We start from the raw sequence: 57,355 nt of genomic DNA, 5'->3' as shown, positions 1-57,355 counted from the left end.
TTCAGCACTAGGTTTATACCGGTTCGCGGACTTTCTTTGTATATGAGCTTGGAAGAGACGGTTGACTACCTCGCTGAGGAACTCGACCTTGAGCGAAGTGAACACGTCCGTGAGGTCGGTCAGTCGGTCGCCGAGCTTCGCGACTGATCAGAACAGTTCTCTGAAATCCCGTTCGACGAGCCCGTCCTCCAGATACGTGATGAACTCTTGTTTCGTGGGTCCTTGACGGTCGAGCAGATCGTCCCGTTCTGCACGTTTGAGGACTGCCTTCGTGAAGTCCGTACAGTGGGATTCATGCTGCTCAGCGTACTCTGACAGGGCTTCTTGCCAGTGCATATCCAGCTCGAACTCGGCTAATCGAATTTGGATCCCGTCTTTCCGTTCGACGAGGTCGACGTCCAGTTCTTCGAGCTTCTTGAAACGGAGATTGTTCCGACGGACAGTAATGAGCCGCTTGGAATCGATGATGTAGGGATCGACCCACTCACGCCAGGTATCGTCGTCGACGTGCGTTCGGGGCATCTCGAAACCTGGGTCTACACTCTCAATACAGAACTGCAGCATCGCGATTCCGGTTCGGTGATTCGCATTCGGAAGGGAGTGCCGGAGAATCAAATTCGACATCACCTCTCCAGCGACGGTCGGAAGTGGTGCTCTCCAAGAGACGTGATCGAGTGCCTGCTGGATCTTTTGCGGTTCGAACTCCTTGTAGAGCCGGAACTCATCCTCATCTCGAACATCGACAGCTGCTTCGAGCAATTCCACTAATCGGAATGCGACAACTTGCCCAGCACGAGGAAGGTCACGAATACGGTCGCTCAACCATTCCTGATCGAAGTCGATGTCATGGGCTGATTCGATCTCTGAATCGCCTTCGTAGAGTACATAGACCGGTGTTTCGAAGGGGTACCCGATGAGTTTTGTCGACTCGTCGGATTGCTCTCGCTGAGACCGGATCTCTGCTATCGATGCCGAGCTATGTTTGAGTGAGAAGTTCTCGGCCTGTGGGTGGTGATAGAAGACGAGCCGAGCCATCTCAATGTGTATTCGTGGGAAGTGGATAAAGCAGTCCCGCTTGTATGTTGATTCTACGACTGGGTGGGTGCGTTCACGTCTTCTACATACTGGCTTTCCCACTCACGTCGTGCCTCGATCTCCCGCACTCCGCGTTGCGTGACCGTGTAGACGTTCGTCCGTTTGTCGAGTTCACCTTTCTTCAGGAGGCCTTTGTCAACGAGATCGTCGAGGTTTGGATAGAGCCGCCCATGATTGATTTCTTGTTCGTAATAGTCGTCGAGTTCGTCCTTGACTGCGAGCCCATGTGGTTCCTCGAGCCCGGCGATCACGTACAAGATGTCCCGCTGGAACCCAGTTAGATCGTGCATCCGTCTGTTCCCACTTTTTGAGGGGTGGCATATGTTCTCTCTGGTACTCAGAGGCGGATACAGCATGACTGGGCAAGAATCCCGCGTGGGAACTTCGAACATTTATATGGTGGACAAGAGAAGTTCGCGATGGAATGTCTGACCTAATCGTCAAAGCGGCCGTGAAGGACGCACTCTCGGACCAGAACGTCTCGGCAGATTTCTACGACGCCCTCGACGAAGAGGTCGCCGAACTGCTCGACGACGCCGCAAAACGTGCTGAGGCCAACGACCGGAAGACGGTCCAGCCCCGCGACCTCTAATTCGGAAGGTACCACACCAACGCTCAAAGTCACTCCCCGTTTTAAGGGGGTTGTGACTGGAAGGTACTCCTATGAGTGTCACAGCCGAATCAATTCAAGTCGAGAATGTGGTCGCATCGTCCGATATCGGTCAAGAACTCGATCTGGAAACGCTTTCTGAGGATTTAGGAGCCACCGACTACGATCCCGATAACTTCCCTGGACTCGTGTATCGGATGCATGATCCCAAAGCCGCAGCGCTCATTTTCCGCTCGGGGAAAGTCGTCTGTACGGGTCCAAAAAGCGTCGACGATGTGACGACCGCGTTGGAATATGTCTTCGACGAGCTCCGTGAATTGGGTGTCGATGTCGCTACCTCCCCAGATATTGAAATCCAGAATATTGTCTCAAGTGGGGACCTCGACCACACACTCAATTTGAATGCGATTGCGATCGGCCTAGGTCTCGAACACATCGAATACGAACCAGAGCAGTTCCCGGGGCTCGTCTACCGGCTTGACGACCCGGACGTCGTCGCACTCCTCTTCGGGAGTGGCAAGCTCGTCATCACGGGCGGGAAACAGCTTGACGATGCTGAACAAGCGCTTACAGTGATCGAAAATCGGCTCACTGATCTCGGGTTACTGGAGTAATTCAAGGACACAGAACAGTTGGCGGGGTTCACTGGCACTGGGGGGTACATTTTTGAATCTGCTCTCCCCGTCTTAAGTTAGTGCGATGGCTGATGCCGAACGGGAGGTAGATGATGTCCTGTCCGGGAATGTTCTTTCAGTCCAAGAGCTGAACGACCGAATTGCATCGGTCGTCCAGGACACGCCTGCCCTCAACGGCGTCCGGTGTATCGGCGAGGTCACGGATCTCCATCAGAACAGTACCGCCCTCTATTTCACCCTGACCGACGGCGACGCCGAGCTTCCCTGTATGCTCTGGGCGAACCGCTATCAGAAGATGGACGCTGACCTCGAAGACGGGACGGACGTCATCCTCGTCCAGAACAACCCCATGGATGTCGTTCGGCTCGTGAAACTCAGCAAGGCGAGCTACCGGAAGATGCAGGAGAACATCGTCTGGGCGGCCGGCTACAACGTCTTCGCGATTCCGCTTGCAGCAGGCGTGTTGGCACCAATCGGGATTCTGCTGTCTCCCGCCGTGGGAGCGCTCCTGATGTCGCTGAGTACGGTGATCGTCGCAATCAACGCACAGCTGCTTCGGCGCATCGACTTTTCCATCCCCGAGCTCCCAAGTGCGACTCCGCCTACTGACGCTCAACCTGCCGACTGAGGATTGCTCTATCACTGCTCACATCGGATGGAATCTTTCGGGTGGACAACGTTTCTGGAATCGGAATGCCCATTTTAAACCTTAGAAGATGCCCAGAATGAATCCAATACCCATTACGATGAGGATTGTCGCCGTGAACGCTGGCAGGTACTCGGCGTAGTCTTCAAGCCGGTCCTCGTAGCGCTGGTAGCCAGCTACGAGTACCAGCGTCACACCGACGAGCGACGTAATGACGGCCAGCGAGTAGATGAGCATCAGTTCGAGACAATAGGTCGAGCCGGTGCAGATCGCAATAATATCGAACTCCTCGTTGTGGGTGAATCCGAGGGCGAACGCGAGGGCTGCCATCCCGTACAGCCCACGATCCGACGTCTCCTCGAGATTGTCGTGAGAGTGGGAATGGCCGGACTGGCTCACGAACGGAACTATCCGCCGAGCCCGAGCGATCCATCCTTGGGTATCGTCGTCGACGTGGGCATGACCGTCGTCGTGGGCGTGATCGTGGTGGTCACTATGATCGTCTTCCTGATTTGACGCGGTGTGTTCGTGCCCACTGACGTATTGCCAGATTCCGAGGACGATGAGTAGCGTCCCGGCGACGTAGTTCATCCAGGGAATCTGGGTGAGGCCGAAATACGAGAGCGCCCAGAAGTAGACGACCACCATCGCGATACTACTGATGAGATGTCCAATCCCAAGAATGAGGCTTGATGCAGCTCCGGAGACCCATTTGTTTGGTTTGTCGAGCGCGTAGCTCGCCGCAATTGCCCATCCGTGGCCCGGGGAGAGACCGTGCGTGAGACCGAGGGCAGTTGCCCCGAGTGCGAGTGCGAACACTCCGTTGGCCATCTACTCGATAGTAGAGTGAGAATTGCTTATACGGGTTGTTATGGCCCGATTCGGGAGTTCGTAATAATGACGCTCTTGAGGAGTGCCATCCATAGCTGAGGTATGAGAACGAGTTTGAACATTCCCCAAGAGGTTCTCGAGTCGTTCGATACGACGTGGCAAGACGAAGGATTGGAATCACGCTCCCGTGCCGTCCGTGAGGCGATTCAGGAATACATCGAGCGTCACACGGAACTGGAAGAGTTGGACGGCCCTGTCGTCGCAGCGCTGGCGTTCGATTACGAGCACACACTCGTCATCGGTGAACTCCATACGGTTCAGCACGAGTTTGAGGAGGTTATCAGTACCACACAACATATGCACCACGGGGAGTGGTGTCTTGAGACGCTCTTCTGTCAGGGCTCTGCAGCACGAATCCGGGAGTTGGTGTACCGACTCCGAGATTTCGATGCCGTCGGACGCGTGAATGTCATGTTCCTCCAACCGGAGCTCTCCGCGATGTCAAAGGACTAAGTCGCGTTCTCCGGACAGCATTAATACCGACGCATCTGTACCACCAGTAATGGCCGTTCGACTTAGATTGGCACCTGCGTTCCCCGGCCGAGGCTGTACCTCTCTACGCCGGTGGTGAGCAGTTATGTCTCCATCTCATTTATCACCTCCCACGTGCGCGCTCTGTGATGGAACCGTACCCGACCACCGAGTCGTCGGTGCTGACGATCTTCTCTTTTGTTGTACAGGGTGTCAGAGCGTCTATCGTGTCCTTTGTAATGAGGAACCGGAATCTCGACGGATGGACACAACACCCGGAGTTAGGCACACTCCCAGCGTTGAAAAAATTCAGCGCGCTGGAGGCTCCACTGAATCGACGACCGAGTCACGTGTTTTCTTCCAAGTCGATGGGATGCACTGTGCGACGTGTGAAGCATTTCTCGAATCAGTCGCCAAGAGCTGTGAGGGTGTCACTGACGCCGCGGCGAGTTACGTTACCGAGACGATCCGTATCACATACGACCCTGATCGCGTCTCGAAGGAGACTCTCTGTGATGCTCTGAGTACGCTCGGCTATTCGGCAACCCTTCGTGCTGGAGGGAATGATGACGCACCGACTGTAATCGGACAGTCACGGCGATCTGACGAACCTACTGAACGAGGCATTGATGAGGTGCTAGGGTTCCGTTACGCTGCTGGCGTCATTTTCGGGACGTTCATGCTCCTCCCATATGCGGTCCTCCTCTATCCGGCGCAGCTCTCGTCGTTCTTTGGTGACGGGACGCTCGATATGTACGCGAGTGCGTCCGGACTCGGTGGTGGAGATAGCCTGTTGATCCTGCCGCTCTTTCTCGTTTTGACAGGGGTAGTTCTGTTTTTCACCGGCCTGCCGTTGTTACAGGGTGCGTATGTCAGTCTGAAGATGCGACAGCCGAACACCGACCTGCTCGTCGCACTAACCATCGTGGGTGCCTACGTGTATAGCACGATTGCCTTCCTCCTCGGGCGGCTCGATGTGTTCTACGACCTCACGATTGTGGTTGCCGCGAGTGTGGTGGCCGCTATCTTCTACGAATCACTGAGCAAGCAGCGGGCGATGGATCGCCTGACGAATCTCACTATCTCTCACGTCACCGAGGCCAGGCGGTATGGCGCCGATGGGACGACGACGGTCGACGTACACGATCTGGTACCCGGGGAGCGTGTCCTCGTCCGCGAGGGTGAACGAATCCCGGTCGATGGAGTTCTCGCTGAGGGTGAGTGTACGGTCGATGAAGCGATCGTGACGGGCGAGTCGCTTCCGGTATCGAAGCAAGCGGGAGACGAGGTCGTCGGCGGGGCGGTCGTCACAAATGGTGCTGCCGTCCTCACAGTGAGCGATGAGACAACCAGTAGTATCGATCGCCTCATCACTTCGGTTTGGGATCTTCAGAGCGGGGATCACGGCGTCCAGCGGCAGGCAGATCGGCTCGCGTCAGTCATTATCCCGGTCGTCGTCGGTGGGGCGGTACTCGCTGGATTGGGGTCGCTTCTGGTGGGGACTGGCATCCCCGTCGCCGTCCTGACCGCGCTGGTGGTTCTCTTGGTTGGATGTCCGTGGGCACTTGGCCTGGCAACCCCGCTCTCGGTGGCAACCAGTATCGAACAAGCGGTAGAGCGCGGCATCGTCATCTTCGACGAGACCGTCTTCGAGCGCCTTCGGAACGTCGACGTCGTCGTCTTCGACAAAACGGGGACTCTCACGACCGGCCAGATGGATGTCCTCGAGGTGGATGCACCGTCGGATCTCCTTGAAATCGTCGCGGCCCTCGAACAGCGAGCATCCCACCCGGCGGCCGACGCGATCGTGAATGCGTTCGCACAAGGGAATCAGGACGGCGACCGGTCGAGAGCCGATGGTGGTGTTGCCGATGGAAGTGATCACGAGCACGCAGAGGACATCACTGAATTCACGAGCCACGCGACCGGCGTCGAAGGCGTCGTCGCGGATACACACGTTCTCGTCGGGAATCTCCATCTCTTCGCGGAACTGGGGTGGTCGGTTAGCGAGCAGATCGAGACGCGTGCCGCAGAGGCACGAACGGCCGGTCACCTTCCGGTCGTCGTCGGTCGGGACGGTCATGCAGAGGGTGTCATCGTCGTGGGCGATGAACCACGCCCAAGCTGGGATGAGACACTCACGCAACTGAGTGACCGTGCTATCGAGATCGTCGTTCTGACCGGTGATGATGAGGCTGCCACTGATTTTCTCGACAGCCATCCTGCCGTCGATCACGTGTTCGCGGGGGTCCCACCCGCAGGCAAGACCGCGACGATCCGGCGGTTACAGTCCCGGGGACAGGTTACAATGGTCGGTGATGGGACGAACGATGCTCCGGCCCTTGCGACCGCAGATTTGGGGATCTCGCTCGGTGGTGGAACGGCACTCGCGTCCGATGCCGCGGATATTTCTATCGTCGGTGACGACCTCGCGGCGGTGGAGACGACGTTCCACCTCGCAGCTGCAGCTCGTCGGCGTGTCAAACAGAATAATGGGCTAGCGCTGCTCTACAATGGAGTTACGATGTCCCTCGCAGCGACGGGGTTGCTGAATCCGGTGTTCGCGATGGGTGCGGTCGTGGCGACCGGCGGTCTCCTGGCGGCGAATTCGTTTCGAGACCTGCTTCACGAGTAGCGGTTTCATCCTTGCGAAGCGGCAGATACCCGCTGCAACCGGTGAAGACGGCACCTATCGTTTCATTCGGGAAATTCGAAGGCACCGAGACCCACGTACCCGATCGCAAAGCCCGGGACGATGATGCCTCCAGAGAGGACTTGGTCGAACGGCGTCGACTGGAGGAAGCCGGTTCCGAGTGTGCCGACAACGATCAGTACCGCTGCTAGTCACAAAAACACGTACTGTCGGCGTTTCCTCTTCATCTCTTGACTCATTCGTCCATCCCGAGTACCGTGTTACGGTAGATACCTTACCTCAGTCGGCGGGGATGATGGCGGCCGATTGATCGGGTTGTCGGGCTGTTTGAACCGAGTAGATCAGACTCCCAGTGAAGAGGACGAAGCTCCCAACGATGAATACTGCACTGAGCGGCGAGGCCGAATCGACGAATACCCAGTAGAGGGGGGCGGCAATCGATGGCCCGGCAGCAAGCACCGCGATCTTTGCGACGAGTGGTCCACAGCAGCCACAAGTACACGTCCCGACGATTGCAGCACTCCCGGCGGTTCCTTCGGTCATACCAGCTCGTTCTTCGACGCGCCAGTGACGGGCGATGAGGGCAGCGTTCAACCCGATGAGAGCGCTCAGCATCCCGACGACGATGACCTGGCCAGGTGACACGGCCAGGAAGAACGGGATATGTATGAACGGAAGATGGGGGATCGCGATTTCGAGTGTCGGCCACGACACCAACTGATAGATTGCGGGCAGAACGACGACCGTCACTTCCTCGGGGAAGCCTTCTTCGGGGAAAAACGAGAGGTACCCCGTTATCGAGACGAAAAAGAGCGCTAACACGACACCAACACCGATGCCGAAGCGACGCGCAACCGGATCACGCATGACTGCGCGAATGACACTCCCTGCGTCCTTCCAGACGACATAACCGACCAGGATTGGCGTGCCGAGGACGATGGCGTACCCAAGTGGATGCGTATCGCTTGCCAGTCCTGGAAGGAGGTAGGGGTACGAGATCCACAATCCCATGAGGATGCCGAGGAACGTGTACCGTGGCCGGGATGGCCAGCGGAGCCACCCAACGACGAAGCTCGCGACCATGATTCCCAAGCCACTCAGCAGGGCCAGTGGCTGATACCACGTTCGGGGGAACGGCATCGAGCTCGCGGTATACGTCGGATCCGGAGAGAGCCCTTCGAAGAGCACGGCTCCAAGCGCAGTGATAGCGATACCGGCGAACACGCCGTACAGAGCGGTTGTCGCCGTGATACGATCTGTTCGTTTGAGAAGGATGAATCCACCGAGAATAACGGCACCAACGAAAGCAATAATTACACCGTGTCCTTGCGAGAGTCCACCGCTTCCGGTTGTACCGTGGGCAGATGCGACGGGAACCTGAGTGAGCGTACCAATCGCGGCGAGAAGTATAGAGAGTGGCCGAACAGACCCGATTCGAGAGGTCTGTCCACGGGAGGGGTCCCCACGTGGTTGCCGCTCTTCTGGTGACATTATTTTGTTTTGGACAGGAAGCCACTTCTACCTGACTGATTCACCTCTCATATTCTGGATTTGACTGTCGTTGGCTCATGCTGGGTGTGGAAATATCTTCTTCCGAAAGTATGACCGGCGCGGTGAATTCACTCGCCGTCCAGAAACACGAGGAACTGTATGTGCTTGAGGAACCAGACCGGAAGAACGGCCCCAACTCCTGCAGCGAGTAGGAGACTATTCGCTGCTGTCCACACGATTTGCCCGAGGACAGTGCCAATAATCAGGACGCCGTTATATGCGATCGCATTCACCGCTAAATCGCCTCTCGACTCAGGCCGGGGCCATTTGATGAGACTGGGCTTGATTGCTGACGTCCGGCCGGAAGCTACTGCGACAAGAAGTCCGAGTAAGCCGGATACAAACCATCCGAGTACAGCCGGTGGCCAGCTGTATACGACCGTGGCGGTGGCAAGAACAATCAGACACGGGCTGGTGATTGTACCGATCTCTGCGGCGGTAAAACGGGTCAAAATGTGTCCCTCGGTTCCTTGTTGTGCGGTAGCCATCTGTGAGGGTTATGAGTAGAGCAGTGGAACGGATCAGGGATGCTCCGTCGAGGATTTGAACCTCGGTCCTCGGCGTGAGATGCCGAGATGATTGGCCGAGCTACACCAACGGGGCACTCGGAAGCTCATCCGTGGAACAGATTAACACTGTCGACTGTAACTCCGGAAGGTATTCGCCGCTATGGGAGGCAAATTCATCTATGCACTCACAGACAATCGTATCACCCTATTCAACGTTAACTGAATAGCAATACAAACAACATAACTGCAAGGACTAATAGAATAATGGCAATTGATTGGCCAATACCTGCTCGAAAAGTACCTGGTGTTATATCTTTGTCCTGAGGCTCAGCGACTTTTGATTGTTTCACAATAGCTGTGAACCGTCTGACTCCTAACTCGGGATTATTAAGGAGCCAGCGAGTCCCTGTGGTGAGATGCACCACAAATTGATCGATGCGAGCAAATGAGTTGGTGACTCCATGTACTATTGCTTTGGTCCCAAAGAAAACGGTGGGATTGTAAATATCGTCGAAATCTGGAATGCGGCCAATTCGCTTGAGTGGCCGACGTAAGATAGCAAATCCAAGAATACCTGCTATCGCAAGCTCAAGACCCTCACCGATATGACCCAAGGTGAATGTTTCATAATGAATCTCTGACCCAAAGGGGATGATACTGAACAATCCACTGGGGTACACTCCGAAGATCACACACAGGCCTGCTACTATCGCCATCGCAACTTTCTGTCCTCGGGTTGCGTCGTAGATCTCCCCTTCGTAGTCGCCGTGGAAAAACACATAATAGCCCAGTTTGATAAACGATAGGAATGTTCCTACGCCGCCCAGTATCAATAACCACCAGAGAGTCTCCATCTCCTCGTACTCGGCGGCTGATAGAACCATCCCTTTGCTGACGAACCCGTTAAAGCCCGGGAATCCTGCGATTGAAAGTGCCGCGATAGAAAAGGCTACCGTCGTTACTGGTAACTTTCTCGCGAGCCCGCCGACGCGTTTCAGACTTTCTTCGCCAGTTCGATAAATTACGACGCCGACGGTCATAAACAAGAGACTCTTGTAGAGGATGTGATTGAAGACGTGACCGAATGCACCAGCGGTGGCGAGTGTTGTTCCAATTCCAACCCCTGCTATCATATACCCGACCTGTGATTGAATATGATAGGAGAGAAGCCGTCGCATATCACTCTGCATCAGAGCCATGAAAGCCCCGAAGACGGCCATTCCGCCACCCATATAGGCAACTGCGAACTGGCCGTCCGGAAAAATTCGGTACATCACATAGACTCCCGTTTTCGTCGTATAAACACAGAGAAAAACGCTCGCAGCGATGTGGGGCTTAGGATATGTGTCAGGGAGCCACGTGTGGAGGCCAATGAATCCGACCATAGTACCGACACCCACGACAGCCAGCACTTGAGGGACAGTGCCGACGATGCCATCAGCCGCAGTAAACAAAAACGAATTAACAGTTGCGTATTGCCAAGCGATCGCTGCCAGTAACAGGCTCCCACCGATTCCATGCCAGAGTGCATACCGGAAGCCCGCTCGAACCGCCCGGCCGCCGTAATGCCATACAAGTAGCGTACTTCCAACCGACATTAACTCCACAAAGAAAATAAGCGTCAACCAATCACCTGCGAACACGGCCCCAATGCTAGTTCCAACGTAACTGAGGGCAAATGCTGTCTGAACGGTATCGGCATCACTCGCATATGAATAGATAATGCCGATTGAGCCAATGAATGCGAAGATACCGCCCATCAATCGAGTGAATGAGTCTACGTACAGGAAAATGGTCGAAAAGCCGAATAAACTTCCAGATATAAGTGCACCCTCTGGGAGGAGCCATACGTACGGTACAACGACAGCAGTCGCGACCAGGCCGAGAGCATGACTTATCCGGCGGGAGAACAATGGCGAAAGAATCGCAACGAGCAAGACAGGCACGAACGGTGGGACCAGTGGTAATATCATTAGTTAGAACAGTCTCGATTAGCTGGTCGCGACTCGTTTACTCCCCTGAAGGCGATCGTGTGTATCCTCGCGGAACGGGAGTTGGCTAACCTCAACATTGTCTTATTCTTCAGTTGTAAATAACGTGGCGATCAATTGGTTCATTCACGTTATAAGAAAGAACGCCGACCGAGACAAGCGTCGTGACGAGGTAGGCGATCAGACTGAGCGGCCCACCAACTGCTGTCCTAAGGAGTCCACCTATGAGGCCGACGATCGTGAGGACAAGGACTGTGACACCACCGAGGACCCCTACTGGGGTGATGAGCCCAGTCGCTCCGACCAGCCAGTTCATCACGAACAGCCCCAGCAGAAACGGCGTCACGGTACTCCCGATGACGAACGAGTAGCCCCAGAGTGTCCGCCAGCGGTCGTCTTCACGCTCCTCGTACATCTCGGGGGCGAGCCCTCGGAGACCGAGTGCGGCGAGAATCGCGAACATCAACAGATAGTATCGGCTGAAGAGATTCGCGTAGACGGACGGAAACGCCGCGAATAGTGCTCCACCAAAGACGACGAGCCAGACCTCGTTCCCGTCCCAGAACGGCCCGGCAGCCGCCAACAGCCGTTCTTTCTCGTGCTCATCGGTACGGGTCGCAAACAGGACGCCTACGCCGAAATCGAAGCCGTCGAGAAAGAGGAACATCCCGAAGATGAAAAACAGCAGCGCGAACCAGAGCTCGGCGAGCGGTAATCCGAATAGCGGCTTCGTAGCCAGCGTTCCGACGTTAGTCACTGGACATCACCTCTGACTCTTGAACGTGGGCAGCATCACTCTGCGTGAGTTCGTCTTTTGATGGCGGCCCCGCTCGGATGATACGACCGACAACGTATCTGTAGAGGCCCAGCAACAGGACGTACCCGGTGACGATCCAGCCGACTTCCACGGCGAGGAACCCTAAGAGAGATGAGGCCATCAAAGCCTTGTGTAATCGGTCGTCCTCGAAGAGTTCCCCACGAAGAGTTCCCCACGCCACCATCGATAGGCACCCCAGACGGCCAACAGGATGAACCAGAAGCCGAGCGCAACCATGATTCGGAACGCCCAGAAGACGATCGCCACTGGTGGGGCTTTCGTCGAGAAGGATTCGAGGCCACGTATTGTCGCCTGTGGGTTTCCGCCACTCGCGAGCCAGGATGCTCCCCCCGGGATGCCGATGCCAAATACCTCTTTCGTCCGTGGTTCAGCAGGTCGTTGACGTCCGTGGGGAACGCGACAATATACTCGGGGACGTAGGAGTCTGTTTCCCAGAGGGCTTCCATCGCGGCGAATTTCTGGGGTTGGGTTTCAGAGACGTGGCGGGCATACTCATCGCCCTGAATCACCTGTAGTGGAGCCGTGATGAGGAGAACAACGAGCGCGATTTTGAGCGTCTTCTCCCAGACATTGATGTGTTCAATTGGGTAGCCCCAGACGTGGTGCCGGAACACGTAGTAGGCGGCGACGCCGGCCATGAAGAGCGCGACCGATTCGACGGCCGCGTTCTGCATATGGATGAACATATAGGGGAACCGCGGATTGAGATAGGCTGCGAGCGGGTCGGTAAGCTTCACAATTCGCTGACCGTTCTCCACGACGATTTCGAACCCACGCGGCGTCTGCATACACGAGTTCGCGATGAGGATCCAGACGGCCGAGAGCCAGGTTCCGAGTCCGGCGGCAATACTCGACAGAAAGTATAGACGGTCCGAAACACGTTCGCGGCCGAAGATGAAGATCCCGAGGAACGTCGCTTTGAGCATGAACGCCATCATCCCTTCGAGAGCGAGTGGACCACCGAACAGCTCTCCGGCTGTTGTCGAGAACGCTGCAAAGTTCGTCCCGAATTCGAACTCGAGGACGAGTCCCGTTACGGTGCAACGACGAAACTCACTGCGAAGATGCGCGTCCAGAACCGTCGGAGTTGCTCGTAGACTGGCTTCTTGATGCGGATATCTTTCCACGTGAAATAGATGAGAAACCGGGCGAGACCCATACTCATCACCGGGAAGATGATATGGACGATCGTAGTGAGTGAAACTGGAGACGGCTCGCAAAAACGGGATCAACCACCAGTCTCACCTCGACAGATGTCTCTTTTGGTCTGAACGATGATTCGCAGATTGGGTGAAAAATGGACCGCTGTCGGACAGAATGCCATCACTCCGACTTTGCGATTTCGGTACGTCAAATGAGGGCGGTGTCCTATGTATTGGGAATCCGCGTTAACCCCTTTTGCTGGGGCCTTTGATAAGCGAGACATGGAGCGTCGACGGATACTCAAGACAGCCGGGTTTCTCGCTACAGGTGGCGTAACCAGTCTCGCAGGATGTAGTAGTTCAGGGAACGGAGATGGTGGCGGTGAGCCAACCACGACTGAAACGCAGGAGACAGCTGGTGGGTCCGGTGGCTCAAATACCGTCATGATGGTTACTGAAGGGAGCGAGTATTATTTCGACCCCCTCGGTCTGTTCATCGACTCCGGGGAGACAGTCACGTTCGAAATTCAGAGTGGGAGTCACTCGGCAACTGCCTACAAACAAGGAACGAGTTCAGCAGAGGTGACGCGGATTCCCGAGGGAGCAGAAACGTTCAATAGCGAAATCCTGAGTGAACAGGGGGCAACGTTCGAGCATACGTTCGAGACCACGGGCACGTACGATTATTTTTGTATCCCGCACAAGTCCCTGGGGATGGTTGGTCGGATCGTCGTCGGCGAACCAGGCGGTCCCGCGGAGGGGAGTATGCCGCCGGACGGAGACGTTCCCGAAAGCCAGACCATCGTCGATCAAGGCAGCGTCTCGTACAGCTCATTCTCCGGATAGGCGGCCGCGTATACTGCGAGCTGTGCGCTCCGGAATCGCTTGTACACCATATGGCCGACATTAACTGTGCTTCGGACCGACAGTATGGAGACATACGCTGTCGATGACGCTCGCACAAGGCTCGTGGCCGACATACACGGATGCTGCCCTCGATAGCGTTCGGCGAGAACGACGCGAGGTCGAACGCGAGTGTCAAGCTTTCAAACGGTTTCGCCAGCGTATTCAGACCGTCGAAACACAGACTCCTCGGTTCGAACGGTCCGTTGTTGGAGTGAAGCAGAACTTTATATCCGAAGAGAAGTCGATCCGTGATACGATCGAGCCGTGGTATCATGATACTGTGATGGCGGTCGACCACTACGGCGACGTGTACGGTGATTCGTTCGAGGCGAGCCTCAGTGCCGAATTCGGGGTCGATGTGTTGGTTCTAATCTCGGAAGCGACTACGTTCTCACCAGTCATCAAACAACGACTCCTCGAGGCCGCACAGCAGTGTTTTGACAACCGCCGGGTCTTTCTGGAGACTCTCCAGGATGAATTCACTACGCTCAAAGACGTGCAATCTACAGTTCAAGAGATTCGAGAGGCGATAGTAGAACTTGATTCTACGGAATTACAAGGGATCTCAGATACTGAGCTGACCGACCGATACGACACGCTCAACACGTTGAATGATGAATGTAAGAGTTGGATCCAGCAACGGCAGGAGGAAATCCACGCTCATCGAATCGATCGGTCGGCAGACGTGGATGCCCACACTGACCTCTGCTCGTATCTCTATGAGGGTCTGGAGGTTGATTATCCGGTATTGGCGACGTTTGTCGATATCTTGGAGATTATCTCCCAATATGAGTAGTCCCCCGTTTCACCTCCTACTCAGTCGTTATCTACGGCGAGGCGATATGCTAAGGATCCCCGTGATGTACAGCGAATTCATCCGAAAGAAGCACTTGCTTGTTGGCTTGTTTCGGGGTTTGTCATGCCCTTGGATCCGTTTGGACTGACGCCTCGCTCCGGAATGGGGTACGTGTTCTAGCGAGGATACCAGCCACCGCGCCCAACGATGGGGTTAGAAACTAATCCCCAGCAAGGATTTTCCCGAGGGCTTGCGGCTTACGGAATCTGTTGAAGTCGGTAGACTCTAGCAGGATTGGCAAATACATGCCGCTGATATAGAGCATCCATATGGCAGCCGATTACTGCCGGTTTTCAGCAAATCTACTTTATTAACGGTTTTGTCTATCCGGTCACAACAGTACATATGGAATTCGACTTTGTGCGCTCGGTGGCTCCCCTTGTCGTAATTGTCGCCGTCGCGGCGATTGCGCTCACGACCGTGATGACCTCCTCGACAGTCTTCATGATGGTTCTGCCCTCAATGATCGTCTTCTCAGTCATCGCGTTCTTCTTCGGAATGAAACACGGCGAGTTCCGCGCCAGTCCGTAACAGGCCGACCCAGTCGGCGAAATTCGCTGGGTTTCGGTCCATGCTAGCCCCCAGCTGGTGCTGATTCAGATTTATTTCGATGACCGGTTCGCAGTCCTACCGACGGCTGTTTCAGCGGGACGGTGTCGAACCAACAGGAGTCCACCAGGGGCGGTTAACCACTATCGTTCAGTTAGATCCAGTCCTGGTTGTCGTATAGAACGTCTCTACGCGGTGTAGCCGGCGTACTCCATAAGCTGGTTGAAGATGTCCGTATCCATGACGGACCGATAGACCACGCCGGTGAGCATCCCACCAGGATAGAACGTGCCGTTCATGACGTGGTTGACCTTATGGCAGTGCATCAGGTAGATGCCGGGGTCTGCATCGGCAGTAAATTCGATTGTGTGTCGTTCAGCAGGGGCAACGTTCGTGACGTCCATGTCGTGTCGGGCAGCCTCCGGAATCGTCCCGCCGTCCTTTTCGACGCGCTGGAAGCGGTGGTTATGGATGTGCATCGGGTGCGACATGTACCCACCGTTGACGAGGTGGATACGAACTGAGTCGCCCTCGTCGACGATGATCGGCGACCCTTCTTCGGGGTGCAGCGTCCGGGGAGCGCTCTTCCCATTGACGGTAAACACGTCCGGGTTTCGACTTGCCGAATTGTAGGTGAAGTCCGCCTCACCGGCCCACTTCCGTGGAACCCGTGAATCCCAGTCCTTGATCGTCATGAAGTATTCGCGGTCCGCCGGTTCGTAGCCTTCGGGATCGACTCGGTAGACCCCGTACATGCCCATGTCGATATGCCGGTGGGTCTGGAAGTGACAATGGTAGAAATGCGTCCCAGGGACGTTAGCGGGAATTTCGTAGGTATGTGTCTCCCCTGGCGGGACCTGAATGCCGGTCGTCGTTGGGACGCCATCGTTCTCCCACGTCTTGCGAACCCCGTGGAAGTGAATCGTGTGGGGACGTCGACCATCGGTGTTGTCGAGTGTCACCTCCATCGCGTTACCCTCGGTCGTTCTGAGAATTGGGCCGGGGACGCTGGGGTCGTTGTCGTCGGCCTGGAACGCCCAGACGCGTGGGAATTCGACGGGCCCACCCATTGTATCGAGCGGGTGGACGGCGTGTCGGGCCTGCTGAGTCTGCATCGTCACTTCGCCGCCCTGCTCGTCGACGTTGACGACTGTTGGAGGGCTGGTGTAGGGGAGATCAGGCGAGTCAGTTTGTGCCTGCGTGGGGGTACCGCTCGTTGCTGCTGGCTCGTTGGTTCCGCCCGCAGAACAGCCTGCTAACGAAGCGAGACCAGTCGCGCCAGTTGCCGCGAGAAACTCACGCCGGGACAGTCCGGTTCCGGGTGCGCCGAAACGTGTAGTCATGATACACTCGGCAGTTTGGTTGGCCTAAATATAGGGCGACTGCGGTGTCCCAATTCACGGGACAACGCGTGGATATGTTCGGCAAAAGGTGAATGGAGATGGCGGCTTTTTACCTACACTTGTTCGTTGTTAGGAGTTCAAAATTGGGGCGACAAAGTGGTCAGATTTTCAGAGTCCGCCCGTGGACGACAGATATACTCCTGCGAACTGCACCGCGTTATACGTCCCGTGAATCACAGCTGGTACTGCGAGATTGTCCGTGTACTCGTACGCTACTCCCAGTACTAGAGCCAGGACGAATGCGATACCGATGTACACCAGTTTGCCTTCCCCTGACAACGAGAAGAGATGGATCGATGCAAACAGAGCGCTTGCCAGGACGATTGCACGGGCCGGATGGAGACTTTCACGGAGGGTACCTTGGACGAGCCCCCGGAACAACAGTTCTTCTCCTGGACCGACCAACAGGAATTGAAGCGGAATCAGAAGAAGGAACACACTCGGATTTTGTCGCCCGACCTCGACGATCTGATTCTGAGCCGAGTTCAGACCGAGGGCCGTGATTACTGAGGACGCCACAAAGAGCAACCCAAGGATCGCTATACTCCCCCCGACAATCACCGCCCCATCACGCTTGTCAGGGAGACGAACTGGAACGAATCCAAATCCGAGATCACGGCCTTTGAGATAGAGGACAGCGATGCCCCCAAACGTCACTCCTTGGAGGAAGAACGTACTCACAACTAGCCTGAGGGCTGGACGTGACGCGAGGTCGACTCCGAACAACCCGACGACCGTCGCGACGGCAAGGATTACGATAGCCCCCGCGACGTATGACCCATATGTGAGACCAATCGCCGAGGCGACAGAACGGAAGCGAGATATCGACGACATTAATCAGATGTGAGCGTAGGGCTCCACCCTACAAGCTGGCTTCGATAGGTCGATTCCGGCGCTGTTCATTCCAAGACATCCCGCGGTAGTGATTTTATTCATAGCTGACGTTCAGGTTCAACGAGGTTCGATCCAGCGAGGACTGTAATTGTAACGAGCACGAACGCGATCAGTGAGAGATTCGGAATCGTAAGTCCGAGTACCGGAGCCTGCCACTGGACGACTGCACAGGGGCCAGCAAAGGTGCATGAGGCCGTCGTTGCTTGGAGTACGGAGTGATATCCCGCGATTGAAGCTCCCACCACGGATAGTGGCACGACTGTTCGCCAGATTGTGTTGTGGCTCTCGAGAGCGGCAACGCCAAGAACGACGACAAGCGGATACATGAGGATACGTTGATACCAGCAGAGGGTACACGGAACGAGACCGAGGCCGAGACTGAACCAGAGACTTCCGAGAGTCGCAACTGCCGCGACACCTGCTCCGCCTGCAAGCCAGAATCGTCCGTCGGACATCCATGACTCAGTTTGATCCAGCTGCATCTTCGATCAACTGTCTTGTTCGCTCTTCGTTTCCGAGTGGATTGACCGTCGTGCCATCGATGAGGAGCGTGGGTGTGGCGTCGACACCGGTATCGCTCGCAGCCCTGTCAGTCGCCCGCAGCACGTCGTCGTACTGGTTTTCTTGGATCGCCGTGCGGATCGACGCCGTCTCGGAGACGCCTGCGGCCTGAGCAAACTCGACCAGTCTCTCGGCGGTCGCCCACTGGTCGCTCTCGGGTGGCTGATTCCGGAACACGTATTCGTGGAACGCCCAGTACGAGGCTGGCTCGGTGTTCCAGACAGCTAACCCGGCTTGGCCGGCTGCGGGTGCATCGGGGCCCAGAAATGGGTCGCCACCGATATATGCGAGATTGCGGAACTTGAGCGCGATCGTTCCTGGTTCCACGTAGTCCGTCACGAGTTGTGAAAGCATCTCCGTACTGAACTGGGCGCAGTACGGACACTTCCAGCTCCCGAAGTATGTGACCGTGACATCGGCATCAGCAGACCCCATCGTCGCATACCGGGATTCGCTAGGCGAGTCGGGAATCGGGGCAGTGGCGACGGCGCCCGTATCACCTCCAGCATTCGCACCGCCCTCCGGTTCAGTACTCGTATTGTTAGAGAGAGCGGTGGCGCCGATCACGAGACCGGCAGTGGCGGCACCACCGCCGGCGAGGAGAAGCTGTCGGCGGGTCAGTCCTCCGACAGCAGCTCCGACACCTCCCTCGGAGAGCCGCTCTGAGAACGTGCGTGAATCGACGGCTGCGTCCGCCCGTTTGTAGTCCACACGTGAGAGGTCGTCGGGATGAGCGGCGAGCCAATGTCTGTAGAGCTGCTCGTCAGTCTCGTCACCGAGTTGTTCACCACAATAATGGCAGGCGCTGTGAACGTTCCATGTGTGGTCACGCGCTGCTCCAGATGTTTCGAATTGATCTGTACAGATGGGGCAGGTATGGGCACTCATTCGTGATCACTACTCCAGGTGGCAAATGCATAGGCTTCGTGTTCTGCTCTCATAGTGAGCTGAATTGTCGCTCTCTGAGGTATTTTTCATTCTCAGGTTGTCATTAGCGGCGGAGATATGCGACGAGGAAGGTCGTCAGGAGACAGAGGAGAATAAGAATTGCCATGCCGAGATGAGTCGTCACGATGATCGGTTGGAGATTTTCGGTGACGGTCAGTCCTCCCAGGATAACCTGTAACGGAAGCAGGACAAGAGCAGCCGTGGCCGACCATTTGACAATCGGAGTATTCCGGTGTGTCACCCACGCTCCCAAAGTCGTAGCGATGATCAGAACCCCGGCCGTCATCGCCAGTCCACGGTGAGCCCACTCTGCGAAGATTTGGAGTGCAGAGTATGGCGAGTTAGTAATGATTTCGGGTTGGAGGAAGGGGACCCACGTCCCGTAGCAGGTCGGCCAATCAGGACAGGAAAGTCCAGCACCGATTGCACTGGTGTAGGCGCCGAGAAGCATTACGATGTACGTCACTAGTAGCGTGAAGCCGGCGATATGCCTGTACTCGACCGGAATCTGTGAAATCGTAGTTCGCATGTCGTCCCAGCGGAGTCGGGCTTGAGACATAATATTGGGAATGGACGCTGACTCGCGGTATGATGAGTTGATGTCTTGGAGACAAAGTGTTTGGCCAGATTCCCAGCTAGTGGGACACCGCCAGCTATTCATTGTGGAGCCGTCCCACGGCACTGGTAAGAAGACCCACGGTTTGTAGGGAAACCCCTATAAGCCGATAGTATGATGTCTCAAGAACATACTCAGGCACGGTCAATAGATGAACGCGACCGTGACGTGAAGTCTGCTAACGACAACACCTGTCCCGAGTGTCAGGGCCATATTACCCGGAACAGCGACAGCGGTGAAGCGACCTGCGAAAGCTGTGGGTTGGTTTTTGAAGATGATCCAATCGACCACGGCCCGGAATGGCGTGCATTCACGTCGGACGAACGCGATGAAAAGAGTCGGGTCGGTGCCCCGACGACGCAGCTGATGCACGATAAGGGCCTGAGTACGACGATTGGCTGGCAGGACAAGGATGCCTACGGACAGGCTGTCTCCGGTCGCAAACGTGCTCAATTACAACGCCTCCGGACGTGGGACGAGCGGTTCCGGACGAAGGATGCCCACGAGCGGAATCTCAAGCAAGCGCTCGGGGAGATCAGCCGCATGGCTTCCGCTCTGGGACTTCCGGAATCTGTTCGGGAAACTGCAGGCGTGCTGTACCGGCGTGCTGTAGAGCAGAACCTGCTCCCTGGTCGCTCGATCGAGGGGATGTCGACGGCGTCGTTGTACGCGGCTGCTCGACAGCATGGAATGCCACGGCCGCTGACGGAGTTCGCCGATGTCAGCCGTGTCGAGAAAATCCGGATCCAGCGAGCGTACCGATATCTGTCCCGAGAACTTGGGCTAGAGATCGAGCCGGAGGATCCTATGCAATATATCCCACAATTTGCGTCATCGCTTGACGTGAGCGACGAAGCAGAACGGCGCTCTCGAGAACTGCTTGAGGTAGCTACAGATAATGCCGTCCACAGTGGGAAAAGTCCAGCCGGGTTGGCGGCTGCCGCGCTGTATGCTGCGACCCACCTCACGAACGAGCAGCTCACACAGGAGACGGTGAGTGAGGTCGCCCACGTCAGTCAAGTCACGATCCGGAATCGATACCAAGAGCTTCTCGAGGTGTACGCGCAGCATGACTGACCGGCCGGTCTTTGCGGGCGAAATACAGCTACGGATATACCAATGACACGTTATCTACTATGACCGAGTTCTCAATACAGACCGAGATCGAAGTATTGGGTGTGCTCGTTGACGAGTCACCTTGCCATGTGGTGGAGATCACTAATATCGTCGATGGGCACCCGATTACTATCGACCAAGGGTGTGCTCATCTCCACAATGAGGGCTGTATTGTTCCGCGCGGGAGGGGTCTCTACGAGATGACCGACGCCGGCGAACAACGACTCGAAACTCAGCAGGAATCATAACGTTTCATAACTGTGTCACTATGTTTACCCTCATTGGATGGACCAGCCATCATCACTCCCCAGCCCGGATCAGTAATGAATACGGGGTGCCGATGGACCCTCTCGTCCATAATCGGACTCCATTTCCCGACGAACACGTATTCTCGAATAATGGGAGATAATTCAGTGTCTTCCGAGGACCCTCCAGGTCTGCAGGATGTCCTCGATGCGCTGGATGATCCCGCATGTCGGACTATTCTCCGGGAAACTATCGAACCAATGACTGCGAACGAGCTCCTCGACGCATGTGACATCCCCAAGTCGACGCTGTATCGAAAATTAGAACTCCTCAGTTCCGCTTCCCTCGTTCGAGAACAAGAGACGATCAATCCTGGAGGTGGACGGGTTACCTACTACGAACGCTCGTTTGAGGACGTCACGATCTCTATGGACGACACAGGTACGTTTTCAGTGAATGTCGATCGGCCGCCCCAATCTACCGACGAACGGCTTGCAGATATCTGGTCGATGATGGGGGACGAAGTATGAATGGCGTCAACATGGCCTTTGCAGTCGTCAAGTTCGTAATCCTGCTTCTCGGTAGCGGGATTACCTACATCGCGTTTAAAGCCTACCAACGGACTGGAGAACATTCGCTACGCGTCCTTGGTGTCGGATTCGGTATTATTACACTCGGGGCAATCCTGACTGGCGTGGCTAATCAGTTCTTTTCTGTCGGATTGGCCCTCGGCGTGCTCACCAACAGCCTATTTGTCGCCCTTGGCCTCGCGGTCATCATGTACTCGCTGTATATCCAGAAATGAACCCCCCTTCCGAATGTTCGCGTTCCTGATCTCCGTCGGGGTAGCTATCTGATCCTTTTCGGCGTGATTCTGTTTGCCCTCACTCATGTGACCAGTGTACTGCCCGCCCCTGCGATTGGGACGGCTTCGGAGACAGATCAGATGTCCTGAACATTGGTCGGGTCTCAGGGGGGTGGCCCAGGGTGGTCCACGTGAGTATCGTAGTAGGAATGGATCCTCTGCAGACAAATATAAGAATTAGGCGGTTCTAATTTACTTATCCATGATGTTGAGTGCCGTCATGGAAGACTATCTCAAAGCGATCTATGTCCTCCAGGCGGCAGCCGATGGGAACGTCAAAACATCGGACATCGCTACGCAGCTGGACGTCAAGCCGCCGACCGTGACGAGCATGCTGAAGAAACTGGCCGAGAAAAACTTGGTCAATCATGAAGCTTATCAGGGCGTCGAAGTCACCCCAACAGGCGAATCCGTCGCACTGGAAGTGATTCGTCATCACCGCTTACTTGAAGCCTATCTCACTGAAGAGCTTGGCTACGACTGGAGCGAAGTTCACGATGAGGCCGACCGGCTGGAACATCACGTCAGCGAGACGTTTATCGACCGACTCGCCACCCGGCTTGACGAGCCGCAAGTCGATCCCCATGGCGATCCGATTCCGAGTACCGACTTGGATCCTGTTGAAGACCCCTCCGGGACAGCACTTATCGACTTTAGCGTCGACGAAACAGTCATTATCCAGCGAGTTCGGAATCAGGATCCCGAGATTCTCCGATATCTCGAGGCAAATGGAATCAAACCCGGAACGCGCGTTACCATCAAAGAGATCACTCCCATCGGAATGATCAGTGTTCAACCTCACTCCTGCGAGACGACCGTCTCCCTGCCGACTAGCGTTGCTCGTTCTATTTGGGCCCAGCAAACCGACGAAGCGTCAACGTCGGTTCCGTGACCGATGTCCCAAGTGGATTAGACTAGGCTAAATCTAAAATTTGATTCGGTGGATATTTTATTAACCACACCTAGCTTCCTTTCAGAGAGATTGTGACTCCAAACTCAGGTGGTGAGACGGGCCCAACAGGTCGCCCGTCACTGCGAGAACTCCTGTACTATGTCGGGCCGGGATTCCTCATAAGTGTCGCGTATATGGATCCCGGGAACTGGGCGACAAATATCTCCGGCGGCGCGAAGTTTGGGACAGCCCTGCTCTGGGTGATCGTCCTTGCGAGTCTGATGGCTATTGGGATTCAGATTACCGCTGCCAAACTCGGAATCGCAACGGGGAAAGGCGTCGCGCAACTCTGTCGGGAACGGTTGCCCAAACCTCTGGTCTGGCCGCTCTGGGCCGCCGCCGAACTTGCGATGATCGCCACCGATATGGCCGAGATCATCGGTGCTGCGATCGGGTTTAGCTTAGTTTTCCAACTCCCTCTAGCAGCAGGGGCGGTCCTCGCCGGAATAAGTTCGTTCGCCCTGCTCGGCATTCGCACGGCCTATCGACGTGGCTTTCGGTGGATCGAGTTCACGATCATGGCACTCGTCGGGGTGATCTCGCTTGCATTCGTCTTTCAGATGGCACTTGCGCAACCGGCTGCCGGGGAAATCGCTGCCGGGCTAGCACCGTCGATCCCGAGCTCGAGTGCGCTGTTTATTGCGATCGGGATTCTCGGTGCGACGGTTATGCCTCACAGCGTGTATCTGCATCCGACACTTGTCCAGGATCGTCGACAACACCAAATCGAAGCTAACGGGGATACGGAAGCTGTTCATCGGCGTCACTTCCGACTGGAAAGCATCGACACGACGCTTGCACTGTTCGGCGCGATGTTCGTGAATGCTGCTATGCTTATTGTCGCGGCTGCATCGCTTCAAGGGACAGGTATTGAAACACTCACCGAGGCGTATGTCACACTCCAAGGAGTCTTTGGCACGAATGCGAGTTTCGCCTTCGGCATCGCGCTCATCGCGGCCGGACTGTCATCATCACTGGTCGCAACTATGGCCGGGCAGACCGTCATGGATGGATTTCTGGACCTCAACGTGAATGTCTGGGTCCGTCGCTCCGTGACGCTCGTCCCGAGCCTCGCCATCGTGCTGGCGGGCTTCGATCCGACGAGTGTCCTTGTGGCCTCCCAAGTTGCACTGAGCTTTGAACTCCCGTTCGTCCTCATCCCCTTGCTCTGGTTCACCTATCAAGAGGACATTATGGGGAGTTTCACGAATAAGACGAGGACGACCTATGGGCTCGCGGTTATTATTGGACTCATCGTCGTTTTGAACGTGTGGCTCCTGTACTCGACACTATTCAGTACTGGAGCGCCTGGATGACTCGATAGCGTTCCAACCAGGGATAGCGTTACAGCAGCCCTGTTGTAACAGCACGGCATAGATTGGTGCTCATCAAGAAGTCAAGCGGTGTTACGGAGAATCAAGGAGAAAGCCCCGCCCTTCAGGGCTGTCTCTTATCCATAAGTTCGCCGAGTCCCAAACGGACGTTTCAGTCGCTTTCAAGCGGGAACTGTGATCGGAAGATCGAGATGAGAAGCGATTCGGTCGGTGATACCGATGGTGGAGAGTTACTGAAGGCGGTAAATGAGATTGGCAAAACCGCTCTATAACGATGTTGAATCTGCAGATACCAGGATTTTCAGTCGTGTTCACCGGTCTCGGAAGCGACTCGATTTGTGGGTAAGAGACAGCGCTTCGAACTGCACGAACGAACCTTTCTGCACCCGGCCACGACTCCGAGTTACTAATCCTAGGCATTCGTCTTTAGTTAAGACTTACACCTCGGTTTTGTAGCGGAAGCGAGTGTCTCTTAGAGTATCGGTCGTTGCTGATGAATCTTCTGAGCCTCCTTGATCAGCCGCGCCAGCAATTGCGGTGGCGAGTAGCCAAGGTACTCTCCGAAATCGTGGAGAAGGAGTTAGGCGTGCAGCTGGAAGGTCGCCGCCCAGCCTTCCGGCTGAAACACGATCTCATCGTCGGCCTGTTCGGTGACTAGGTCCAACAACTCATGACTCACCAGCAGTGATAGCAACGCCGCATACAGCAAGATTTCCACGACACCACAGTTGCTTGTGTCGAATTCGTCCGGTTTATACTGTGTCTTCAGCTCACAGAACAGTGTTTCTACTTCCCATCGTCACCGGTACAATGTCGCTAGATCTGGCGGCAGGAACTCCTCTCTCGGCAGATTCGTTAAGTAGAGGTGGTAGTCGTCGGCGTCCGCAACGAGGACGCCGACGACGTGGAATCACTTCGTGTCCAGCGATCGCGTTCCTTCATACTGTCCACGCTTTAACTCCGCTTCCACCTCTACATCTATGTACTTCCGCGAGAGATCATTGATCATGTCGTGTATCTGTTTGCCTTCCAAGGGAATGACGCCGCGCCATTCCCGTAATTCCGCCGCTATCACCGGTGTGTTCTGCTTCAGCCGACTCACAAAGTAGCCGTCGTTCTTCTCGATCAACGCAAAGCGGCGGTATTTGAAGTACATGCGACCAAATAGAACTAGTCGTCCTTGCAGCCCCGATCCTCAGTACTTCACAAAGCCGGTTAGTTGAGAGGTCTGCTTGCTGAAGTGTGTCCAAAACTGGCGACGCCCCGCCGAGGCGGGCGTCGCCTCTGGAAATGGTCGTTCGAGGAGTTCATCAATATGCTGTGTCGGGCAGCGTGGACGGCTTTCGCGGTGCGTCGGGCCGTCCTCGTAAACCGGCTACCGGACGACCGGTTCCATCGGTAATCACCGACCGAGGACACTGCCTTGTGAGTGGCAACGCTGCCGCGTCGGCGGCTGATCGCCGCCGACAGCGGCAGCTCGGCCTTCGATTAGTGTTCTATGACCACTATCGATGACTCATCCCAACAAAACAGGTGACTCAACTCAGGTCAACTGGCGATGCTTTGTGAGGTGCTGCTCCTGTCTTGAACAGCGCGCTGTCGGCTTGGACAGGCTCCCAAGCGAACACTAATTCTTCAGAACTCGCTATCAGGCACAAATGAATGATAACAAAACTCACGATGACTATAGACGCAAGATCGGAGCGGGTCTGGCAGGAACTACAGTGACCTGAACTGCTTGAGTAGGTCGCTGGTCACTCTCGTTTGGACTGATTTTTTCTTGAGCGCGAGATTATGGGTAAGAGACAGAGTTCTAGAACCAGGTTGTGATTTGAACTATCTCGACTTTGAGGTTTCAGGATTTTCGCAGTTGGATTCCTGGGACGTATTGCCTTCTGTCATTGATGGATCCTGTACTGGCGCCTCAACTGCATTTGCGGTTTCAGACCCATCTTTGTGATTGTCTGTTCTAGTTTCGGACTGTTCCGATTCCTCGGTAAGCGATATATCATGGGCGGAGGGTCCAACGAGGTCCAGCGGGCGAAGCCAAATGAACCAAACGACAACAGTGGTCGTGCCATAACCGAGGATCCAAACGAGATCAGCTACGGCAGGCAGGTTCGTCTGTTCGAGGGTATATACCAATAGACCGGGCCCGATGATCCCAACGAGCACAACGAGGACGACAAACTTCGGGGACGAAAGTCCGAACGGGTTTTTTTGCTGGTCTGCCTCCATATGGGATGTTGCGCTTCCTTCGTTCTCTGGATCCATCTTACTTCTCCGAACCGTTGGTTTCGGTATTTATGTCTGGCGTAATTCGAGAGAGCCGCATCGCGTTCCCGGTGACGGCTGTTGTCATACCGGCGTCACCAATGAGGACCGCTGCCCAAATTGGAACGAAGCCAAAGGGAACCCCCAGTGCAAGCAGACCCTTGGCACCGAGACTCGTCCAGATATTCTGGCGGATCACACTGTTTGCGTCATGCGAGAGGTCGTAGAGGTACGGTAGCTTCGAGAGATCGTCGCTCATGAGTGCGATATCCGCTGTTTCAAGCGCGGTATCCGTTCCAGCTGCGCCCATCGCGACGCCCACAGTCGCCGTGGCGAGGGCTGGCGCATCGTTGACGCCGTCGCCGACCATCGCAACACCATCGTACTGTTCGTCGAGTTCTTTGATTGCCTCGACCTTCTCATCAGGCAGGAGTTCGGCCCGGAACTCGTCGATGCCGACCTCGGTAGCGATTGCCCGTGCAGTCCGTTCGTTGTCTCCGGTGAGCATGATGATTTGCTCGACACCGAGGTCGTGAAGTCGCTGGATCGTCTGCTTCGCTGCGGGTCGGATCTCATCGGCAACAGCGATAATGCCCTCAATTTCGTCCTCGGTTCCGACAAGGACGACGGTCTTCCCCTCAGACTGGAGTTCGGGGACCGTCTCCTCAAGGAGGTCGAGACAGTCATTACGCTCGCACATCTGACGGCTCTTTGTGGTGACGACACCGCCATCGGTCGTGGCGTGGACGTGCGCGAGATCGAAGCCGAGTTCGTCGAAGAACCCAGGCTTGCCCGCGTAGTGCTTCTCGCCGTCAAGATCGGCCTCGACACCCTTCCCGGTGATACTATCGAAATTGTCGACTGTTGGAGTTCCGATGTCGCTTTCGTCAGCAAATTCAACAATCGCCTCGCCGATGGGATGTTCCGACCGCGATTCCAGCCCTCGGGCACATCGGAGGACGTCCTCCTCGCTGTTTCCATTGAGCGAGACGACATCCGTGACTGTGAGTTCGCCTTTCGTGATCGTCCCGGTCTTGTCCATCGCGATCGCTTCGACCGCCCCCATCGCTTCGAGGTGGTTCCCACCCTTGATGAGGACGCCGTTCTTTGCGGCGCTCGTGATCCCCGAGACGACCGAGACGGGCGTCGAGATGACGAACGCGCACGGACACGCAAGCACGAGCAGCGTGAGCCCGTAGACAATGAAAGTCGGCCACGACGCCCCGAATAGGAGAGGCGGGATCACCGCCACCAAGATCGCGAAACCGACGACGGCCGGCGTGTAGTATGAGGAGAACCGCTCGACGAACTGCTCGCGTTCGGTTTTGTTCGCCTGGGCGTCTTCGACCATTTGAACGATACGGGACAGCGTGTTGTCGCCCGCTTCAGAGGTGACCTCAACCTCGAGATACCCCTGTTCGTTGATCGTGCCGGCGTACACCTCGTCCCCCGGTGTCTTGTCGACCGGCACGCTCTCGCCGGTAATGGGGGCCTGGTTGACGGCACTTTCACCATCAAGCACGTCTCCGTCCATCGGGATTTTTTCGCCTGGACGCACGACGACGACGTCGCCGATAGCCACTTCGTCGACGGGAACCGTCACCTCTTCGCCGTCTCGTTTTATCGTCGCCTCATCCGGCGACAGATCCATCAATTCCTGTAGTGAATTCCGAGCACGATCCATCGAATAGCGTTCGAGGAGTTCGGCGATGCTGAACAGGAAGGCAAGCGTGGCGGCCTCGAAGTACAGCGATTCGCCGAAGACGAGACTCGCAATGATGGCTCCACTGATGGCGATACTCATCAACAGGTCGATATCGAGGTTGCGGTTCAGTGCGGAGTAGTAGCCGTTGCGGAAGATGACCTGGCCAGCGACCCCAACGGCAACGAGGAAGAGGATGTCGGCGACAAGCAATTCCCGGCCGACGATCTCGGCTACGAGAAAGTTCTGGCCGGTGAGGAAGAATTCGATGAGGAGTCCGAGAGTGACGAACCCGCCGCTGATCCATGTTTTGATCCCCCTCGAACTTCTCCAGACACTCTCGCGTTCATCGACTGGCCCGTTCTCGGTGTCTGTGTTGTCCGTCGTCGAGTCAGTCACCTCGTAGCCAGCGCTCTCGATTGCCGCTACAATCTGTGGTAGCGAGACGGAGTCGCCATCATAGGTCACAACTACCTTGCCAGTCGTTGGCTGTGTCTCGTAACTCGAGAGTCCCGAGAGGTCATCAAGAGCATTCTCGATTTTGCCTGCACAGGATGGGCAGTCCATTTCAGGAACTGTGAACGTCGCTGCCGTTTCACCCTGGTTCTCGACCGTGTAGCCAGCTTTTTCGACGCGTTCGGCAATCGCGTCTGGCGACGTTCGCTCTCCTTCATAAGAGACAGAGAGAGTCCCTGTCGTCACTTGTGGATCAACGCCCGTGATGCCGTCGAGTTTCCGGACGCTATTTTCCACTTTCCCCGCACAGGATGGGCAGTCCATTTCCGGGACGCTGAACTGTGCAACGTCTCCTTTATTTATCGATGAGGCAACATTATCTCCATCTTCCCCTGTATGGTGTACCTGCTCGGAATTATCGTGAGCATGGTCATGATCGTGGTTATGTGTATCCCCATGCTCATGAGAGTCTTCTCCGTGTTCGTGAGTGTGATCTGATGGTTCACCACTTCGATCGTGGGATCCCTCGTCAGGTGACGTCATTACCTGCGATTAGCTATTACAGACTTATTAAATCAGCTGCTATATAAGCCGGCTAATGTAGTTGTTATTAATAAATAAAATGGTCTAATTTATTAACTTGGCCGTTAATCCGTCTCTCTCCCCGGGCCTCAGTCCGGATTGCTCGATACGCGCTGTGTTTACTCTGCCCTGTTCAATAGCAGTCTTATCGGCTCATATCGCGGAGTAAAAGGCCGAAGCCGAGAAATTGATTCTGTCCACTGAAGGCAACATCCTCGACTTCGTTGAGCAGGGCCGGCGTCTAGCCAAACAAGCGTTAGAGGAGCAGGCGGGCGAGCCCGCCAGCGGAGGGTTCGCCAGCTGAGTCCACGTTGTCTTGCACATTCTTCGACTGCCGCATCCCTTCATCGTACTACCGCCAACGCTCCGGAAACAGCGTTCAGACGTTGAAAGTGGCGACATTGATCAATATGGAATCGCTTGCTGTGCTTGATGTACAAACCTCAACATGCTGGCAACACGACACCAAGACCGGACCACAGGTCGTCCGCCGACCGATCGCACGCCGAAAGAGGTCGAAGCCCTCTACCAGAAACGGTCAGCCATCGAGACAGCCTTCCGATCGATGCGCGAAGCGCGTGCGTGGACCAGTACGACCGATCCGGCAGTCTGGTTGTTGTTCATCCTCGTGAGCTTCCTGCTGCGGAACTCTGAGGGATTGTTCGATGGAGCGTACTCGCCACGCTGCGACGCGGCGGGCGAGCACTACCCGCCTACCTCGTGAGTCTACGGTAAAGTTACTGTAACCATGTTTGGTCTGTGAGTTTTCGATGCAAAAGACGGTCTAGTCCGGATTCTGAGAGGGTCCCTGGGTCTCGGGCTGCATCGGCTGCATAGTCGACCCCTTCAGCAATGCTTTCTAGTTCCTGTTCAACCACAATTTCGGCTAATTTGGCAGCTGTCTCGTCCGAAATCGTGACGCTTGTGTATCCTTCTGGAGGCATAGATACACGTCGAATAGATATTACCGTGAAATTACTGTACTCTAACGTTGACACCGCCCCAGAGACATACTTTCTTAAAATCGCACCCGAAGAAGACTTGTGCGAAAGGAATCTCGGCAATGACGGTTAATCTGGTTGGTGATAGTCAGTGTAATCCAGTGTGCTTATATTTGTACAGTTATGAAATTCACTATTATGAACAGGCGAGAGTTTGTTCGGACAGCTGGGGGCACTACAGCAGGCGTGGCCACGCTTAGTGTCGCAACCGGTTCGGTTACTGCTCAAGAAGAGGGGACTGCTACCGGTGGTGGCAACACGGCACCGGATTTCGGGGGTTTTCTCGACCCAGTCGGGAATTTTAATGGTCCTGGGAGTACCGTTGATGCGACAGGACAGGACACGGTGACGGTCGATGTCGGTGTTCAGGCAAACGGCGGTGCCTACGGGTTCGGCCCGCCTGCAGTCATTGTCGATAACGGTGCGACGGTCCAATGGGAGTGGACAGGAAATGGTGGTGGGCATAATGTCAAGTCAGATGGGGATGGTCCACTTGATTCGGGCAGCCCTGTATCAAGTTCCGGTGTCAATTACGAACACACTTTCGAGTCTGACGGAATTTACAATTACATCTGTGTCCCCCACGAGGGGCTTGGGATGAAAGGATCCATTGTCGTTGGTACAGACTACCCGACCCAGTCACTGGGAGGTGGTGGCGCCGTTGAGATTGAGCCACACAATGCAGGCGTCCCGATTCAGCCACATTTCGTCGGCTTCGGGGCTGGGCTTGCAGTCATCATCCCGCTCATCTTCGCATTTTTCCAGTTGAAGTACGGTGAGTCGCGACACACGAGCGGTGGGAACAGCTGATATTTGCGGGTTCCTGCTTTATTAGGTTCGCTCATGCGTAGCACATTGCTGATTTCACAGCGTCGCTCGGACAGCGTTTTTGAGAGCGTCTTGGCCGGGTTTCCGAAACAGCTCTCGGCGTAGTTGGAACGCTCTGAGATACTGTGTTAACTTGTCTTTGGAGATTCCTCGGTGGGGCGAGAGCCACCGTCGCCTGCGACGCGTGGCTCTCGCAGGTGTTGACGTGAACTTCGTCGTCAGCGTATTCTCCGTCGCGGTGGACGACGTGTTCGCGGTCGAATGCGTCGTCGTCTTCGAGCGGTTCGTACGCTCGAAAGCCGTCGGTACAGACGGTGAGTGACTCCTGCTGGCCGAGCCAGCAGGAGTCGAATCGTCGATTCGTCTGCGGTTTTCGAGGGAATCACGTACCGTTGTCCGGTACCACGGTCGGCGATGATGAAGATCGGTGGCTTATCGCTGCTATACGAACCACGCCCACGCGTGGACAGGCCATGAGAGCGCGACTCCCGGTCGCGCTCGCGGCCTTTCTTCCCGGCAGAGACGTACACTTCGTCGATTTCGACCGGGCCGACGAGATCGAGGGAAGGCGCATCGAGAGCTCTGGCGAAGCGCTTGATGCGCCGGTACATCGTTTTGTGTATTACCTCGATTTCGCACTGTAGTTGGCGAAGACTGGTGTTAAACCGGAGAAACGCATAAATTGAGAACAGCCACCGCCGAAGCGCAACCTTCGAATGAGCGAAGATTGTGCCAGTCTTGTCGTTGAACGTGCGGTCGCAATTCTTACAGAGATACCGTTGAAACTCTCTGTAGCTGCCATTTCTGACCGTCCGGTCAGAACGGCAGCGGGGACAGGTAACACCGTCACGCCAGCGAACCTGTTCCAGCAGGCCCGCTGCGACCGATTCCGACCCGAACACATCTAGCGGAATCATTCGTGTCGGGCACCGCTGGCGGTGCCCTTGTCCTCTTCGACTCCACAGCTACGGCTCAACAGTATCAACAATCTCCTACGCAAGAGCGTATTAGGTTTATTTCTAAGGGCTTCGTTAAACACACATAGTCTCGGTGGATAGCTTCCAAACCCCTGAATCAGTTTCTCTCGGACATGGCCCAGTCAACAAGACAGACTTAATCGCAACGGAGAACTATTGAAATCCTTCGATCTATATTTTGCTTCGCTTCAGGATAGCAGATTTCCCCCAAATGACTAAGATTATTTTCTAATCCGTGCGTGGATATCATTTGACTGTCACGGTTGGGGAATAGATGAGCTTAGGAGATAACTGTTATCAGGGCGTCATCGCTATCTAACGTATGGCAACCACGCCACGCGAGCGGCCTCGACTGCAGTCAGCTATCGCAGTGGTCGCCGCATTCGGGCTCGGGGCCGGGGGTCTCTTACTCGGCTTTGTATTACTTGTGCTGGCGACCACGGGTATCCGTTTGGCTACGGACATCTCATTGTCTGGATTTGGATTTCTCGTTCTCAGCCTCATTTTTATTCAAGGCATCGGCTGTGCTGGGGTGGCTCTGAGTTACTACAAGCTGCGACCAGTCATCACACCCCGCGTCCGGTCACTCTTCAACATCGCAGGGGATGGACAGCCGTTTTATATCCCAGTCGCTGTTCCGTCGCTACGCCAAGTTGGTATGGTGTTCGCAGGCTACGTTGCGGCCATCGGCTGGGTTATGTTTTCGGGCATCATTATGACTGCAATTCAGAACATCCGCGGCCAAGAGATTCAGACGGGGAGCAATGCTGCCGCAGAGCTTGGCCGCTCCAATCCCGAAGTGCTTCTACTGTTAATTCCCGCGTCGATTTTATTCATAGGCCCGGGTGAGGAGCTTCTTTTCCGTGGTGTCGTCCAAGGACGTATCCGTGAGCGGTTCAGCCGTGTACCCGGCATTATCATTCCCTCGCTTTTTTTTGCAGCGTTACACTTTGTTGCCCTTGTGGGTGGCTCGCTACTGGGTAACTTGGTTGTTGTGAGCATTCTTTTTGGGACCACAACGGTGTTCGGAGTCGCCTATGAGTACACCGACAACATCGTTGTCCCATCACTGATACACGGCCTCTACAACGCGACGCTTTTCACCCTCCTATATGTCAGTCTAACACTGAGCGACGAGCTAACACAGCAGGTTCTTCTCAGCTTCCAAGCATTGTAACTCCCCACGAATGTCCGCGATGTGCTCTTCTCTGCGATTATAGAGATGCAAAACAAATACTAGTACCTCGCAAAGCCCGTTAGTTGAGAGGTCTGCTTGCGGAAGTGTGACCAAACAACACAGGCGACGCCCCGCCGAGGCAGGCGTCGCCTCTGGTGGTGGCCATTCGAGGAATTCATTCGTATGGTCACCCGCGCAGCGTGGAACGCTCTCTCCGTTCGGCGGTCGGTTCCAGCGAACCGTCCTCCCGACGGCCGGTTCGAGCGGTAATCACGGCCAGGACGGGCTTCAAGCAGTGGCAACTCTGTCGGAGTCGGCGGCGGACAGCCGCCGACACGACAGCTTTGGGGTAACGTCGGCTAGGAATACGCGTTAACTCCAAGTCCAGCTACCGTTGCGGAGTGAACAGACCCGTCAGAAGCAGTTAGCCGAAGACGATTTGCGGGGTACTGAATATGCCCACTTTCCCATGAGTAACGAGCCCACCGCCTCTTTCATTATGTTCCAGTCCTGAGAACTCATTATGGCAGTAGGAGACTTGGTACTCACAGGAGTGATGGCTGTGCTTCTTGTCAGCATTATGGCCCTTCTGATGCGTGTTGAAAATTGGCGGTCGTACACACCGCTAGCTGGGGGTGGGGCCGCAACCGATGAAAACGCTCCTATCGTTAACCGCGAGAAACCCGCTGGTATCATCCGGTGGCTGACAACTGTGGATCATAAGGATATCGGACTGCTGTACGGGCTATACGGAGTCATCGCCTTTGCCGTCGGGGGTATCATGGCGATGCTCATCCGCGTCCAACTAATCACCCCAGGTGGGGCGATTCTGGGGACAAGCGCTTACAACTCTATCTTGACGAGTCACGGCATCACGATGTTATTCCTGTTCGGAACACCCATCATCGCAGCCTTCGCGAACTACTTCGTTCCCCTGCTCATTGGGGCCGACGACATGGCGTTCCCGCGTATCAACGCCATCGCGTTCTGGTTGCTCCCGCCTGCCGCGCTACTTATCTGGGCGGGATTCTTCCTGGCACCGGTCACTGAGAACATGATAGAGCCGGCACAGACCGCCTGGACGATGTACGCACCGCTGTCGGTTGAACAACAGAATCCTGGGGTGGACTTCATGCTACTGGGACTCCACCTATCTGGAGTCGCGGCGACAATGGGTGCGATTAATTTTATCGCGACCATCTTTACTGAGCGGGGTGACGATATCAACTGGGCGAACCTCGACATCTTCTCGTGGACCATCCTCACCCAGTCGGCACTCATCCTCTTTGCCTTCCCCCTGCTGGGCAGCGCCATTATCATGCTATTGCTCGATCGTAATCTCTCAACGACGTTCTTCACCGTGGAGGGCGGCGGCCCACTGCTGTGGCAACACTTGTTCTGGTTTTTCGGTCACCCCGAGGTGTACATCCTCGTGTTACCGCCGATGGGGCTCGTGAGTCTTATCCTGCCGAAGTTCTCGGGTCGTAAACTATTCGGATTCAAATTCGTTGTCTACTCCACGCTCGCCATCGGCGTCCTTTCATTTGGTGTCTGGGCCCACCACATGTTCTCAACAGGGATGGATCCGCGACTACGGGCCTCTTTCATGGCAGTCTCACTCGCAATCGCGATACCGAGCGCAGTGAAGACATTCAACTGGATCACAACAATGTGGAACGGCCGCCTGCGCCTAACCACCCCAATGTTATTTTGTGTTGGTTTCGTCTCAAACTTCATTATCGGTGGCGTTACCGGTGTCTTCCTCGCCGCCATCCCGGTTGATTTGGTGCTGCACGACACTTACTATGTTGTTGGGCACTTCCACTACATTGTCATGGGTGCTATTGGCTTTGCGGTGTTTGCAGGAATCTACTACTGGTTTCCAATCTTTACAGGGCGGATGTACCAGCGGAAGCTTGGGAAAGCCCACTTCTGGCTCTCGATGATCGGAACCAATATTACGTTCTTCGCAATGCTGGCACTTGGCTACTTAGGAATGCCACGCCGGTACGCCACCTACGCGTTCGATGGTGCCATTGCACCGCTAGCACAGGTTACTACGTTCCAACAACTTGCCACGGTCGGTGCATTCATTCTGCTTGTCGGGCAACTCATCTTTGTCTGGAACCTCGTGCAGTCCTGGCTAGAAGGGCAGAAAATTGAGAACGGCGACCCGTGGAACCTCGAACGTGACGGCATGCTCAACAAGGAATGGACTTGGTTCGACCGTAAACTGGAGACAGCTGTTACTGATGGTGGTGAAGACGAAGAATAGCCAACGCTAACTGATAGCAATAAAACAAAGGAAGCAACGATCTCCTCATGAGAATACGGTCCTGATGACGACAGCCGAGTAATGACTAACATCTCTTTTCAAATATAAGCCCGAATCAAATACCCAATCTTAACACAAGAGACGATTTTTTATTTGAATTGTTAGATTAGATATCAATATCGAGTTCGGTCGGGAAGTGGGCCGCTGGTAGCTGGGCCGAATGCTGTCCCCGCCGCCACTCCGGCCGCGCCTTTGAGGAGCCACCGTCGGGTCGGAGTACTCTCTGTCAGTTGTTTCGGGTCAGGGGTTGTTTGTCGCTTTGGCATCCTACAAATAATCAGACAGAGCTTCGCTGTATGGTGGTTCTGGTCCAATCAACGAATCAGGCCCGACGACGAATAGTCGAGGCTGACCACTCGGCCATCTCCATACCGAACTAGTATCTCAGCAGCGCCGTCGCCGTCGATATCGCGGACCGTCGGGAACGTCCAGACGGGGACGTCGCGCTCGTAGACCGCGAGTTCTGACCCAGAGTCGGCATCAAGGACGGCAACCCGTCCTGTGTTCAATACGCCGACGACTTCCTGCTGGTCGTCGCCATCGACGTCACCTGTCACTGGGGCTGTCGCAGTCGCATCGTCGCTGTCCGAGACCGTCGTCGACCATTCGGTTTCGCCCGTCGCTGCATCGAGTGCGAGGAATCGGCCGGATTGGCCGACGTAGAGTTCAGGGGTTCCGTCGCCGTCCCCGTCGGTCGCCGTCTTGATTCGTGTGTTCGTGAGATCTCGACTCCACTCGGTATCTCCGGTTTCACCATCGTATGCTCTCAGCTCCGACGTGCCAGTGGTGAACAGTTCGACTGCCGGGTCGTCGTCGACCTGCGCGCTGGCAATGGTTGTCGCGGAGCCGTTCCGCTGCCACTCGACTCCCCCATCAGCACTGAGGAGGACAGGGCCTCTGCTCGTCCCGAGGAACACCTCCAGCGTCCCATCTCCGTCGACATCCTCCACGACAGGTTCTTCCCAGACGCTTGCCCGGGACCAGCGCGTGTCATTCAGCGCGACGCGCCACACGACAGTTCCGTTTCCACGGACGACTGCGACGTTCCCCTCGATGTCGCTCGTTACGATTTCCCTCCCGGCAGCCGGGGTGACGTTCGCCACTGTTGGACGGCCATAGCCGTACGTCGGTAGTGACACTCGCCACTCCTCAGAGCCGTTGGTCGCGCTGTAGGCGACGACAGCGTCCTCTGTCGAAGAGACGATGACTTCGAGCGTACCGTCGCTATCGACGTCCTCGATGGCCGGTTCGGTCAGGGCGTGCGTGAAACAGGCATCGGCCGGGACACCTGTTCGCCACATCGTTGAGCCGTCCCCCGGGTCAAGTCGGACGAGCGCACAGGATGTATTCGTGATGGGCGTGTCGCTGTTCGGGACTTCCGCCACCGGAGCGATGATAACCTCTCCGTCGGGTCCGACACCAACGGCGTGGTGATTGACCCTGTTGTCCCGGGGCGTGTCACTCACCCACTGCTCCGTGAGCTCACCGCCGCCTGCGAGCCCTAACCCGACGCCAACGAGCGCAGCGAGCGCCACGAACACCACGACCAGACCCAGAGCCGTCCGACGTCGCATATCCGTTCATAGCCCTGCTGCGTGAAATGCCTGCCTTTCGCTCTGACCGATTCGAGAACCGTACCATGGAGGTTTTTTGGTGGACATCGCCTACCGTCGGATAATGGCACGACACCGTCCTGGTCGAGGCGCTCTAACCAGTCTCCTCACCGTGCTGCTCTTCGTCCTCGTCCCGGGCGTCGCCAGTGCCCACAACGTCGGCGGTACGCGGTTCGACGCGCCGCTGCCGTTGTCGCTGCTGTTTGCAGGTGCGGGTGGGACGGTTGCACTCACTGGCATCTGGCTCGCCGTGACCGACCGCTCTGCGGCCAACGTTGGAACGTACACCGTGGCGACGCTAGACGCTCGAACAGTCCGGTGGGTGAGCCGGGTTGCCACGAGTGTGTTCTTCGCCGGGGTCCTCAACGCAGTTGTCATCGGGTTTCTCGGCCGGCAAGTCGCCGCGGAGAACTTCGCGACGGTGTTCACCTGGTCGGTCTGGTTTCGCGGGCTTGGACTGGTCGCGATTCTCATCGGCTCCCCCTGGCGGGTGCTCTCCCCGTGGCGCGCACTCTACCGAGGTCTCTGCTGGCTCGAAGATGACGAACTCGCCCTTCTCGGCAGCTACCCCTCGTGGCTCGGTTCGTGGCCTGGGGTGGCCGGATTCGTCGTCCTCATCGGCATCCTGGAGAACCTGACGGTCGTCCCGCAGTCGCCGGCACTGACAACCGTCCTGCTCGCCGTATACGCCCTCGCCATGGTCGGCGGTGCCGTGCTGTTCGGCCCGGTGTGGTTCGACCGTGCCGACCCGTTGGGCGTCCTCTACCGATTGTTCGGTCGCGTCGCCGGTGTGTCGGCTGCACGTTCCGGGGAGGCGATTGAGATCTCGTTTCGGCCCCCCTGGCGCGGTTGTACCTCGCCCGTCGCCGGTCCTGCTGTGGTAGTGTTCATCGTCGCTGCCGTCTACACCGTGAGCTTCGACGGTTTCACCAACACGCGTCAGTATCAGTCGTTGCTGTTCAGTGCCCGTGACCTGTTCGGGATTGGGTCGACGATGGAGGTATTGCTCTACGTCGTCGGGTTGCTGGTGTTCACCGGTGCGTTTGTCCTGACCGTGCTCGTCGGCGATTCCATCGGCGTCGCTGACCAGACTGACAGTGCCGTTACAACTGATGGGGGCCAATTGGCATGGGTCGGCGCCGCGCGGGCGTTCGCTCCCACGGTACTTCCGATTGCAGCCGCGTACGACATCGCCCACAACTATCCCTACGTGATTCGGAGTACCGCCCGTATCGTCGAACTGAGCGCGAACTCCATGGGTGACAGTGTCTAGTCGCTCGAACCACTGGGTTGGCTCTCGATACCCGTATTCTGGGGCTCACAAGTGTTCCTCATCGTCGTAGGGCACGTAATCGCTGTCGTCGCCGCTCATACCGTCGCTGTCGAGCGCTACCGCTCGCTGTCGGCGGCTCGCAAAGGACATCTGCCGCTGCTCGTGTTGATGATTGGGTACACTGTGCTTTCGCTGTGGATAATCTCCCAGCCAGTTGTGAGGTGAGAAGGCGTGGATACAACACTCAGAGGAGCAAAGTCAGTCCGACACATCCAGATACGCGGGCCGCTAACAGTAGATGGTAGTGCGTTTTGTTTATCTATTTTTATATCTGTAAAAAGCTATCTTATGGTTTATTTCAGGACAAAGGCTAAATAAATGACTAACTTACCAATAATTACTAAAGAAAATGAAAATAACCGTTTCGACTGACATACCAGAATCTGTTTACTGGAGCCCATTTATTAACTGGTATGAACCGTCGCCGATTCCTTGCCGGTGCTGGGCTGACCGGTGTATCGATACTCGCCGGCTGTGGATCGTTGCAGAATCAATCTACACGCTCTCCGCCGCTTGTCGAGAACCGACCCGACGGTACCTACCTTCCAACACACCGAGAAGGTATGGAAATGGCCGGCATGGCAGAGGCAGGTGACTATATGGTTGGCCTGACATACTCGTTCCCTCATCGCTTTTGGACCGTAACTGGTACCAACGCTGAACAGGTCACGATACAGGACGCTGACAGTATGCATCTGATGGCCACCGTCTGGGACCCCGAAACAAACCTTGTTCTCCCTGTCTCGGCTGGGCTCTCGATTAACATCGCACAAGATGGAGAGACAGTGGCAGAAAAGCCCCCGTGGCCTATGATTGCCCAAAACATGGGTTTTCATTATGGAGACAATTACCAACTCAGCGGAGATGGAACATATGAAATTACTGTCACGGTAAGTGGGATGAACGAGCGCCGCCTGGGTTCATTTTCCGAACGTTTTGGACAATCGGGTGAAATGAGTGTGCAGTTTGACTTTGAACAATCGGTACTTGAAGATCTTACGTTCGAACAATTTCCCGAGCGGCAGGGGAACCGTGCAGCGCTGGACCTGATGAACATGGAAAAGATTCCCACTTCCCAGCTCCAGACAGCTGACTCGCTCCCCGGACAATTAATAGGGACTGCAAGTGGTAGCGACGAAGTTTACGTGGCGTCGTGGCTCAGTGACGCTGGGTTCCTCGGTGAAGACGAGTCCTATCTGGCGATATCGGTTCGGACACCATATAACCGGATTCCATTACCAATGATGTCGCTTGACGGCGTCGTTGAGGCCAACGGTGAGACAGTGTACGACGATACTCTTTCAGCGGCCATTCATCCTGATCTCGGGTATCACTACGGTGCAACCGTTCCCGCGACAACAGACTCCCTATCAATTACTGTCGACACTGTCGCGCCACCGCAGGTATCCCGCCACGAGGGATACGAAACCGCATTTATGACAACACCAACCCTTTCATTCTGACTCGAGTAGGTCGCGACTATTCTCCAACAACACAGAGGTCATTCTCGATCGGGCGCAGGAACCCTCTCAGCTGGGATTGGCCGGTGGGAGCGCCCGTAGGTCTCGGGGTGGGAGAAGGTAATTTCCTCGCCGCTCAACCGTCATGTACTGCAGAATCCCGTTGTTAACTTCCTGACCAACTGCAGACTCTTTAGCCACTTCTGTCCCGTTCATCATCGCTTTTGTCTCGACGAAATCCGCAATGGATTCTTGCAGTGAGAGAAAATGGACACCGGCTTCTCCACCATCTGTTGAGTCAAAATCACGCCGTAGCAGACGGGGACTTTCATCTTCCCGAGCCCTCGAGAGCTTTTGTGAGTGTCCCACCACTCCCTCGCTTCGACTGGACTCGACCACATTCTCGGCACAGTCCTCGATACCGCTGTCGGTGCCCAGATTCTCCCCGACACCCTCGACACGGCCCTCTTCGGCGTGAGCTGGACAGAACATCTTCGAGACGCGCTGGTCGCGGCTGTCCTGCTCATACCACTGCTGTAGGTGTAGACGAATGCGGGAAAGATGCTGGGTCGCCCCTCCTGTAAATCCCCCCTCGTCGATAGTCACCCGGTCCTCGCTTGCTTGATTCCCGTCGAAGCCGGATTTAAATCCCATGAACAGCGGGGCGTCGTCTGGGACCGGTTGGGAGTCGGGGATACCCTCGACCTCCTGATTCTCCGCGGGAAGTCCGGCCCCGACGAAGCCCGTCCGACGGTCGGACTGGCTGAGGATTCCGTCGAAAGAGGTTGCCATCTCATGGTCATTAATCATGTCCCGGTTCCCCTTCAGAGCCTCTTCGGCCTCCAAAACAACGCTCTCGTGATCGCTTGCAAGATGCAAAAGGGCGTCAGGCGTGTCCAGTTCGGGGTCCTCGAACTCCGCGAGTGCCTCCGGCTCCGGGAGGTCCACTCCCGAGAGGTCTGTGTCAAACCGGTCGAAGTAGGCCGGGCTGTAGCCCAGTGTGAACATGAGCCCCTCGGTCTCCCAACCCACAGCCCGCTCCAAGGACTGTAGGGCGTCACTGACCTGCGTCCGGTCGCTCTCAGTGGGTGTCCCGTCGTCATTGTAGTCCAGGAGTAGGAGCACATGGTGACTGGCGAGCCGCGTGTTGCCGGCGTCATCAGTTGCCGAGAACTGGTCCCAAGCGTGTTGTCTGGCCGGTAGGGTTGACGGGTCCGTTCCCGATGGGATGTCCGGGGCACCGAACCGGTCCAGGCAGGCTGAGAGTGCGGCTGTTCCACCTATTGCCACGGCGCTCTTTGCAAATTCCCGTCTGGAGATACCACGTTTGGTCATTGTTCCGTGTAAACTACAGCTGTATTTGTGTTCTGTGAATTTGGCATTTTCTTCTTTCTTGGAAGAACTATTTCTAACCGACAGTTACCGATATATTTCGTGAAGGCCGCTAAATTCGACGACTGTATCTGATTTTTTAGATGCGTAGTCCACTTTGTGCGTATGTTTGAGCAACTGGATGGAACTACTCTCTCCCGATTGGCTGTGAATCTCTCCTGATAGAGAGAGCCGTGGTTCACAAGTATAACAACTCACTCAAAATAAAGGGAGTTTCTGGTTCAATCATCGAATGCCGGAAAGTCGGATTGGTTACCCCGTCAAAAGAGGGGTCGCCGGCACCAACCACGCCGGGACGACTCGCGTGAGGACGACCATACCCGTCAGTTCAACGAGTGTCTGGGTAACGACAACCGCTGGTGCGAGCGCATACCCGGACGGTAGCGCGAGCGCCAGCGGCAGAATGACCAGCGAGTTCCGGGTGACAGAGGTGAACACGAGCGCCCGGCTCTCGCCAGTCTCCATCCCGAGCACGCCCGCCACGAATCGACCGAGCAGCGGCATAATGACCAAGAACGCCACGTAGACGGGGACGACCGACGCGATCTGTCCGATCGAATCCTGCACGCGAGGCAGCTGAGAGGCGATCACGACGAACAGCGTCACCCCCATCATCGGGACCGGCAACCACCCCATCGTGTCCTGCCACTGTGCGCCGCGGCTGGAGCGCTCCGCCCAGTATTCGGTCGCCCATGCGAGCGTCAGTGGCAGCGCGATGATGACGACGAACGCCTCGATGAACGGCCCTGCCTCGATGAATTCGGCCACCTGCTGGCCCATGAACAGCCAGAGATACAGCGGGAGCAACAACAACTGGATGAGCATCAGCGCCGGAGTCGCGGCAGTAATCTGTTCGGCGTCACCGCCGGCAAGTTCGGTGAACGTAATGACGTAGTCGATACACGGCGTCAACAACACCATAAACGCGCCAACGAGAATCACCGGCTCCTGTGGCAGGAACTGCGTGAGGCCAAATACGACGACCGGCACGACCACGAAGTTTATCCCGAGCGCAGCCGCCATGAACCGGGCGTTCCGGAAGGCCCGCCGGATTTGGACAAACGGTATCTCGAGGAACGTGACGTACAACAGGACAGCCAACACGGGATTGATGAACGGTTCCAAGAGAGAGCTCGCGCTTGGAAGTCCGAGGCCGACTCCGATCGCTAGTAAGACGGCAACGAAGTAGATACCGACTTGATTGTGCTGAACCCACTGTTTCGAGAGTCGTGTCATAGATTGATTTGAATCATTAGTGAATCATGATTCCCAGAGCGGTCACTACCCCGAGGACAACCAAGACCGGTACGGAGACGGATCGAACGAATCGTTTGCCTCCGGCAGACCAGTCAGGATATCGAACACTGATACCCGACGAAGTGCAAAGACCGGACTAGCACCGGTGAAGACGTCTTAGAGCTCACTCATGTGCTGAAATATTAAGAAGACAGGCGTAAGTTTCCATTGATAGCCACCTCACAACTGTCAGTATAGACCAATGGTTCGTATTCGGGACAGGAGGAATGAGTCACAGATGCGACAGATATCATAGACTTCACCGTAAACGAGTCAACTCTAGCTACACTTCCAACACTACCCATTTCCGACCCGAGAGTGAACAAGCAGCTATGCCCGGCGATTCCCATTCGAACGGTGTCCGCGTCTGGCTCGTCGAGCGGACGTATTCCGACGACGAGCAGAACCTTATCATCCTCACCTATGCGACCCCAGACGGCGAACAGTACTACCGCAAGGAGCGGGCGCTCACTTCCTTCACCGACGTCCGCGACACGACGGCTGCCGTCGATACCGAGCCGGACAATCTCGGTTCGGTCAACGATGCCGATCTGCAGGAGCAGTACGCCGCCGAGGCCCAACGAATGCAGGAGGTACACGACCCCGACGACGTGATCTGACTCTAACCAGTACGATGGAAGCTCCGAGCCGACGTGTTATATCCAGCCACCCTTTACGTGTGAGTATGCGCGAACTCGTCTTCGCCCTCGAATACGAGCCGGGGTGTAACAGGGTCGCGGACGCCCTCGCCGACCATCCCGACGCCCGCGTCCGCTCGCTCTCGCTGCACGCTACTGCCGAGCAGCTCTGGCGAGTCGACCACGCCAGCGGCAGCCCGGACGCACTCGACGCCATCGAGGATGCCTTTCTCACCAGCGACTACTACGCCGACTGTTTGGCTACCGAGGATTGCAGTGCAACCCAGACCACCCGCGTCCTCGATAGCACGGACGACACGCTAGTTCTCTACTCCGACTGGGAGCGAACCCCCACCTGCGCGTCCGTCCCCCACATCGCCCGCGACCACCTCGGTGACGGCGTGCTGTTCGAGACTCGTCACGAGGGCCGCCACTACACGTGGCGGCTCATCCACTCCGGAGAGGGCGACATGGCCGCGTTCTTCGACGCCCTCAAAGTCGCCGTCGGAGACTGCGCTCAGATGGAGATGCTCCGAACCGCGGAGACGACGGCGTCGATGGGGGGAGCTGACGAGAAGCATGGCGTCCTGTCGCCGGAGCAGGAGGCTGCACTCCAAGCAGCCGTCGAACACGGGTACTACGAGTCGCCCCGAGAGGTCGATGTCGGCACGTTGGCCGAGCATCTCGACGTGCCGCGGTCGACGCTCACCTACCGACTCCGTCGGGCGGAAGAACACTTGGCGAAGCAGCACGTCGCCGGCGAACAGTCGCCCGAAGAGACCCCGGCAACACGCTGATTCTCGGTTTGGAATATTCCAATTAAGGCTTATCGAACTGACGCCCCTACAGTGAGGTAATGACAGAGAATCCGAACGCAGCGGGGGACGCGAGCGGGGACGGCCAGCGACGGGAGCTGACCGCTCGCCTCGTCGTTCCCGAGATGGACTGTCCGTCCTGCGCCCAGAAGGTCGACAAGAGCCTCCAGCGCGTCGACGGCATCGTCGACGCCACGCTCCAGCCAACGACCGGCACGGCCAACATCACGTACAATCCAGATCGCACCAGTGAGGCCGACGTGGTCAACGCGATTGAGTCCGCCGGCTATGAGGTCGTTGGAGGGTCAGATTCCGATAACGGTGAGCAAGAGGAGGAGGGCGACGGCGTCGACATCGCGCCGCCGTCGGAGGTCTGGACGAGTCCGCGCGCGAAGAAGACGTGGTTCGGCGCGGCACTCGTCACGTTCGGCCTCCTCTTCGAGTTTCTCCTAATGACACAGAACGTCGCGGTGGCGAGCGTCCTCGATTACCCGCTTCATGTCGCCGACGTCCTGTTCCTCGGTGCCGTCGCCGCCAGTGGCATCCCTGTTGTCCGCAGCGGGTACTACTCCGCAAAGAACCGGAGTCTCGACATCGACCTGCTGATGGGGACGGCGATAATCGCCGCGACCGGCATCGGTTATTTCGTCGAGGCGGCGACGCTGGCCGTCCTATTCAGCATTGCCGAGCTGCTCGAAGACTACGCGATGGATAGGGCGCGGGACTCCCTGCGCGAGCTGATGGAGCTGTCGCCCGACGAGGCGACCGTCGTGCGCGACGGCGAGGAAGTCACAGTGCCCGCTGACGAGGTGGAGGTGGGTGAGACCGTGGTCGTCCGCCCCGGCGACAAGATCCCGCTCGACGGCACGGTCACCGACGGCGAGAGCGCGGTCGACCAGTCGCCGATCACCGGCGAGAGCGTTCCCGTCGACAAGACGGTAGGTGACGAGGTGTACGCCGGCGCCATCAACGAGGAGGGCTACCTCGAAGTCGAAGTCACGTCGACGGCGGGCGACTCGACGCTCTCGCGCATCATCGAGATGGTGCAGGGCGCACAGACGAAGAAGACCGACAAAGAGCAGTTCGTCGACCGCTTCTCGGGCTACTACACGCCAGTCGTGGTCGTGCTTGCAATCCTGACCGCCGCCATCCCGCCCCTGCTCATCGTCGACCCCATCTCGGTCGACGTGGCCGGGTACGGGTTCAGCTTCGCCGGCGACTGGCAGACGTGGTTCATCCGCGGACTCACCTTGCTGGTGATCGCCTGCCCGTGCGCGTTCGTCATCTCGACGCCGGTATCCGTGGTGTCGGGCATCACCAGTGCCGCAAAGAACGGCGTCCTGATCAAGGGCGGCAACTACCTCGAGGCGATGGGCGAAGTCGACGCCGTCGCGCTCGACAAGACGGGGACGCTCACGAAGGGCGAACTCGCCGTCACCGACGTCGTCCCGATCGGCGGAACCACGGAAGACGATCTGCTCAGTCGTGCTGCCGGGCTGGAGCGGCGCAGCGAGCATCCCATTGCCACGGCGATCATTGCCCGCGCCGACGAGGCGGGTTTGGCCGATTTGCCCGACCTGAATGCCTTCGAGAGCCTCACCGGGAAGGGTATCCGCGGGCAGATCGACGGCGAGACGTACTACGCGGGCAAGCCCGCACTCTTCGAGGAGTTGGGTTTCGACCTGGCTCGGGCACGCCGCGAGACGGACGGTGGCGTCGTGGCGGAAGAGGCGGCCGAGTCCGACGATGGGGCGTTCGCTGAGGGCACGCTCGCTGCACTGGAGCGTGAAGGCAAGACGGTCGTCCTCGTCGGAACGGAGTCGGAGTTGTTGGGTGCCATCGCCATCGCCGACGAGGTACGCCCGGCCTCGAAGCGAGCCGTCCAGCGCCTGCAGGAGCTTGGTGTCGAGCGCGTCGTGATGCTGACCGGCGACAACGAGGGCACCGCGCGGGCCATCGCCGAGGAGGTCGGCGTTGACGAGTACCGTGCCGAACTTTTGCCAGAGGAGAAGGTCGACGCCGTTGAGGAGTTGCAGACGGAGTACGGCGAGGTGGCGATGGTCGGCGACGGTATCAACGACGCGCCCGCGCTCGCCACCGCGGAAGTCGGCATCGCGATGGGTGCAGCTGGCACCGACACCGCACTCGAGACCGCCGACATCGCGCTGATGGGCGACGACGTCGGGAAACTGCCGTACCTCTACGAGCTGTCACACACCGCCAACGGTGTGATCCGGCAGAACATCTGGGCGAGCCTCGGCGTGAAGGCGTTGCTTGCCGTCGGTGTGCCGATCGGGCTCGTCAGCGTCGCCGTCGCTGTCGTCGTCGGCGACATGGGAATGAGCCTCGGCGTCACCGGGAACGCGATGCGGTTGTCACGGATCGAGCCCGACCGGTCCTACGACACCTGACGTCCACCTTCACCTATCAAATAGGTCGCGGCGTGCAGCGAACCGATTCACAATGACGTGGATCGACACGCTAGGCACATTTACAAGCGGTTAAGCGAATGCCCCGAGGCTTGATCCCGAGGCGATTCACTGGGGCGCAAAACGAGGTTTGGCCTGTATTTGAGACTGGCCACTCGATATACTTGTGTGCGAACTGGAGCGTGAAACGTGGGGAGAACGCTGACTCATCGAACATGGCTCGGTGTGCTGAAATTTCGACCCGTGCTATTCAGACACCGGTTTCCCCACTCCAGTATCCGAGAATCGACCAGAAAGAGAATCACAGCCTTTGCAGTGCTCTACGGTGCGATTCTCTAAAGTTAAGACCCATCTTAACCCACGCATAACCAACTAGTCTCTGGTCAGAGAATCTATTGTGGCATCCAAGTCTTTTCTCCGTATATTCTTCATCATCATAATCGGTTTATCCAGTATTGGTTTAGCCTACGGATATACGCTTGGCGCAACCAACGATACCTTCGAGAGCCATCTCACGAACCAGGGGGTTGCGAACCCACAGCAACAGGCCGTCGAACCTCGCGACAATATTACTGTCGTCGCGACTGATTCAAATTCGTGGCGAGGTGAAGCGAGTAGCGGGCCTCGTGCCCGAGCAGAACTTGTCGCATTCAACCCGGACGGAAGTATCCTCTACTACAACGACTCACATACGCGGTACTGGGACGTCGATCCGGTACCTGAAACGAGAACCACTGTAGAGTATATGTTCGCAGACCACCTCGAGCCGTCGGCCTGTCCAAACACCACTAATTTTGTCCAGCGCCGGGTTGACGAGGAAGTCTGGAACGAATATGAGGCTGCTCGCTCGACCGACGCTTGCACGCGCAACGGATACGAACGCGTCAACTTGACGACCGGCGAGGTAACGCGCGTCTGGAGCGAAACCACCCCCGGGAAGGAAGCAACACGCTACCACGATGCCGACCGGCTCAACGAGACACACTTGGCCGTCGCAGATATCTACCTCGACCGGGTATTCGTTGTGAATACCACCTCCGGCCAGACCGAGTGGACGTGGAACGCCAGTAGCGCATTCCCCAGAGAAACGGGTGGTCCATACCCTGAGGATTGGACACATATCAATGACATCGAAGTGCTCGAGGATGGCCGGCTCATGGTGAGTGCCCGGAACCAGGACCGGGTCGTGTTCCTCAACCGGAGTGGTCTCATCGAAGGATGGACGCTCGGCGAGGAGGACAACTACAGTATCCTCTACGAACAGCACAATCCGGATTACATCCCCACTGAGCGTGGCGGTCCCGCAGTCCTCGTCGGAGATTCGGAGAACAACCGTGTCGTTGAGTACCAACGAACGGGAGACAGCTGGGAACAGTCGTGGGTGTGGCGAGACACGCGGATGCAGTGGCCACGGGACGCCGACCGGCTCCCGAACGGTCACACTTTGATTACAGATTCGAACGGGAATCGTGTATTCGAAGTTGACAAACAAGGTGAGGTGGTTTGGAGCGTCAATATCGCTTTCCCATACGAGGCGGAACGTCTCGGGACTGGAGACGAGAGTGCCGGTGGGCCGAGTGCGACGCAAGCGAATCTTGACTCACGAACAGGCAGTTTGCGTGATAGTTTACTTATCATTGCTAAACAGCTCATTCCCGGGAAATACTTGAATGGTCTTATGTACATCACACCGGTCTGGATGGGATTTCTGGAGGTCCTCGAACTCGTGGTCCTCCTCACTAGTTGCCTGCTGTGGGCTGGGATAGAGATAGTCTGGCGACGACAATCTTAACAATTCCAACTTCCAGCTCTGATTGATCTCTGGATAGCACGGTTTTGACTGTCAGAACTAGAAAATGAATGGAAAACGTTGATTTTCCATGTCTAATATATCCCGGTTCACAACAAGCTTGATTTTCACACGACCAGGATCGACCATCTCTCAAGGGACTGTATGACTACCCGAGGAGCACTAGATATGTCACGGTGTACGCGGCGGCCGCGAGCGTAATGGCAGCAAGCGCAGTCGCAACAGCATCGATCAGCTGAATCGATCTATCTTCTCGCCAACCCGAACGACTCGGAGTGCCGATAAAACCGACTGTGAGGACGGTGAATACGAAAGGTGATGCTGTCTCAACAGTCGGTACGGGAATCGCGAAAATCGCACTTGCGTAAGCAACCCCGAGCGCTGCACGCCGGTTGATGTGCTGTTTGAGGCGCCATCCTCGCAGTTGTGCAACGACAAAGAGTCCCATCCAAATAATCGTGAGCTCAATGAAGAAGGCGGTGAGAAGATGTAGTGTCGGATCGGGGTTGAGGATAATCTGGCCGTTCAATACACCGGATTCGGTAGGAAGTGGATAGAATAACGCCGGCGACGGGCCGGCTAACACATCTCCGAACGGGTGCGATAAGAGCCCGAGGGCTCCAGCACCGAGAACGGCTCTCGGGCCGAGACCGACGCGCTCGGCAAATGTAACCAACCCGACTCCAGCAAGAACGAACACGGCGACCACAGCGCCCGGAGCTATCCCGCCGACGACCGTCACGATGAGGACCAGGCCGCCGAGGATGAGGCCACCGAGTGTGCCGGCCCCAGAATTGTAGCCATCGCGAGCGCGCCAAGCGGCAAACCCGATTGCTGCGAAGACACCGACGATCAGCGAGTGGGTGGCCCCGCGATGGATCTCGTTTGCGATAGCCCAGAACGCGTCGGAGGTTACGAAGGCGCCTTCCAGGCTTCCGACAAGCCCAACTACGGCGTACAGCATATCAATATCTGGGAGCGTCGCGAACGAGCCAGCCACCGCCCCGACCGCAAGCGCGCGCTCTTCTGGCCATCCCCGCCATACGGCGACACTCGCCGCTATGGCGAACGCAGCCAGAAAATGTCCGATGAACATACCATTTGTACGTCGTCACGGAAGATAAGTATAGTATGAGTGAGTGCCTCAACCATATGTGTAATAGGGACGACGACGGCTTGGAGAATTGAATGTCGGTTGTCCGCTTACCTCACTCGCACTGTCCCGACCATTCCAGACCCCTCATGTGGGATACAGAAGTACCCGTACGTTCCCGGCTGATCGAACGTTTGCTCGTAGCTCTCTCCCGGAGCGATGAGCCCCTCGGAGACCCGGTTCCTCGCGGCACGCTCTGACTCGAAGCCACCACTTGCGAAGTACGCCGCCGCGTCTGGAATCTCGTCTTCATACGCCGTAACCGTGTGCTCGATCTCACTCTCGTTCGTCCACGTAACCGACCCACCAGGTTTGATCATCGCGGTCTTCGGGTCAAATTTGAGGTCGCCGGGCATCGTGACGGTCTGTACCGACGAGGATTGTCCACCCAAACACCCAGCCGTGCTGAGCGTCGCCATGGTGGCAGTGCTGAGTCGTAACACCGTTCGCCGATCGTAGATTTCGAGTGACATTGTAACAGAAATGGGTAGTGCTTATTAGAGCGCCACGAAAAGGTCGGTCACGTACATAATGCCGAGTCCGAGCAGAAATGCAAGCAGATTCGTGGCACTGGCCACGCGACCCCCTGCATCACGAACCATGCTCGCAATCTCCCAGTTGACCTGCAGGATAGCGCCAACACCGATCGCGAGGAAGAAGGCGCCGATCGTCGGTGAGTAGGCGAGGCTGCCGATCCAGCCACCGAGGATGACGGGTGCCCCGGCGATGACGCCGAGCGCGGCGAAGTGCTTGAGCGCCGGACGTTCCCCGCGGGCGACCGGCGCAACGACAGCCGGACCTTCCGTCACGTTGTGAAGCATGAACCCGATTACGAGGAATGCACCGAGTGACACACGTCCGAGTGCAAACGAACTCCCGATAGCAAGCCCCTCCGCGAGGTTGTGCAGGCCGATTCCTACCGCGACCAGATAGGCGATCCAGAGGCCGCTGCTCGCCCGGCTATCACCAGCGGCGACGCGGCCCTCACGCCACGCGCTGATCGCCTGGACGAGGAGAAGAGCGCCGAAGATTCCGAAGACGACCAAGAGGTTACCCTCGTACGCGCCTGGAACCCGCTCGGCGAGTTCGAACGCCTCGAACCCGGCGTCAAACGCCAAGAAGCCCAGTACGCCGGCCGCAAATATGAGCACGGCGTGTAGCCACCGATCGCTCATCGTCTTGATGTAGGGGAACCAGAGCATCCCCAAGGCGACCGGGATTACGCCGACGAACAGCCCGATGACTGCCAGCGTTCCGAGCAGACTGAGACTAAACCCGGGTGACTGACTCGGAGCGACGATCGTGTTATGGAACGTCGCCCCGTCAGACAGTACGAGAGCGACTTCGAGATCCCATCCCGGATTCCAGTGATACGGGATCACAATCTGTGCGCTTTCCATCGGGGCGAGCGTTTGGTCACCACCAGCTCCTTCAACCCGGAAATCCCAGTAGGCTTCGTCGACGAGGACCTGTGATATCGTCACGGATTCGGGCCCGTTGTTCGTCACGTGCAGTACGACCGTTTCGTCGCTCGGAAGCGTCGTATGCGTGACCGTCACGTCTGGGAGCGGGGTGCCGCTCTGAACACCGGCGAGCGGTGATGTGAACGCGAATAAGCCCAGGACGAGCACGAGCAACACGATCGGGAGTAACGCGCTGACCCATCGCGGAAGCCCGAGCGGTTGTATGCTCTCGTTCTCGGCTGGTACACCACCGTCCGTCGTCGAATCTCGTGTCTTGTCCGTCATATTAGACCACCTCGAAGAAACTCATCCAGCCGAGTTCGGCGAACTCGGACTGGTGGGCGTGGAACATGTACAGTCCTGGCTCGTGGTTGGAGTAGTCCATCTCGATGATGCCGCGCTGTGCTTGGCACTGCATAATCGTGTCCACGGTTTTGCTCGTCGGCGTCAGCGTTGTCCCGTGGTCGTAGTAGTCGAAGAACTGCGAGTGCGTGTGGAACGAATTGATGAGATCGAACTCCGTCGCATTGGAGAGGTACACGCGCTGGCGTTCATTCTTGTCGATTTGGATGGGGCGTTTCGTCTCACCCGCCGTCCAGTTGCCCTGTCCGTCGGTGTCACCGACTCCATATCCGAACGCCCGTGTGTTCGCCGCGTAGACCTCGTTTCCGCCGTCGAAGTTGGTATCGAACGAGTTCATCACCATCACCATCTCGTTCACGGCGTCGTTTTCGGCGTACTCGTGATTCCGGCTCTTTGCCTCTTCGACGAGCTGCGCCCGGAAGTCGTCGGTAATCGGACCGGGGTAATTGACGTAATCGCGTGGGTTTTCCCTGACGCGGTCGGGGTCCGGATCAACGATGATCGTGCCGTAGAGTCCGCGATGGATGTGCTCTTTCAGGGGGAGCGAGTGGCAGTGATAGAAGTGCGTACCGGCGGGCTGGGCGATCCACTCATAGGTGAAGGATTCACCCGTATCAAGGACGCCGGGGCCGTTCTGGGGAATCCCGTCCATTCGCGGGTTGAGGTTCTTCAGGTGTGGATGAATCGTGTGCGCGTGTCGTCCGAGATTCGTAAACTCCACGCGAATCAGGTCGCCCTCGACGGCGCGGATCGTCGGACCCGGCACTTGGCCGTTGTACGCCCACGCTTGAAACTCGACGCCCGGCGCGATAGTTATCGTCGTGTCGACGGCAGTGAACTCGAATTCCCGTACGGTTCGGCCGTCCTCTTCGTAAACCTGTTGAGGAATGTTATCCTGCCCACTCTCTCCTGTATTGAACGCGGTGAGAAACTCATGCGGATCGAAATTCAAATCTCGATATTCGCCCACCGCACCGAAGTTACCGTGTTCGTCTTCATCGTCGTGACCGGACGAGGCACTTGCTCGGGAACTCCCCAGTCCAACTGCTGCACTCCCGGCAACACCGAGACCGCCGAGGACGGTGCGGCGACTGACGTTCGTTTCACCGGTGAGTGATTCGACCAGTCGCTCTTCGAGGCGTTCTGTGACCTTCGCTGCGCTGTTGTAATCTATCGATGGCATGATCTCCTCCGCTGGTCAAGCCTTAGCATAGCCATGTACGCTTATTCCTCGCCCAACATATAAATTAGACCCATCTAAAGTTAGAATGAGTCTAAACTAAAACTCGGTCTGATGGGCCTCAATATGTTTGGTTTGAAGCCCCAGTGAGAGTGTGACCGGTAGACCCGAGTTTTGAACTAGCCCTGAAGCTCGCCACCGAATTCGATTATCAGGTCGAGGACCTGTTCTGGTGGGGCTACCTCAACCGTGACCTCAGGATACTCGACCCTGCTGCTGTGTACGGCCAACTTCGTAATTTCCCTCCAGTAGCGTCTCGACGAACGGCGAACTGTCGAACAGTTCCTGAATGTGCAAGACGCCCGCTGGTTGTGACGATCCCACCAGTTCCGATGTAACTTGAACTGCAACGAGTGCCGTCGCGCGGGCCTGGTCTGGCCCACGAACCCATTGTTCGATGCGGCTGAGGCGACCGTTCTTCGAGCCGCGAACCGCCGTCTTGATGACCGATTCGTCGGAACCAACCGGAAGGGTGTCGGCCAGTTTCACGATAATGTTGACGCCGAGCATCGACACGACCGGCTGGAACAGCCCAGTCCGACGTAACGCTGCCAGGTAGCGGGTGACAACACGAGAGTCGTAACAGAGTCGGCTTTCCACCGTGGGGATGTCCGTAGTCCGGGCGAGCACCTGTTGATCCGCGAGATTCGCTCGATACGCCCGCCGTCGCCCCCACTCCGGAATCCTGACCATTCGCGGCTCCGTGAGACCAGTCACAGAAATTGATTGCTCGGAATTCTGCACTGAAAAGCGCCCGAACGCGTCTTCGACGGTCCATTTGATCGTATCCGGGCCGAATGCTTCGCCGAGACCGAGGAGCAACGTGATGTCGGCCCTGTCGACGGTATCGAGTTCGGCAGCCGCATCGGAAACAAACAGGTTTGTCATTCCTGGGGACAGACCCACGCTGAGGACAGCTGTAGATCCGTTCTTACGGGCGATGCCATCGGCTGTTTCGATGTCTCGGAGAAGTGAATCGTCCGGTGAGATGTCGACGTAGTCGATACCGCGCTCGAAACAAGATCTGGCGAACGTGGCGTCCGCTGCATCGAGACACATGACGACCGTTCCGACGCCAGCGAGGGACTCATCGAATGACTCCTCGTTCACGTCGAGCGTACGAGCATTCACTCCTGCAATAGTGTCGGCGAAGCGATGTGCCTTTTCGGGGGAACGGCCAGCCGCAATAACCTCTTCTGACACGCTATTGGCCAATTCATTACAGACCGTGCGGCCGATGGTCCCGTATCCGCCGACAACGAGAATCGCGTCACCGGTAGCAGTCATACTCCCAATTTAGGACGGTTGCTAGTAGCTTTAATCCCGAGTATTCTTGGAGTATATATAAAATCTACTTAGTCACCGAGATACTGGAGCAGGAATTTTGATTCGATGCGCTGGAGCTGTTCAGAGATCGTCGCCGGGGACCGATAGACTTCGGTAGCGATCTGTTCGTGCGTCGTTTCCCGTGGGACTTCGTAATACCCGACCTCGACGGCAACCTCGAACACGGTCTGTTGCCGATCAGTCAACAGGCCCGATAGCCCAGGCCGTTCGGGGACGTATTCCCCGACTTGTTCGGGATGCAATTCGATTCCGTGGGGCACCTCTGCAGAGATAGCAGTAATCGCGGACTCGGTGCCAGCCACTGTGAGTCGAATGCCACGCTTGCCATAGTTGTCTGTGTACTCTATCGGTGGCACGACGATGAGTGAGTATGCGGCGAGGACATCGAACATGCTCGTCATTGACGGCGACGGCTGGTACTCAAGATACACCAGTCCAGTTTCTTGTGTAATTTCGAACTCTAGCACTGTCGCTTCTTCCGAGAGTTCGCCAGCGGTATTATCGATTGTCTCCGATGTCTCCTCTAATCGCTCAACTGCAGCGATTTTATGAACCGTCTCAGTCTTGCAGATATCACTAGCGAGCAGCTCACGATTGTTACTAAAGGGTCTGCGACCGGCTGAGGCGGTACTTTCTCTGCACGGAAAGCAGATCCAGGGATGATCCACAGGGTTGGCTCTGTACTCCCGAACTCCGAAGTAATCAACTTCCAACGAGCTAAAAATAGTATAGCGGCATACAGTATATGGTGTGTCGGCTAGTCCTAAAACCGTGTGTATGAGCCTTTAAACCCCCGAATATGGACAACACAGACTTGAGCTCAAGTGCTTACGTTTACTCCAATAAACGTAAGCACTTTTTTCAATATGGCCGCCCTCCCCCAACGCGAACACCATGTCTCGGCCCAGAACCCCGGCTAAACCCCATCAAATCGCCCGAACACCTCTGTCGGGTCCAGTACCTTGGGACACCGCTCTTCCTGGAGTGACGTACTGATGCCATCCGAGCCGAAGACAGGCTCCGACGGCACTGAGACGGATGCCGTCGCAATCTCCTCGGTGGTCGAGGACTATCTGCTCGACAAGGGAAAAGGGCGGGACGGCGAGAGTGGGAACTATCGACGACACGCGGAGCGTGAGATCGACCGATTCCTCGAATTCCTCTCTGACCGACCTGGTTCTCCTGCGACCTTCGAAGCGCTGTCTGTCGCTGACCTTCGAGAGTACGCTCGATATCTCTCCCGCCAGGGCTGGGCTGAAGGCACTATCAAGAACTACTACGCGCACGTATCGGGCTTCCTCGGATGGGCATCTCGGGAAGGGCATCTCTCAGAGAACCCAGCCCAGCGCACTCGGGCCAAGGAACCGCTGCCAGAAGACACGGGACGAAAATCGGGTGAGCAACAGGCGTGGTCCCGTGAGCACCGGGAGCAGTTGCTTTCATATGTCGACGAGCAGGCCTACAACGCGATTGACGCTATCAGTGATGACCCGAAAGCCGCGATCAAAGACTGCCGAAACCGAGCATTGGTCAATTTGCTCTGCTTTTCCGGTGTTCGCGGTGCTGAGATTCTTGCTGACATCGACGACGGCCGCCGTGGTCGAGATGGCCTACGATGGTCCGACCTTTCGCTTGGGGATAACAGTCTCCAGGTGCTCGCGAAGAAGCAGCGTTGGGATGACCGAGCACTGCCAGCACCCGCTGTACCGTCCCTGGAACGGTTGAAGCAGGTTCTGGACCCACCATCTGATGATTGGCCTGTCTTCCCTTCGCTCTCGTATTCAACGCTCGTTCAGGACTTCTCTAACAGTCTACTGGAGAGGGGGTACGATAACGAAGAAATAGAAGAAATACGCCTTGAAAAAGTCTCTGAAGGGGAACTCTCGATGATAGAACTCTGTGCTGAGTACGGGGTAGCACCCTCCGCGATGACGACGCATGGCGGTCGCGACGTCATGAAGCGTCTCACTGATCGGGCGGGAATTGAATTAGACGATGACACCCACGGATATCTCGCTCCTCATGGGGCTCGTCGAGCGGCTGGTGAAGTAATGGTCCGAAAATACGGACATGGTGAAGCTGCCCGACTGCTGGATAACTCTGAGCAGGTTGTTCGAGAGCACTACTCACATATCGAGGCCGGAGAGCTCGCTGATCTCGCTGCTGAAGCCTTCGACGAAGCCCCCCAATCGGATAATCAAGATTCGACTGAGTAGATTCCGTCTTTTTGTGCCTCAATGGATTATACGGATAATCCGCAGCAATCGGGATTACTGATGTTAGCTGGATTAAACAGATTATCCAGGTAACCCAAATTATCCCCGACATGTGGACTGACGGATTATCTTGATTATCTGGATTATATAGATTATCCGTATTTCACTCTGTTCCAGAGTCCCCTCACATACGTATTATCCGTATAATCCAGTATGGTCAAAGTTCCCTTAGAACGCTAAACACTCCGTAAATACTGTGTCTGACGTAATTTTATAAGATTGGCTGTCACAGAGAGATAATGTAGATAACACGGATGGGTCGGATAAGACGGATAATCCGGATAATACGACTAATACAAACAATCCATGACGTTTAGAGTTACAATATCAATGCAGAAGGGCGGCGTTGGAAAGTCGACGACCAGTATCAATACCGCAGGGGCGCTAAATGCCAGAGGCCACGATGTTCTCGTCGTTGACACCGACCCACAAGGGGGTGCAACACTCAAAATGGGGCTTCGAGAGGAGTACCGGTCTGGTGAGTTTGCGTTGTTTGACGTTCTCAGCGATATGGGCGACCTCACATATGATGATTTAGACCGGTTAATTATCGACTCTGCAGAGTTTGATATCGTCCCTAGCCACCTGAAGAACTTCAACCTCGAAAAATACCTGTACTCCGAAGCTGGCGGCCACGAATCTTTGCGAAAGGCCGTAGATAGGCTGGACACAGATTACGACTTCATCGTCATTGACAGTCCGCCAAACCTTGGCCCACTTTCTGACGGGGCACTAATAGCAGCTGAAAACGTCCTATTCCCGAGTCATCCCAACACGATTGCGCGAGACAGTCTCGAGATACTGTTCGAGGAGATAGATACAATCGAGGCGAAATTCGACCAGTACAGTATCACGACGCTTGGAGCCGTACTCAATGAAGTTCCGTCTCAAGGTAATGTCGCTCGTGAGGTCGAGGAGTGGTTTTTCGAGACTTTCGGTGAAGACCATGTCTTCGATGTTCCCGAACGCGATGTCGTAGAACACGCGATAGAATATCGGACATCGATATTCGAGTACGACCCTGAAGATGCCGGATATCCATGGGATGACGGTCCCCAGCAGGATGTGATCGCAGCGTACGACCGTATCGCGGATCACCTGGAGCAATACCAATGAG

Annotated in this window: 50 protein-coding genes, 1 tRNA gene and 7 pseudogenes (1 of these 58 only partly in view); 30 read left to right on the top strand and 28 right to left on the bottom strand. The window is 56.4% G+C overall.

Going from position 1 to position 57,355, the window contains the following annotated elements:
* Window positions 1-147: 147 nt before the first annotated feature.
* Together EGD98_RS18040 and EGD98_RS18035 are read right to left on the bottom strand one after the other, a co-directional pair.
* The gene (locus EGD98_RS18040) at window positions 148-1,035 is read right to left on the bottom strand and encodes a DUF8172 family protein (protein WP_220589777.1); all 888 of its coding nucleotides are present in this window, start codon (window positions 1,033-1,035) and stop codon (window positions 148-150) included.
* A gap of 53 nt (window positions 1,036-1,088) precedes the next feature.
* On the bottom strand, window positions 1,089-1,385 hold the full coding sequence (locus tag EGD98_RS18035; protein ID WP_220589776.1) for a PadR family transcriptional regulator: 297 nt from the start codon (window positions 1,383-1,385) through the stop codon (window positions 1,089-1,091).
* 134 nt (window positions 1,386-1,519) lie between these two features.
* Between EGD98_RS18035 and EGD98_RS18030 the strand changes: the two genes are divergently transcribed.
* The 3 genes from EGD98_RS18030 to EGD98_RS21100 all read left to right on the top strand — a co-directional run bounded on the left by EGD98_RS18030 (window position 1,520) and on the right by EGD98_RS21100 (window position 2,968).
* Entirely contained in the window at window positions 1,520-1,687 is a 168-nt protein-coding gene (locus tag EGD98_RS18030; protein WP_135536541.1) for a DUF1931 domain-containing protein, read from the top strand.
* Between the two features lie 71 nt (window positions 1,688-1,758).
* A complete protein-coding gene (locus EGD98_RS18025; protein WP_220589775.1) occupies window positions 1,759-2,319 on the top strand; it encodes a TATA-box-binding protein in 561 nt (186 codons plus the stop codon).
* An 85-nt stretch (window positions 2,320-2,404) separates the two neighbouring features.
* Complete coding sequence (locus EGD98_RS21100) at window positions 2,405-2,968, top strand: exodeoxyribonuclease VII large subunit (protein WP_268899233.1); 564 nt, start codon at window positions 2,405-2,407, stop codon at window positions 2,966-2,968.
* 81 nt (window positions 2,969-3,049) lie between these two features.
* Here the strand turns inward: EGD98_RS21100 and EGD98_RS18010 are convergent, their stop codons facing one another.
* Window positions 3,050-3,817, bottom strand: coding sequence for a hypothetical protein (locus EGD98_RS18010; RefSeq protein WP_220589774.1), 768 nt, complete (start codon window positions 3,815-3,817; stop codon window positions 3,050-3,052).
* A gap of 102 nt (window positions 3,818-3,919) precedes the next feature.
* Here EGD98_RS18010 and EGD98_RS18005 point away from each other — a divergent pair, with 102 nt between their 5' ends.
* On the top strand, window positions 3,920-4,330 hold the full coding sequence (locus tag EGD98_RS18005; RefSeq protein WP_220589773.1) for a CopG family ribbon-helix-helix protein: 411 nt from the start codon (window positions 3,920-3,922) through the stop codon (window positions 4,328-4,330).
* Window positions 4,331-4,454: 124 nt separating this feature from the next.
* Complete coding sequence (locus tag EGD98_RS18000) at window positions 4,455-6,983, top strand: heavy metal translocating P-type ATPase (RefSeq protein WP_413229602.1); 2,529 nt, start codon at window positions 4,455-4,457, stop codon at window positions 6,981-6,983.
* A 297-nt stretch (window positions 6,984-7,280) separates the two neighbouring features.
* On the opposite strand, the gene EGD98_RS17995 is transcribed toward EGD98_RS18000, so the two are convergent.
* The 6 genes and pseudogenes from EGD98_RS17995 to EGD98_RS21210 form a co-directional block, all read right to left on the bottom strand.
* Window positions 7,281-8,492 carry a hypothetical protein gene (locus EGD98_RS17995; RefSeq protein ID WP_220589772.1) on the bottom strand — a complete coding sequence of 404 codons (1,212 nt, stop codon included), beginning with the start codon at window positions 8,490-8,492 and terminating at the stop codon, window positions 7,281-7,283.
* 128 nt (window positions 8,493-8,620) lie between these two features.
* Window positions 8,621-9,040, bottom strand: a complete 420-nt coding sequence (locus EGD98_RS21395; protein WP_470303451.1) for a DUF8215 family protein — start codon at window positions 9,038-9,040, stop codon at window positions 8,621-8,623.
* Window positions 9,041-9,080: 40 nt separating this feature from the next.
* A tRNA-Glu gene (locus tag EGD98_RS17990) sits at window positions 9,081-9,155 on the bottom strand.
* A 121-nt stretch (window positions 9,156-9,276) separates the two neighbouring features.
* Window positions 9,277-11,034, bottom strand: a complete 1,758-nt coding sequence (locus EGD98_RS17985) for a Na(+)/H(+) antiporter subunit D (protein WP_220589771.1) — start codon at window positions 11,032-11,034, stop codon at window positions 9,277-9,279.
* Between the two features lie 157 nt (window positions 11,035-11,191).
* Window positions 11,192-11,809: pseudogene (locus EGD98_RS17980) on the bottom strand (cytochrome d ubiquinol oxidase subunit II); the annotation flags it as partial.
* Window positions 11,802-13,126: pseudogene (locus tag EGD98_RS21210) on the bottom strand (cytochrome ubiquinol oxidase subunit I). The pseudogenes EGD98_RS21210 and EGD98_RS17980, both read right to left, overlap by 8 nt.
* Before the next feature lie 188 nt (window positions 13,127-13,314).
* On the opposite strand from EGD98_RS21210, the gene EGD98_RS17970 reads away from it, so the two are divergent.
* From EGD98_RS17970 to EGD98_RS17960, 3 genes are all read left to right on the top strand, one after another.
* Window positions 13,315-13,878, top strand: a complete 564-nt coding sequence (locus EGD98_RS17970) for a plastocyanin/azurin family copper-binding protein (RefSeq protein ID WP_220589769.1) — start codon at window positions 13,315-13,317, stop codon at window positions 13,876-13,878.
* Between the two features lie 103 nt (window positions 13,879-13,981).
* Window positions 13,982-14,734 carry a DUF7260 family protein gene (locus EGD98_RS17965; protein ID WP_220589768.1) on the top strand — a complete coding sequence of 251 codons (753 nt, stop codon included), beginning with the start codon at window positions 13,982-13,984 and terminating at the stop codon, window positions 14,732-14,734.
* A gap of 405 nt (window positions 14,735-15,139) precedes the next feature.
* On the top strand, window positions 15,140-15,325 hold the full coding sequence (locus EGD98_RS17960) for a DUF7333 family protein (protein WP_092635601.1): 186 nt from the start codon (window positions 15,140-15,142) through the stop codon (window positions 15,323-15,325).
* Between the two features lie 206 nt (window positions 15,326-15,531).
* On the opposite strand, the gene EGD98_RS17955 is transcribed toward EGD98_RS17960, so the two are convergent.
* The 5 genes from EGD98_RS17955 to EGD98_RS17935 all read right to left on the bottom strand — a co-directional run bounded on the left by EGD98_RS17955 (window position 15,532) and on the right by EGD98_RS17935 (window position 19,678).
* Window positions 15,532-16,686 carry a multicopper oxidase domain-containing protein gene (locus EGD98_RS17955; protein ID WP_220589767.1) on the bottom strand — a complete coding sequence of 385 codons (1,155 nt, stop codon included), beginning with the start codon at window positions 16,684-16,686 and terminating at the stop codon, window positions 15,532-15,534.
* A 168-nt stretch (window positions 16,687-16,854) separates the two neighbouring features.
* Window positions 16,855-17,580, bottom strand: coding sequence for a CPBP family intramembrane glutamic endopeptidase (locus EGD98_RS17950; protein WP_220589766.1), 726 nt, complete (start codon window positions 17,578-17,580; stop codon window positions 16,855-16,857).
* 98 nt (window positions 17,581-17,678) lie between these two features.
* The gene (locus EGD98_RS17945) at window positions 17,679-18,122 is read right to left on the bottom strand and encodes a disulfide bond formation protein B (protein ID WP_137685090.1); all 444 of its coding nucleotides are present in this window, start codon (window positions 18,120-18,122) and stop codon (window positions 17,679-17,681) included.
* Complete coding sequence (locus EGD98_RS17940) at window positions 18,103-19,089, bottom strand: thioredoxin domain-containing protein (protein ID WP_220589765.1); 987 nt, start codon at window positions 19,087-19,089, stop codon at window positions 18,103-18,105. Before EGD98_RS17940 ends, EGD98_RS17945 begins: the two co-directional genes overlap by 20 nt.
* A 103-nt stretch (window positions 19,090-19,192) precedes the next feature.
* Window positions 19,193-19,678: a COX15/CtaA family protein gene (locus EGD98_RS17935; RefSeq protein WP_236039609.1), complete on the bottom strand. Its 486-nt coding sequence runs from the start codon at window positions 19,676-19,678 to the stop codon at window positions 19,193-19,195.
* Window positions 19,679-19,879: 201 nt separating this feature from the next.
* On the opposite strand from EGD98_RS17935, the gene EGD98_RS17930 reads away from it, so the two are divergent.
* From EGD98_RS17930 to EGD98_RS17910, 5 genes are all read left to right on the top strand, one after another.
* Window positions 19,880-20,842 (top strand): transcription initiation factor IIB, encoded by a 963-nt coding sequence (locus tag EGD98_RS17930; protein WP_220589763.1) that lies wholly within the window; start codon window positions 19,880-19,882, stop codon window positions 20,840-20,842.
* A 437-nt stretch (window positions 20,843-21,279) separates the two neighbouring features.
* Window positions 21,280-21,657, top strand: a complete 378-nt coding sequence (locus EGD98_RS17925) for a winged helix-turn-helix domain-containing protein (RefSeq protein WP_220589762.1) — start codon at window positions 21,280-21,282, stop codon at window positions 21,655-21,657.
* Window positions 21,654-21,932: a DUF7521 family protein gene (locus tag EGD98_RS17920; RefSeq protein WP_220589761.1), complete on the top strand. Its 279-nt coding sequence runs from the start codon at window positions 21,654-21,656 to the stop codon at window positions 21,930-21,932. The genes EGD98_RS17925 and EGD98_RS17920 overlap by 4 nt, the downstream gene beginning before the upstream one ends.
* Before the next feature lie 262 nt (window positions 21,933-22,194).
* On the top strand, window positions 22,195-22,884 hold the full coding sequence (locus EGD98_RS17915) for a metal-dependent transcriptional regulator (protein ID WP_413229601.1): 690 nt from the start codon (window positions 22,195-22,197) through the stop codon (window positions 22,882-22,884).
* 140 nt (window positions 22,885-23,024) lie between these two features.
* A complete protein-coding gene (locus tag EGD98_RS17910; RefSeq protein WP_220589814.1) occupies window positions 23,025-24,260 on the top strand; it encodes an Nramp family divalent metal transporter in 1,236 nt (411 codons plus the stop codon).
* 490 nt (window positions 24,261-24,750) lie between these two features.
* Here the strand turns inward: EGD98_RS17910 and EGD98_RS17905 are convergent.
* A pseudogene (locus EGD98_RS17905) lies at window positions 24,751-25,473 on the bottom strand (IS4 family transposase); the annotation flags it as partial.
* Between the two features lie 57 nt (window positions 25,474-25,530).
* On the opposite strand from EGD98_RS17905, the pseudogene EGD98_RS17900 reads away from it, so the two are divergent.
* Window positions 25,531-25,680 (top strand): annotated as a pseudogene (locus EGD98_RS17900) (ISH3 family transposase); the annotation flags it as partial.
* A gap of 434 nt (window positions 25,681-26,114) precedes the next feature.
* On the opposite strand, the gene EGD98_RS17895 reads toward EGD98_RS17900, so the two are convergent.
* Together EGD98_RS17895 and EGD98_RS17890 are read right to left on the bottom strand one after the other, a co-directional pair.
* On the bottom strand, window positions 26,115-26,552 hold the full coding sequence (locus EGD98_RS17895) for a DUF7996 family protein (RefSeq protein ID WP_220589760.1): 438 nt from the start codon (window positions 26,550-26,552) through the stop codon (window positions 26,115-26,117).
* Between the two features lies 1 nt (window position 26,553).
* A complete protein-coding gene (locus tag EGD98_RS17890) occupies window positions 26,554-29,253 on the bottom strand; it encodes a heavy metal translocating P-type ATPase (RefSeq protein ID WP_220589759.1) in 2,700 nt (899 codons plus the stop codon).
* A gap of 232 nt (window positions 29,254-29,485) precedes the next feature.
* On the opposite strand from EGD98_RS17890, the pseudogene EGD98_RS17885 reads away from it, so the two are divergent.
* The 3 genes and pseudogenes from EGD98_RS17885 to EGD98_RS17875 form a co-directional block, all read left to right on the top strand.
* A pseudogene (locus EGD98_RS17885) lies at window positions 29,486-29,786 on the top strand (hypothetical protein); the annotation flags it as partial.
* Window positions 29,741-30,016 (top strand): transposase, encoded by a 276-nt coding sequence (locus tag EGD98_RS17880; protein ID WP_236039607.1) that lies wholly within the window; start codon window positions 29,741-29,743, stop codon window positions 30,014-30,016. The pseudogene EGD98_RS17885 and the gene EGD98_RS17880, both read left to right, overlap by 46 nt.
* Before the next feature lie 415 nt (window positions 30,017-30,431).
* Complete coding sequence (locus tag EGD98_RS17875; RefSeq protein ID WP_220589758.1) at window positions 30,432-31,103, top strand: halocyanin domain-containing protein; 672 nt, start codon at window positions 30,432-30,434, stop codon at window positions 31,101-31,103.
* Between the two features lie 54 nt (window positions 31,104-31,157).
* On the opposite strand, the pseudogene EGD98_RS17870 reads toward EGD98_RS17875, so the two are convergent.
* Window positions 31,158-32,038, bottom strand: a pseudogene (locus EGD98_RS17870) (IS1595 family transposase).
* Window positions 32,039-32,420: 382 nt separating this feature from the next.
* Between EGD98_RS17870 and EGD98_RS17865 the strand changes: the two are divergent.
* From EGD98_RS17865 to EGD98_RS17855, 3 genes and pseudogenes are all read left to right on the top strand, one after another.
* A complete protein-coding gene (locus EGD98_RS17865; RefSeq protein WP_220589757.1) occupies window positions 32,421-33,275 on the top strand; it encodes a CPBP family intramembrane glutamic endopeptidase in 855 nt (284 codons plus the stop codon).
* A gap of 123 nt (window positions 33,276-33,398) precedes the next feature.
* Window positions 33,399-33,545 (top strand): annotated as a pseudogene (locus EGD98_RS17860) (ISH3 family transposase); the annotation flags it as partial.
* Window positions 33,546-33,798: 253 nt separating this feature from the next.
* Complete coding sequence (locus EGD98_RS17855) at window positions 33,799-35,550, top strand: cbb3-type cytochrome c oxidase subunit I (RefSeq protein WP_220589756.1); 1,752 nt, start codon at window positions 33,799-33,801, stop codon at window positions 35,548-35,550.
* A gap of 173 nt (window positions 35,551-35,723) precedes the next feature.
* Here EGD98_RS17855 and EGD98_RS21335 read toward each other — a convergent pair whose 3' ends face one another.
* Window positions 35,724-35,876: a twin-arginine translocation signal domain-containing protein gene (locus EGD98_RS21335; protein WP_220589755.1), complete on the bottom strand. Its 153-nt coding sequence runs from the start codon at window positions 35,874-35,876 to the stop codon at window positions 35,724-35,726.
* Window positions 35,877-35,924: 48 nt separating this feature from the next.
* Complete coding sequence (locus EGD98_RS17845) at window positions 35,925-37,184, bottom strand: outer membrane protein assembly factor BamB family protein (protein ID WP_220589754.1); 1,260 nt, start codon at window positions 37,182-37,184, stop codon at window positions 35,925-35,927.
* A gap of 103 nt (window positions 37,185-37,287) precedes the next feature.
* Here EGD98_RS17845 and EGD98_RS17840 point away from each other — a divergent pair, with 103 nt between their 5' ends.
* The 3 genes from EGD98_RS17840 to EGD98_RS17835 all read left to right on the top strand — a co-directional run bounded on the left by EGD98_RS17840 (window position 37,288) and on the right by EGD98_RS17835 (window position 40,019).
* A complete protein-coding gene (locus EGD98_RS17840; RefSeq protein WP_236039606.1) occupies window positions 37,288-38,496 on the top strand; it encodes a hypothetical protein in 1,209 nt (402 codons plus the stop codon).
* A 51-nt stretch (window positions 38,497-38,547) separates the two neighbouring features.
* Window positions 38,548-38,721, top strand: a complete 174-nt coding sequence (locus EGD98_RS20865) for a hypothetical protein (RefSeq protein ID WP_236039605.1) — start codon at window positions 38,548-38,550, stop codon at window positions 38,719-38,721.
* A gap of 248 nt (window positions 38,722-38,969) precedes the next feature.
* On the top strand, window positions 38,970-40,019 hold the full coding sequence (locus tag EGD98_RS17835; protein ID WP_220589753.1) for an iron transporter: 1,050 nt from the start codon (window positions 38,970-38,972) through the stop codon (window positions 40,017-40,019).
* A 66-nt stretch (window positions 40,020-40,085) separates the two neighbouring features.
* Here EGD98_RS17835 and EGD98_RS17830 read toward each other — a convergent pair whose 3' ends face one another.
* Both EGD98_RS17830 and EGD98_RS17825 read right to left on the bottom strand, forming a co-directional pair.
* Window positions 40,086-41,351, bottom strand: coding sequence for a DUF7405 family protein (locus EGD98_RS17830; RefSeq protein ID WP_220589752.1), 1,266 nt, complete (start codon window positions 41,349-41,351; stop codon window positions 40,086-40,088).
* A gap of 309 nt (window positions 41,352-41,660) precedes the next feature.
* Window positions 41,661-42,644, bottom strand: a complete 984-nt coding sequence (locus EGD98_RS17825; RefSeq protein ID WP_220589751.1) for an arsenic resistance protein — start codon at window positions 42,642-42,644, stop codon at window positions 41,661-41,663.
* 392 nt (window positions 42,645-43,036) lie between these two features.
* On the opposite strand from EGD98_RS17825, the gene EGD98_RS17820 reads away from it, so the two are divergent.
* From EGD98_RS17820 to EGD98_RS17805, 4 genes are all read left to right on the top strand, one after another.
* Complete coding sequence (locus EGD98_RS17820; RefSeq protein WP_220589750.1) at window positions 43,037-43,324, top strand: DUF7967 family protein; 288 nt, start codon at window positions 43,037-43,039, stop codon at window positions 43,322-43,324.
* Window positions 43,325-43,389: 65 nt separating this feature from the next.
* The gene (locus tag EGD98_RS17815; protein WP_220589749.1) at window positions 43,390-44,139 is read left to right on the top strand and encodes a helix-turn-helix domain-containing protein; all 750 of its coding nucleotides are present in this window, start codon (window positions 43,390-43,392) and stop codon (window positions 44,137-44,139) included.
* A gap of 59 nt (window positions 44,140-44,198) precedes the next feature.
* On the top strand, window positions 44,199-46,568 hold the full coding sequence (locus tag EGD98_RS17810; RefSeq protein ID WP_220589748.1) for a heavy metal translocating P-type ATPase: 2,370 nt from the start codon (window positions 44,199-44,201) through the stop codon (window positions 46,566-46,568).
* A 415-nt stretch (window positions 46,569-46,983) separates the two neighbouring features.
* Window positions 46,984-48,378 carry an arylsulfotransferase family protein gene (locus EGD98_RS17805; RefSeq protein WP_220589747.1) on the top strand — a complete coding sequence of 465 codons (1,395 nt, stop codon included), beginning with the start codon at window positions 46,984-46,986 and terminating at the stop codon, window positions 48,376-48,378.
* A gap of 166 nt (window positions 48,379-48,544) precedes the next feature.
* Here the strand turns inward: EGD98_RS17805 and EGD98_RS17800 are convergent, their stop codons facing one another.
* From EGD98_RS17800 to EGD98_RS17775, 6 genes are all read right to left on the bottom strand, one after another.
* The gene (locus EGD98_RS17800) at window positions 48,545-49,492 is read right to left on the bottom strand and encodes a metal-dependent hydrolase (protein WP_220589746.1); all 948 of its coding nucleotides are present in this window, start codon (window positions 49,490-49,492) and stop codon (window positions 48,545-48,547) included.
* A gap of 107 nt (window positions 49,493-49,599) precedes the next feature.
* Window positions 49,600-50,022 carry a cupredoxin domain-containing protein gene (locus EGD98_RS17795; RefSeq protein WP_220589745.1) on the bottom strand — a complete coding sequence of 141 codons (423 nt, stop codon included), beginning with the start codon at window positions 50,020-50,022 and terminating at the stop codon, window positions 49,600-49,602.
* Window positions 50,023-50,046: 24 nt separating this feature from the next.
* A complete protein-coding gene (locus EGD98_RS17790; RefSeq protein ID WP_220589744.1) occupies window positions 50,047-51,297 on the bottom strand; it encodes a ZIP family metal transporter in 1,251 nt (416 codons plus the stop codon).
* Between the two features lies 1 nt (window position 51,298).
* Window positions 51,299-52,558, bottom strand: a complete 1,260-nt coding sequence (locus EGD98_RS17785; RefSeq protein ID WP_220589743.1) for a multicopper oxidase domain-containing protein — start codon at window positions 52,556-52,558, stop codon at window positions 51,299-51,301.
* Between the two features lie 252 nt (window positions 52,559-52,810).
* On the bottom strand, window positions 52,811-53,902 hold the full coding sequence (locus EGD98_RS17780) for a saccharopine dehydrogenase family protein (RefSeq protein ID WP_220589742.1): 1,092 nt from the start codon (window positions 53,900-53,902) through the stop codon (window positions 52,811-52,813).
* Between the two features lie 68 nt (window positions 53,903-53,970).
* Entirely contained in the window at window positions 53,971-54,630 is a 660-nt protein-coding gene (locus tag EGD98_RS17775; protein WP_425433312.1) for a helix-turn-helix domain-containing protein, read from the bottom strand.
* A 327-nt stretch (window positions 54,631-54,957) separates the two neighbouring features.
* Between EGD98_RS17775 and EGD98_RS17770 the strand changes: the two genes are divergently transcribed.
* The 3 genes from EGD98_RS17770 to EGD98_RS17760 form a co-directional block, all read left to right on the top strand.
* The gene (locus EGD98_RS17770; RefSeq protein WP_220589740.1) at window positions 54,958-56,178 is read left to right on the top strand and encodes a tyrosine-type recombinase/integrase; all 1,221 of its coding nucleotides are present in this window, start codon (window positions 54,958-54,960) and stop codon (window positions 56,176-56,178) included.
* 366 nt (window positions 56,179-56,544) lie between these two features.
* Window positions 56,545-57,354: a ParA family protein gene (locus tag EGD98_RS17765; RefSeq protein ID WP_236039603.1), complete on the top strand. Its 810-nt coding sequence runs from the start codon at window positions 56,545-56,547 to the stop codon at window positions 57,352-57,354.
* A protein-coding gene (locus EGD98_RS17760; RefSeq protein ID WP_220589739.1) for a DUF8160 family protein crosses the window boundary here: on the top strand, window positions 57,351-57,355 show its 5' portion. Its footprint extends 430 nt past the window's final position; only the first 5 of its 435 coding nucleotides appear in the window; its start codon is at window positions 57,351-57,353; its stop codon lies beyond the right edge, outside the window. The genes EGD98_RS17765 and EGD98_RS17760 overlap by 4 nt, the downstream gene beginning before the upstream one ends.

This window comes from Haloarcula salinisoli (genome assembly GCF_019599405.1).
GTDB classification, from domain to species: Archaea; Halobacteriota; Halobacteria; order Halobacteriales; family Haloarculaceae; genus Haloarcula; species Haloarcula salinisoli.
This window is presented reverse-complemented; position numbering and strand designations above follow the sequence as displayed.

Bases quoted from the DNA above. Each gene is read 5' to 3' on its own strand.
- EGD98_RS18040 (WP_220589777.1), bottom strand. From the start codon at position 1,035: ATGGCTCGGCTCGTCTTCTATCACCACCCACAGGCCGAGAACTTCTCA.
- EGD98_RS18035 (WP_220589776.1), bottom strand. From the start codon at position 1,385: ATGCACGATCTAACTGGGTTCCAGCGGGACATCTTGTACGTGATCGCC.
- EGD98_RS18030 (WP_135536541.1), top strand. From the start codon at position 1,520: ATGTCTGACCTAATCGTCAAAGCGGCCGTGAAGGACGCACTCTCGGAC.
- EGD98_RS18025 (WP_220589775.1), top strand. From the start codon at position 1,759: ATGAGTGTCACAGCCGAATCAATTCAAGTCGAGAATGTGGTCGCATCG.
- EGD98_RS21100 (WP_268899233.1), top strand. From the start codon at position 2,405: ATGGCTGATGCCGAACGGGAGGTAGATGATGTCCTGTCCGGGAATGTT.
- EGD98_RS18010 (WP_220589774.1), bottom strand. From the start codon at position 3,817: ATGGCCAACGGAGTGTTCGCACTCGCACTCGGGGCAACTGCCCTCGGT.
- EGD98_RS18005 (WP_220589773.1), top strand. From the start codon at position 3,920: ATGAGAACGAGTTTGAACATTCCCCAAGAGGTTCTCGAGTCGTTCGAT.
- EGD98_RS18000 (WP_413229602.1), top strand. From the start codon at position 4,455: ATGTCTCCATCTCATTTATCACCTCCCACGTGCGCGCTCTGTGATGGA.
- EGD98_RS17995 (WP_220589772.1), bottom strand. From the start codon at position 8,492: ATGTCACCAGAAGAGCGGCAACCACGTGGGGACCCCTCCCGTGGACAG.
- EGD98_RS21395 (WP_470303451.1), bottom strand. From the start codon at position 9,040: ATGGCTACCGCACAACAAGGAACCGAGGGACACATTTTGACCCGTTTT.
- EGD98_RS17985 (WP_220589771.1), bottom strand. From the start codon at position 11,034: ATGATATTACCACTGGTCCCACCGTTCGTGCCTGTCTTGCTCGTTGCG.
- EGD98_RS17970 (WP_220589769.1), top strand. From the start codon at position 13,315: ATGGAGCGTCGACGGATACTCAAGACAGCCGGGTTTCTCGCTACAGGT.
- EGD98_RS17965 (WP_220589768.1), top strand. From the start codon at position 13,982: ATGACGCTCGCACAAGGCTCGTGGCCGACATACACGGATGCTGCCCTC.
- EGD98_RS17960 (WP_092635601.1), top strand. From the start codon at position 15,140: ATGGAATTCGACTTTGTGCGCTCGGTGGCTCCCCTTGTCGTAATTGTC.
- EGD98_RS17955 (WP_220589767.1), bottom strand. From the start codon at position 16,686: ATGACTACACGTTTCGGCGCACCCGGAACCGGACTGTCCCGGCGTGAG.
- EGD98_RS17950 (WP_220589766.1), bottom strand. From the start codon at position 17,580: ATGTCGTCGATATCTCGCTTCCGTTCTGTCGCCTCGGCGATTGGTCTC.
- EGD98_RS17945 (WP_137685090.1), bottom strand. From the start codon at position 18,122: ATGCAGCTGGATCAAACTGAGTCATGGATGTCCGACGGACGATTCTGG.
- EGD98_RS17940 (WP_220589765.1), bottom strand. From the start codon at position 19,089: ATGAGTGCCCATACCTGCCCCATCTGTACAGATCAATTCGAAACATCT.
- EGD98_RS17935 (WP_236039609.1), bottom strand. From the start codon at position 19,678: ATGCGAACTACGATTTCACAGATTCCGGTCGAGTACAGGCATATCGCC.
- EGD98_RS17930 (WP_220589763.1), top strand. From the start codon at position 19,880: ATGATGTCTCAAGAACATACTCAGGCACGGTCAATAGATGAACGCGAC.
- EGD98_RS17925 (WP_220589762.1), top strand. From the start codon at position 21,280: ATGGGAGATAATTCAGTGTCTTCCGAGGACCCTCCAGGTCTGCAGGAT.
- EGD98_RS17920 (WP_220589761.1), top strand. From the start codon at position 21,654: ATGAATGGCGTCAACATGGCCTTTGCAGTCGTCAAGTTCGTAATCCTG.
- EGD98_RS17915 (WP_413229601.1), top strand. From the start codon at position 22,195: ATGATGTTGAGTGCCGTCATGGAAGACTATCTCAAAGCGATCTATGTC.
- EGD98_RS17895 (WP_220589760.1), bottom strand. From the start codon at position 26,552: ATGGATCCAGAGAACGAAGGAAGCGCAACATCCCATATGGAGGCAGAC.
- EGD98_RS17890 (WP_220589759.1), bottom strand. From the start codon at position 29,253: ATGACGTCACCTGACGAGGGATCCCACGATCGAAGTGGTGAACCATCA.
- EGD98_RS17880 (WP_236039607.1), top strand. From the start codon at position 29,741: ATGCTGGCAACACGACACCAAGACCGGACCACAGGTCGTCCGCCGACC.
- EGD98_RS17875 (WP_220589758.1), top strand. From the start codon at position 30,432: ATGAACAGGCGAGAGTTTGTTCGGACAGCTGGGGGCACTACAGCAGGC.
- EGD98_RS17865 (WP_220589757.1), top strand. From the start codon at position 32,421: ATGGCAACCACGCCACGCGAGCGGCCTCGACTGCAGTCAGCTATCGCA.
- EGD98_RS17855 (WP_220589756.1), top strand. From the start codon at position 33,799: ATGGCAGTAGGAGACTTGGTACTCACAGGAGTGATGGCTGTGCTTCTT.
- EGD98_RS21335 (WP_220589755.1), bottom strand. From the start codon at position 35,876: ATGCCAAAGCGACAAACAACCCCTGACCCGAAACAACTGACAGAGAGT.
- EGD98_RS17845 (WP_220589754.1), bottom strand. From the start codon at position 37,184: ATGCGACGTCGGACGGCTCTGGGTCTGGTCGTGGTGTTCGTGGCGCTC.
- EGD98_RS17840 (WP_236039606.1), top strand. From the start codon at position 37,288: ATGGCACGACACCGTCCTGGTCGAGGCGCTCTAACCAGTCTCCTCACC.
- EGD98_RS17835 (WP_220589753.1), top strand. From the start codon at position 38,970: ATGAACCGTCGCCGATTCCTTGCCGGTGCTGGGCTGACCGGTGTATCG.
- EGD98_RS17830 (WP_220589752.1), bottom strand. From the start codon at position 41,351: ATGACCAAACGTGGTATCTCCAGACGGGAATTTGCAAAGAGCGCCGTG.
- EGD98_RS17825 (WP_220589751.1), bottom strand. From the start codon at position 42,644: ATGACACGACTCTCGAAACAGTGGGTTCAGCACAATCAAGTCGGTATC.
- EGD98_RS17820 (WP_220589750.1), top strand. From the start codon at position 43,037: ATGCCCGGCGATTCCCATTCGAACGGTGTCCGCGTCTGGCTCGTCGAG.
- EGD98_RS17815 (WP_220589749.1), top strand. From the start codon at position 43,390: ATGCGCGAACTCGTCTTCGCCCTCGAATACGAGCCGGGGTGTAACAGG.
- EGD98_RS17810 (WP_220589748.1), top strand. From the start codon at position 44,199: ATGACAGAGAATCCGAACGCAGCGGGGGACGCGAGCGGGGACGGCCAG.
- EGD98_RS17800 (WP_220589746.1), bottom strand. From the start codon at position 49,492: ATGTTCATCGGACATTTTCTGGCTGCGTTCGCCATAGCGGCGAGTGTC.
- EGD98_RS17795 (WP_220589745.1), bottom strand. From the start codon at position 50,022: ATGTCACTCGAAATCTACGATCGGCGAACGGTGTTACGACTCAGCACT.
- EGD98_RS17790 (WP_220589744.1), bottom strand. From the start codon at position 51,297: ATGACGGACAAGACACGAGATTCGACGACGGACGGTGGTGTACCAGCC.
- EGD98_RS17785 (WP_220589743.1), bottom strand. From the start codon at position 52,558: ATGCCATCGATAGATTACAACAGCGCAGCGAAGGTCACAGAACGCCTC.
- EGD98_RS17780 (WP_220589742.1), bottom strand. From the start codon at position 53,902: ATGACTGCTACCGGTGACGCGATTCTCGTTGTCGGCGGATACGGGACC.
- EGD98_RS17770 (WP_220589740.1), top strand. From the start codon at position 54,958: ATGCCATCCGAGCCGAAGACAGGCTCCGACGGCACTGAGACGGATGCC.
- EGD98_RS17765 (WP_236039603.1), top strand. From the start codon at position 56,545: ATGACGTTTAGAGTTACAATATCAATGCAGAAGGGCGGCGTTGGAAAG.